This window comes from Pseudomonas sp. AF32 (assembly GCF_022342325.2).
Classification (GTDB): Bacteria; Pseudomonadota; Gammaproteobacteria; order Pseudomonadales; family Pseudomonadaceae; genus Aquipseudomonas; species Aquipseudomonas uvaldensis.
This window is the reverse complement of sequence record NZ_RQJK02000014.1, coordinates 115,343-160,667: the sequence shown is the minus strand read 5'-3', so window position 1 is coordinate 160,667 and position 45,325 is coordinate 115,343. Positions and strand designations below refer to the sequence as shown.

The 45,325-nt window shown below is 58.5% G+C and carries 44 protein-coding genes, 2 tRNA genes and 1 pseudogene (1 of these 47 only partly in view); 15 read left to right on the top strand and 32 right to left on the bottom strand.

Translation table 11 applies throughout. The annotated features are described in order from the left end of the window. Positions 1 to 102 precede the first annotated feature (102 nt). Positions 103 to 285, top strand: a pseudogene (locus EGM97_RS15210) (phage portal protein); the annotation flags it as partial. Positions 286 to 763: 478 nt separating this feature from the next. On the opposite strand, the gene EGM97_RS15205 reads toward EGM97_RS15210, so the two are convergent. The 10 genes from EGM97_RS15205 to EGM97_RS15160 all read right to left on the bottom strand — a co-directional run bounded on the left by EGM97_RS15205 (position 764) and on the right by EGM97_RS15160 (position 10,787). Next, entirely contained in the window at positions 764 to 2,122 is a 1,359-nt protein-coding gene (locus EGM97_RS15205) for a helicase HerA domain-containing protein (protein WP_238964172.1), read from the bottom strand. Further along, on the bottom strand, positions 2,119 to 3,261 hold the full coding sequence (locus tag EGM97_RS15200) for an SIR2 family protein (protein WP_238964173.1): 1,143 nt from the start codon (positions 3,259 to 3,261) through the stop codon (positions 2,119 to 2,121). The genes EGM97_RS15205 and EGM97_RS15200 overlap by 4 nt, the downstream gene beginning before the upstream one ends. 1,042 nt (positions 3,262 to 4,303) lie before the next feature. Continuing rightward, positions 4,304 to 5,248, bottom strand: coding sequence for a hypothetical protein (locus EGM97_RS15195; RefSeq protein WP_238964174.1), 945 nt, complete (start codon positions 5,246 to 5,248; stop codon positions 4,304 to 4,306). Positions 5,249 to 5,270: 22 nt separating this feature from the next. Further along, positions 5,271 to 5,346, bottom strand: a tRNA-Thr gene (locus tag EGM97_RS15190). A gap of 54 nt (positions 5,347 to 5,400) precedes the next feature. After that, entirely contained in the window at positions 5,401 to 6,246 is an 846-nt protein-coding gene (locus EGM97_RS15185; protein WP_238964175.1) for an FkbM family methyltransferase, read from the bottom strand. 310 nt (positions 6,247 to 6,556) lie between these two features. Further along, on the bottom strand, positions 6,557 to 7,810 hold the full coding sequence (locus EGM97_RS15180; protein ID WP_238964176.1) for a methyltransferase: 1,254 nt from the start codon (positions 7,808 to 7,810) through the stop codon (positions 6,557 to 6,559). Further along, positions 7,791 to 8,480 carry an ABC transporter permease gene (locus EGM97_RS15175; protein ID WP_238964177.1) on the bottom strand — a complete coding sequence of 230 codons (690 nt, stop codon included), beginning with the start codon at positions 8,478 to 8,480 and terminating at the stop codon, positions 7,791 to 7,793. The genes EGM97_RS15180 and EGM97_RS15175 overlap by 20 nt, the downstream gene beginning before the upstream one ends. Beyond that, a complete protein-coding gene (locus EGM97_RS15170) occupies positions 8,477 to 9,172 on the bottom strand; it encodes an ABC transporter permease (protein WP_238964178.1) in 696 nt (231 codons plus the stop codon). Before EGM97_RS15170 ends, EGM97_RS15175 begins: the two co-directional genes overlap by 4 nt. Before the next feature lie 75 nt (positions 9,173 to 9,247). Beyond that, on the bottom strand, positions 9,248 to 10,000 hold the full coding sequence (locus EGM97_RS15165; protein WP_238964179.1) for an ABC transporter substrate-binding protein: 753 nt from the start codon (positions 9,998 to 10,000) through the stop codon (positions 9,248 to 9,250). 13 nt (positions 10,001 to 10,013) lie between these two features. Further along, positions 10,014 to 10,787: an ABC transporter ATP-binding protein gene (locus tag EGM97_RS15160; protein WP_238964181.1), complete on the bottom strand. Its 774-nt coding sequence runs from the start codon at positions 10,785 to 10,787 to the stop codon at positions 10,014 to 10,016. Between the two features lie 392 nt (positions 10,788 to 11,179). On the opposite strand from EGM97_RS15160, the gene EGM97_RS15155 reads away from it, so the two are divergent. After that, entirely contained in the window at positions 11,180 to 11,629 is a 450-nt protein-coding gene (locus tag EGM97_RS15155; protein WP_238964182.1) for a carboxypeptidase regulatory-like domain-containing protein, read from the top strand. 9 nt (positions 11,630 to 11,638) lie between these two features. Here the strand turns inward: EGM97_RS15155 and EGM97_RS15150 are convergent, their stop codons facing one another. From EGM97_RS15150 to panM, 11 genes are all read right to left on the bottom strand, one after another. Next, positions 11,639 to 12,085 carry a hypothetical protein gene (locus EGM97_RS15150; protein WP_238964184.1) on the bottom strand — a complete coding sequence of 149 codons (447 nt, stop codon included), beginning with the start codon at positions 12,083 to 12,085 and terminating at the stop codon, positions 11,639 to 11,641. A gap of 40 nt (positions 12,086 to 12,125) precedes the next feature. Then, complete coding sequence (locus EGM97_RS15145) at positions 12,126 to 14,360, bottom strand: ATP-binding protein (protein WP_238964185.1); 2,235 nt, start codon at positions 14,358 to 14,360, stop codon at positions 12,126 to 12,128. Further along, a complete protein-coding gene (locus tag EGM97_RS15140; RefSeq protein ID WP_238964186.1) occupies positions 14,357 to 14,962 on the bottom strand; it encodes a biliverdin-producing heme oxygenase in 606 nt (201 codons plus the stop codon). The genes EGM97_RS15145 and EGM97_RS15140 overlap by 4 nt, the downstream gene beginning before the upstream one ends. Positions 14,963 to 15,039: 77 nt before the next feature. Next, positions 15,040 to 16,107, bottom strand: coding sequence for a PDDEXK nuclease domain-containing protein (locus EGM97_RS15135; protein WP_238964187.1), 1,068 nt, complete (start codon positions 16,105 to 16,107; stop codon positions 15,040 to 15,042). Positions 16,108 to 16,354: 247 nt separating this feature from the next. Beyond that, entirely contained in the window at positions 16,355 to 16,756 is a 402-nt protein-coding gene (locus tag EGM97_RS15130; protein WP_238964188.1) for a hypothetical protein, read from the bottom strand. A 67-nt stretch (positions 16,757 to 16,823) separates the two neighbouring features. After that, on the bottom strand, positions 16,824 to 17,153 hold the full coding sequence (locus EGM97_RS15125) for a DHCW motif cupin fold protein (protein ID WP_232777098.1): 330 nt from the start codon (positions 17,151 to 17,153) through the stop codon (positions 16,824 to 16,826). A 125-nt stretch (positions 17,154 to 17,278) separates the two neighbouring features. Next, a tRNA-Phe gene (locus tag EGM97_RS15120) sits at positions 17,279 to 17,354 on the bottom strand. A gap of 102 nt (positions 17,355 to 17,456) precedes the next feature. After that, positions 17,457 to 17,729 carry an oxidative damage protection protein gene (locus tag EGM97_RS15115; protein ID WP_053147893.1) on the bottom strand — a complete coding sequence of 91 codons (273 nt, stop codon included), beginning with the start codon at positions 17,727 to 17,729 and terminating at the stop codon, positions 17,457 to 17,459. Beyond that, positions 17,726 to 18,793 carry an A/G-specific adenine glycosylase gene (gene mutY / locus EGM97_RS15110; protein ID WP_238964189.1) on the bottom strand — a complete coding sequence of 356 codons (1,068 nt, stop codon included), beginning with the start codon at positions 18,791 to 18,793 and terminating at the stop codon, positions 17,726 to 17,728. Before mutY ends, EGM97_RS15115 begins: the two co-directional genes overlap by 4 nt. Continuing rightward, positions 18,790 to 21,018, bottom strand: coding sequence for an AsmA family protein (locus EGM97_RS15105; protein WP_238964190.1), 2,229 nt, complete (start codon positions 21,016 to 21,018; stop codon positions 18,790 to 18,792). The genes mutY and EGM97_RS15105 overlap by 4 nt, the downstream gene beginning before the upstream one ends. 215 nt (positions 21,019 to 21,233) lie before the next feature. Continuing rightward, positions 21,234 to 21,632, bottom strand: a complete 399-nt coding sequence (gene panM / locus EGM97_RS15100; protein ID WP_238961304.1) for an aspartate 1-decarboxylase autocleavage activator PanM — start codon at positions 21,630 to 21,632, stop codon at positions 21,234 to 21,236. A 263-nt stretch (positions 21,633 to 21,895) separates the two neighbouring features. On the opposite strand from panM, the gene EGM97_RS15095 reads away from it, so the two are divergent. The 7 genes from EGM97_RS15095 to EGM97_RS15065 all read left to right on the top strand — a co-directional run bounded on the left by EGM97_RS15095 (position 21,896) and on the right by EGM97_RS15065 (position 27,685). Next, positions 21,896 to 23,557 (top strand): OFA family MFS transporter, encoded by a 1,662-nt coding sequence (locus tag EGM97_RS15095; protein ID WP_238961302.1) that lies wholly within the window; start codon positions 21,896 to 21,898, stop codon positions 23,555 to 23,557. Between the two features lie 272 nt (positions 23,558 to 23,829). Beyond that, entirely contained in the window at positions 23,830 to 24,423 is a 594-nt protein-coding gene (gene hisB, locus EGM97_RS15090; RefSeq protein WP_024778052.1) for an imidazoleglycerol-phosphate dehydratase HisB, read from the top strand. Then, entirely contained in the window at positions 24,423 to 25,061 is a 639-nt protein-coding gene (gene hisH, locus EGM97_RS15085) for an imidazole glycerol phosphate synthase subunit HisH (RefSeq protein WP_238961301.1), read from the top strand. Before hisB ends, hisH begins: the two co-directional genes overlap by 1 nt. Further along, a complete protein-coding gene (locus EGM97_RS15080; RefSeq protein ID WP_058546227.1) occupies positions 25,061 to 25,315 on the top strand; it encodes a DUF2164 domain-containing protein in 255 nt (84 codons plus the stop codon). Before hisH ends, EGM97_RS15080 begins: the two co-directional genes overlap by 1 nt. A gap of 42 nt (positions 25,316 to 25,357) precedes the next feature. Then, entirely contained in the window at positions 25,358 to 26,095 is a 738-nt protein-coding gene (gene hisA, locus EGM97_RS15075; RefSeq protein ID WP_038605771.1) for a 1-(5-phosphoribosyl)-5-[(5-phosphoribosylamino)methylideneamino]imidazole-4-carboxamide isomerase, read from the top strand. Between the two features lie 9 nt (positions 26,096 to 26,104). Beyond that, positions 26,105 to 26,875 (top strand): imidazole glycerol phosphate synthase subunit HisF, encoded by a 771-nt coding sequence (gene hisF / locus EGM97_RS15070; protein WP_238961299.1) that lies wholly within the window; start codon positions 26,105 to 26,107, stop codon positions 26,873 to 26,875. Positions 26,876 to 26,938: 63 nt separating this feature from the next. Next, on the top strand, positions 26,939 to 27,685 hold the full coding sequence (locus EGM97_RS15065; protein ID WP_238961296.1) for a substrate-binding periplasmic protein: 747 nt from the start codon (positions 26,939 to 26,941) through the stop codon (positions 27,683 to 27,685). A gap of 134 nt (positions 27,686 to 27,819) precedes the next feature. Here EGM97_RS15065 and EGM97_RS15060 read toward each other — a convergent pair whose 3' ends face one another. From EGM97_RS15060 to gpmI, 4 genes are all read right to left on the bottom strand, one after another. Beyond that, positions 27,820 to 28,602, bottom strand: coding sequence for a divergent polysaccharide deacetylase family protein (locus EGM97_RS15060; protein WP_238961295.1), 783 nt, complete (start codon positions 28,600 to 28,602; stop codon positions 27,820 to 27,822). A gap of 1 nt (position 28,603) precedes the next feature. Further along, complete coding sequence (locus tag EGM97_RS15055) at positions 28,604 to 29,920, bottom strand: S41 family peptidase (RefSeq protein WP_053147870.1); 1,317 nt, start codon at positions 29,918 to 29,920, stop codon at positions 28,604 to 28,606. A 32-nt stretch (positions 29,921 to 29,952) separates the two neighbouring features. Then, a complete protein-coding gene (locus tag EGM97_RS15050) occupies positions 29,953 to 31,239 on the bottom strand; it encodes a murein hydrolase activator EnvC family protein (RefSeq protein ID WP_238961294.1) in 1,287 nt (428 codons plus the stop codon). Positions 31,240 to 31,465: 226 nt separating this feature from the next. Continuing rightward, the gene (gpmI, locus tag EGM97_RS15045) at positions 31,466 to 32,995 is read right to left on the bottom strand and encodes a 2,3-bisphosphoglycerate-independent phosphoglycerate mutase (RefSeq protein ID WP_238961293.1); all 1,530 of its coding nucleotides are present in this window, start codon (positions 32,993 to 32,995) and stop codon (positions 31,466 to 31,468) included. A gap of 152 nt (positions 32,996 to 33,147) precedes the next feature. On the opposite strand from gpmI, the gene EGM97_RS15040 reads away from it, so the two are divergent. Genes EGM97_RS15040 through secB form a run of 3 tightly spaced genes read left to right on the top strand, consistent with a single transcriptional unit; the run spans position 33,148 to position 34,338 of the window. Then, positions 33,148 to 33,561 (top strand): rhodanese-like domain-containing protein, encoded by a 414-nt coding sequence (locus EGM97_RS15040; RefSeq protein ID WP_238961292.1) that lies wholly within the window; start codon positions 33,148 to 33,150, stop codon positions 33,559 to 33,561. Position 33,562: 1 nt separating this feature from the next. Next, positions 33,563 to 33,817 carry a glutaredoxin 3 gene (gene grxC / locus EGM97_RS15035; protein WP_053147863.1) on the top strand — a complete coding sequence of 85 codons (255 nt, stop codon included), beginning with the start codon at positions 33,563 to 33,565 and terminating at the stop codon, positions 33,815 to 33,817. Between the two features lie 38 nt (positions 33,818 to 33,855). Then, complete coding sequence (gene secB, locus EGM97_RS15030; RefSeq protein ID WP_053147861.1) at positions 33,856 to 34,338, top strand: protein-export chaperone SecB; 483 nt, start codon at positions 33,856 to 33,858, stop codon at positions 34,336 to 34,338. A gap of 133 nt (positions 34,339 to 34,471) precedes the next feature. Here the strand turns inward: secB and trmL are convergent, their stop codons facing one another. Further along, positions 34,472 to 34,927, bottom strand: coding sequence for a tRNA (uridine(34)/cytosine(34)/5-carboxymethylaminomethyluridine(34)-2'-O)-methyltransferase TrmL (trmL, locus tag EGM97_RS15025; protein WP_238961291.1), 456 nt, complete (start codon positions 34,925 to 34,927; stop codon positions 34,472 to 34,474). On the opposite strand from trmL, the gene EGM97_RS15020 reads away from it, so the two are divergent. Further along, positions 34,926 to 35,363: a hypothetical protein gene (locus EGM97_RS15020; protein WP_238961290.1), complete on the top strand. Its 438-nt coding sequence runs from the start codon at positions 34,926 to 34,928 to the stop codon at positions 35,361 to 35,363. The genes trmL and EGM97_RS15020 overlap by 2 nt on opposite strands. A 523-nt stretch (positions 35,364 to 35,886) precedes the next feature. Here EGM97_RS15020 and ntrC read toward each other — a convergent pair. The 6 genes from ntrC to glnA form a co-directional block, all read right to left on the bottom strand. Beyond that, complete coding sequence (ntrC, locus tag EGM97_RS15015) at positions 35,887 to 37,323, bottom strand: nitrogen regulation protein NR(I) (RefSeq protein WP_053147855.1); 1,437 nt, start codon at positions 37,321 to 37,323, stop codon at positions 35,887 to 35,889. Beyond that, complete coding sequence (gene glnL / locus EGM97_RS15010) at positions 37,320 to 38,405, bottom strand: nitrogen regulation protein NR(II) (protein ID WP_053147853.1); 1,086 nt, start codon at positions 38,403 to 38,405, stop codon at positions 37,320 to 37,322. Before glnL ends, ntrC begins: the two co-directional genes overlap by 4 nt. A gap of 232 nt (positions 38,406 to 38,637) precedes the next feature. Continuing rightward, positions 38,638 to 39,255, bottom strand: coding sequence for a DUF4124 domain-containing protein (locus EGM97_RS15005; RefSeq protein ID WP_238961289.1), 618 nt, complete (start codon positions 39,253 to 39,255; stop codon positions 38,638 to 38,640). After that, positions 39,252 to 39,770 carry a DUF4124 domain-containing protein gene (locus tag EGM97_RS15000; protein WP_238961287.1) on the bottom strand — a complete coding sequence of 173 codons (519 nt, stop codon included), beginning with the start codon at positions 39,768 to 39,770 and terminating at the stop codon, positions 39,252 to 39,254. The genes EGM97_RS15005 and EGM97_RS15000 overlap by 4 nt, the downstream gene beginning before the upstream one ends. A 136-nt stretch (positions 39,771 to 39,906) precedes the next feature. After that, a complete protein-coding gene (locus EGM97_RS14995; RefSeq protein ID WP_238961285.1) occupies positions 39,907 to 40,467 on the bottom strand; it encodes a chorismate mutase in 561 nt (186 codons plus the stop codon). Between the two features lie 114 nt (positions 40,468 to 40,581). Then, positions 40,582 to 41,988 (bottom strand): glutamate--ammonia ligase, encoded by a 1,407-nt coding sequence (glnA, locus tag EGM97_RS14990; RefSeq protein ID WP_053147846.1) that lies wholly within the window; start codon positions 41,986 to 41,988, stop codon positions 40,582 to 40,584. 327 nt (positions 41,989 to 42,315) lie between these two features. Here glnA and thiI point away from each other — a divergent pair, with 327 nt between their 5' ends. Together thiI and typA are read left to right on the top strand one after the other, a co-directional pair. After that, complete coding sequence (thiI, locus tag EGM97_RS14985; RefSeq protein ID WP_238961283.1) at positions 42,316 to 43,770, top strand: tRNA uracil 4-sulfurtransferase ThiI; 1,455 nt, start codon at positions 42,316 to 42,318, stop codon at positions 43,768 to 43,770. Between the two features lie 138 nt (positions 43,771 to 43,908). Continuing rightward, on the top strand, positions 43,909 to 45,325 hold the 5' portion of the coding sequence (gene typA / locus EGM97_RS14980; protein WP_238961280.1) for a translational GTPase TypA. It continues 404 nt past the right edge of the window; the window shows 1,417 of its 1,821 coding nt (coding positions 1–1,417); it begins with the start codon at positions 43,909 to 43,911; its stop codon lies beyond the right edge, outside the window.

Below are 45,325 nucleotides of genomic sequence, written 5' to 3'. Positions count from 1 at the left end.
CCTCGCGTTTGAATTCAGCGGAAAAGGAACGACGTTGCTTGGTCATCAGACACCTCTATCTGGCGAGCATTCTCGCCTAAATGGGTGTCCGGTTTCATTAGACCACTACAGTTGATGGGCATTGTGCCGCAGAACGCGGGTGGGTTCGGGTCTATCAGGGAGGCTGCTCAGATCTACGCGGCCAACGAGCTGGGGCCCATTCAGACACGGATGTCACAGTTGAATTATTGGCTCGGTGAGGACGTCGTGCGGTTCAAGCTCTATGAAACTCCCATGGGGAATTAAACCCTTGCCCAGTGAATGGGGCGACAGGTCAGTATTGGATCTGTACACCTATGGAGCTTTCAAGCTTGGGATAGACACGCTCCAAAGTTCTTCCAGATTAACGTCATCACTGCTAGGGCGATGGCCTTGGAGAAGCGGATCTATCTTTAGAATCATCGGTAGGTCAAACGCCGTTCCGGTAACTACGCAACAGCCCTTGGCAAGAGTAGGTATCAAGGCTTTGGAGGAGGAGTCAAGGGTACTGATAGTGTTGTCCAAAAGCATGAGGTCACGGTCGTTGACGAGTCGATGTATGAAAAAATTATGGATTTGCGAAACGATTGTTGGTGAGATGTCGGCAGGGCGCTGACTAGATAGTGTTAAGTAAACTCCGTATTTTCTTCCCTCCTTGATGATCTCTTCAAATAGTTCAAGTCGATAGTCTTTCCAGATTTCATGCTCGCGTGTGGATTGATCAGATAAAATATTATGCGCTTCATCAATTATAAGGTGTAGTGTACGGTTGGGGGGGGCTCTTGAGGGTTTCTGAGTCCTTATGATTTATGTAGTAATTTTTGGCGATGAGAAGGGGCAGGATTTTTTTTATTTCATTTTTGCATTTTTTTAACGAGATGACATGTAAAAGTGAAGGAGCGGGGGGGACGTCTACAATTTTTAGAACATTACGAAGTGCCGAGATTGACGACTTTGCTCGTGAGAGCACGGGTTGAATGTGTTCGTATTGTGCATAACCTAAAACGACATCCGAGCAGAGTTGTAGATAACAGCGGAGAATTAGTTCGCTGAACTGATCCATGTCTATCAGGTTGATGTGTTCAAGTAACGGCTTTAGGTGTTGCTCAAAACCATTGCTGTCAGAGTTATAGTAGTTTCCATATGTGTCTCTGAAGTACTTTCGCTGCGCATTGTAAGTGATGCCCTTTAGGTGTTCTTGCAGTGGCTCGCATTCGAGAATTCTAGCGATTTCTCGACTCAACTCTAGCGCGTCGGGTTTTGGTTCGCTAGCGCTAAATGCCTTTTCGAAAGTTCTTTCAATGTAACGTTCAAGTGAGGTGTTCTTGAATCTCTCTTTGCCGCTGAGAACTCGCCTTAGAAACGGTTGTTGGGTATTGGTAGTGGCTTGAAATAGGAGGCTAAGCGTTTCTGCGTCCCAGAAGTGTACTGCTTCAATTGGGAATTTTTGACCCGCTTTTTTGTTGTTTAGTATGGTGATTTTTTTGTCTTGGGCTGGAAGTATTTGTCCTTCAGTATATTCGCCATTAAAATCAATAACTACGAACTGGCTTTTATGTCTTAGTGCTTCAATTTTTTCGTTAAATAAGGTCGTGTAAAGCTTCGCGAGCGTATTTGATTTGCCACTGCCTGTGTTACCAAAAATACCAATGTGGCTGTTGAAAATTTTTGTCCAAGGTAAATTGATCGGAACATTTTCCTTTAGCATACAACCTATGGAAAAAGAGGAAACCCCTTCCGCACCGTAAATTTTGGCAACCATAGGCTCGCTCAAGAGGTACGCTTTATCTCTGATCATGGGCATAAATTTTATGCCTTCAAAGAAAGTATCATCCATAACGTAGCCAATTGGACGCACATCTACCTTTCGTATGTATACGGTTTTTTCAGCGTCAATATCCAATTTTCTCTCGTCGAGGTATTCGCCTTCGATGAGGCAAACAATATCAATAAAGCCGCGCTGAATTGTGATGTGTTCTCTCAGTGACACCCCTCTATATCTGACACCATCATAAAAAATTGTTTCGTGATTTGAGTCCTCAAAAATTCTAAGGGATATTCGAATTCCTGAGACAGCAATTACTTCTCCCACGACCATGCTCATACTAAATTCTCCTCATGGTCAGGGGCTATGTATCGCTGCGGCTTAAGCGAGAAGACGTATTTGTTGAAGTTGGTGAAGTCAAGGTTTTCGCCTGCGGGGGGCGAAATTATCGTAACATTTCTCCAAGGTTTGAATTCTTCTGTCAGGCTATCCGCGCCTCTTTTGCTATAGCAGCAGATAAGAGTTTGTAATTTCGGATTTGCGAGCGAACGCTGAATAAGTTTGAGAATATGCTCATCTGCAAACGAGAAGCCGAAAACTATGAGAATTGAATTTGGTTTTTCAAGTTCATAACTAAGAAGTCTAAGCATTTGATAGTAATGCTCTTCAAACACCGTTTCGTGAAACTTCCATTTTGTGGGGTTTACTATAGGAAGTTTGTTGTAGGCATTCCAAAAATTCTGTCGCTGCTGTGAAGTAAAATCTACGTTAGGAATTTTTGTTGTAATGCTACCATCAGTTACTAGATAGTCAGAGAATTTCTGGATCTTTGCCAGCGTTCTGCCGTGAATTAGGTTGCTGAAATTGTTCTTGTACCTGACTTCGATTTTTTCGCTGTCTTTAGACCAATAAACTGACCCATGTAGGTGGATCAAGTTTATTTGGGGAATGCCATAATGGGATCTTTCGAATATTCCAGTTTGGCATTGGAACGTGCTGAAATTTTTGGCGTGTAAAATTTTCTTATGAAAGCCTGAGGCTCCGTCATTTATGACAAAGTCATGAGAGCCGTTGGCCAGAATATTGTCGGCACTATGAGCTAAGCAACCATCGTAATTTGTGGTGAAAATGTTGATTTTTCTGTTGAGATCTTTTCTTCTATCGAGCAGGCCTAGGATTGTTACTATGAAATTCTCATAGTTGTCGAGGTTTGTTCGAGCTTTAGGATCTTTCACGTTTTCAGGTGAGAAGTTTTGAACTGGATATATGCATGTGTTGTAGTAATGCATAAATAGGGCGGTATATCTATTAGCCCAATCCGCGTAGGTTGTTGCGAGTGTCTCAATAGTCTGCCATTTGCCCGATGGGCTCTTTACTTTTAATGCCAACGTCGGGAATAAATCTGCGGATGCACCGGAGCCTAGTAGTACATTGATGTTTTTATTGTAGATATCTAATGGCTCAATCGACTTAAACATTTGCGCACCTATTATCGATTTCCTTAAAAATAGAGCGTTTTGCAGCGCAATTCCCCTACAATGCTAGACGGTCCCGCCATGAGGACTCTTTATAGCTCGACAGGGTTATGCGCCCTCGTAATATTGTCCGAGAAGCGCCTTTCGACCTTTTTCCTCCCCCTTTTATTCACATGCACTACCGGTTCGAAGGTAACCCAACGGATGGCATTTTGTCATCCTGTCAGGGGAAGTGCCGACGCAGACATTCTGATCTGGTAACGCTCGGCACACTGGGAAGGCGCTCATATTATTTGTGCGATCAAGCAATTGGTGAGGAGGTTCGCATGGCGCGCGCTGTCATCCCCCCACCACGCCTCCGGTCTAAATAGGTCTTTTTTTCCGCACCGCTGCAAACCATTCGGCGCGGTCAACGTCGGGCGCTGTCCTGATGATGGCGAAGGGCAAAAAGCCTGCGGATCCCTGCGAAGGTCGGGGTGATTCAGTGCAGGTGTGACGGCACAACTGAATTGAGATCTGAAAGCCTCCCTGGCTGAGCTGGTAGTCGGAAAAGAGTAAGGAGGAAATGTTGGAGCGTTGGATCCGTCGAAAGGCCCGTATTCATTGGCTCTGCCGGATTACATCAGAAGGTAATTTTGAGTAATTGAAGAAGTAATTTTGGCATAAGTGCTTGATTTTAAAGGGTTGTAAAAAAGAAAAGATTACCTTGCTAAAGAGTAATTATCTTACTTCTACATTACTTCAAAATTACTCTGTGGAATGCACTCGAAAGCCAATGAAATCAAGGCTTTAAGGCAGAGTTGCTGAGGGGCTTACTAATATTACTCGTTTCCGAGGTCTCACCGGAAAACGGCCGGGATGTATATGCCTGCGTGCGCTATGCGCGTGCTATTGCACTCTGACGCATCAACACACAAACAGCCCCCGAAACAGCCCCCAGTCGATTGCGGTCATGTTCGTGCACCGCTGGAAACCTTGAAAAACGTGGAGCGGGTGAAGGGAATCGAACCCTCGTTATCAGCTTGGGAAGCTTTGAGTCAGCGATTTATAGGGTTGGGTCTTGGGCTCGATTACTAAGCACCAGGCCGACAGTGACGACGCCGGCGATCAGGAATAACGGAAGGAGGACTACGATCGCATTGCCTCCGGTAAAGTTAAGCTGTTCACTGGTGTTAATCGCGAAGTACACGCCAGGCATCAAGAGAGCTGCCGTACTCAGAAACCTTATTCCCCCACCGATCTTGATTGCCCCTCGAGATTTGGTTGTTGGTAGGAAAAAGAGGTAAAGCGCTAAACACAGCACCGCTACTGTCGCAGAGAAGAATGCTTGTAGCGGCCGCGATTTACTATGGGACGTATCTTCGAAATTTACGTCGCTCACTCCAGCGATACGAGCCTTTGCCCTCAGGTCCAAAGGACCGGAACTCACAAGAGTGATAGTGATTTGATCGTTGGGGTTCGAAAGGAAGGGGAGAATCTTTACCTGGTTGTCCTCGATCGACAAATTCACCGGAATATCGGCTGGGTCCGTGGCTGTGATCTTCGCCGTGATGATCTTCGCATCGTTCATTGTGCGTATTTGAAGAGGAGTTTCGAAACTGCCTGTCGGAATTGGCTTCGAGCCCGTATTGATCAGCGCCAAGGAATGAATATAGGGCGAATCAATTTTCGCTCCATTCACAAATATTTGCATATCGTGAATTTTGGAGTCGGAGGGGAGCTGGAGGGCTGAAGATGAGACAAGTCGGACCGTCAATGAATAGGCTGAAAGGTCCGTCTGCCAAAGGTAAACAGGTAGCAGCGCGGCTACCAGCGACAATAAGGTGCCGATTACATACTTCCAATCCAGGTCCTTTAGTTTCAAGAGCTTGCCTCCCTGGGCAACCTGCGAGCTTGCGCGGATCATCCTTCCTCTGAGGTCGGATGAAACGGATTGAAGCTGCTTGTTACGTCGCTTGTTACGTCTGACGCAAAAAACAAAGGCCTGCATCGCTGCAAGCCTTTGATTTTATTGGTGCCGGCACCAGGAATCGAACCCGGGACCTACTGATTACAAGTCAGTTGCTCTACCAACTGAGCTATACCGGCGTGTGGGCGACGATTATAGCCATTGGGGGATTTCTGTAAACCCCTGAATTCTGACTATTTTTGCATGAGCCGTGGCAAGGGGTCGGGCAGGAGGTTGCGTAATTTGCGCAGGGCTCGCCAGGTGAGGCTGTTCTGGATGGCCGCAAGTTGGGCTTCGGCCTCTTCGGCGCGTTGCAGGGCGGCGGCGAGTTGCTGTTCGGTGTCGCTAAGGGGATGGCTGAATTTGTGACCTTTGCAAAACCGGAAACCATCGAGGTTGCAGGGGGGAATGTCGAAGGCAGGTTTCAGGGCCAGGTGCTCTTCGGCGAGGTAGTAGGTGTTGATGCCGTCGAACAGGATGGACTGATAGCCGGCATCGGTGACGAGGGTTTCCCAGGTCTGGTCGCGGGCCCATGGGGTTTCGATAAGGATGATCCAGGGACGCCAGCGGGTGAAATCCATGCCTCGCAGCACGGTTTCTTCATGGCCTTCGACGTCGATTTTCAGGAAATGGATGGGGCGGTCCGAGGCGTATTGTTCGCAGATCGAGGCCAGGGTACGGGACAGAACGGTCTGTTCGCGCACATCCATGCCTGCGTCGCGGTGTTGCTGTGCGACGCTGGCTTCGACAGTGGACAAGCCCGTGTCGGCAATGGTGTAGAACGTCAGGCTTTCGGCATTTTCGCCAGCCACGCATTGCAGATTGATGTCGTTGGGGCGTTGTTGGCAGAGCGCATCGTAGTAAGCCGGCACCGGTTCGATGTTGATCCCGCACCAGCCATGGTCATAAAAGGCGCGGGTAACGGAGTCGTCTGTCGGATGATTAGCGCCGACGTCGAGGTAAAAGCCGTTTTCCACCGACTGAAGGGCTCGCCACAGACGTATGTCTTCGAAATTTTGTGCGTAGGAAATGAACGTCACGACCAGTCCTTGAGTGTGTCGGCAGTGTGTCTGTCAAGATACGTCGGACTGTTGTACTGCACGGATGGGATAGGCGCAATTGCCGGCGCAGAGCACCCTTGAATTCGGCGGTTATGTCGTTTTATGCGGGGCTTATGCACAACGGGCAGAACAAGACGATAAAAGTGTTTGAATTTTGTGATGGCCTTCTCGTTTACCCGCAAATAACTGTTTTCATGGTTTTTTTATTCATGTGAGTAAAAAATGACCAGCGCAGGGTGGCTCGGAAAATAGCGGAATTATTGGATCCAAGCGTATTTCATCAACAGAGTTATCCACAGGCTGTTGCATCTGTGCAACGTTCCGCCAGCAGCATCAGGTTTCGTGGGGTGAGAGGTGTTTCGCAGAAGGTACCAAGGCGAACGTCATAACCCTTATGCCAAAGGAAAAGCGCCCTGTCCAGCACAAGCCAGAGCTCCAGCGGCCGACGAAAAAGAGTGCGTACCAGTTCCAGATTGCGTACTTCGGCCAGGCGCTGATATCCCGCTGCTTCCAAGGCACTCCAGTCAGGCGAGCCGATTGCGGATAGGTCTTTCAGTCCTGCCAGATCGGTACAGTACTGAGCGAAGGTTTTTTTCAGCCAGGAAGTAGGGAGCGAAGGGGTGGGAAGATAGTTGTCGCAACCCCTGATCTGCCGTTGCAGCAGGTCGAAACCCAGTCGCCAGGCCATGGAGTGGTCCCGTTGCCTTCGCACGCGTGCTCCAGCGGTGACGGTTTCGGTCAGGGGAAGGCTCAGATCCTCAAGCGACAGCTTTAAAGCAGAGCCTTTGGCTGCGTCGGACAGGGGCTGGTAGTTTTCAGCGCTGATGCGGTTATAACAGCACGGCGCGATGGCCATCCGTTCGCAGCGAGCGGCGCTCGCCAGCTGCAAGAGTCGCACATGCAGGTCTCCGCAGGCATGCAGGGCAACGGGTGTGTGCTCGCAATGGATGAATTGCGCCGCGTCCCGTGCCAGCACGTCTTGCCTGAGGTGCGTAGCGGGCAGGTGGTGACGCTGGCTCAGTTGCTGGCCGCTGGTGACCAGGGCCGGGTCGTATTCCAGGCAGGTCAGTCGTTGTGAATCGTGCAGCAGGCGTCGTCCCAGGTGCCCCTTGCCCGCGCACCAGTCGAGCCAGTGACTCGGTTCGGTGGAAAAGAACAGACGACTGGCGAAGGCTTCGATCTGTTGCCATTTACGGCCAGGTACATCGACATCGAGGCGATGGGGTGGCGCTTCAAGTGCCTTGGCGGGCAGTTGCCCGACTTCGCTTAACTGATGGGAGAGCGCCGCCAGTTCCGGGAACGGTGCGGGGGCACGTTCAACCAGCCAAGGCTGATGATGGTCATTTTCCGCCTCTTCCAGTGAACGTCGTCGTAGCCATTGGGCCAGTTCTGGATAGGAGGTTTCCCAGGGCAGTTGCAGATGGGTAAAGGGACGCGGCTTCCACAGGACCTGATGGGCTGTAAGAAAGGTGTCCAACGCCGTGAAGCGGGCGAGCAATGCTTCGCCCGTCAGCACGCCGCCGTCAGCGCCCTTGGCAGGCATCGACGCGCAACCAGCGCTCCAGCTGCTTGAAGCCTTGTACCAGCAGGAATGCCATCAACAGATAAAACATGCCGGCCGCGAAGAAGATCTCCACCGGCAAGTAAGTCCGGGCAATGATCGTGCGGGCCATGCCGGTCAGCTCCAGCAGGGTCACGGTGCTTGCCAGGGCGCTGGCCTTGAGCATCAGGATCACCTCGTTGCTGTAGGCCGGGAGGCCGATTCGCGCGGCGCGGGGCAGGATGATATAGAGCAGCGCCTTGGGTCGCGACATGCCCAGGGCTCGAGCAGCCTCGATCTCGCCACGCGGAATGGCCTGGATTGCACCCCGCAGGATTTCGGCGATGTAGGCGGCAGTGTGCAGCGTCATGGTAGCCGTGGCGCACCAGAACGGGTCTCGCAGATACGGCCAGAAAGCGCTGTTGCGCACGGCATCGAATTGCGCCAGTCCGTAGTAGACGAGGAACAATTGGACCAGCAGCGGTGTGCCTCGGAAAAAGAAGATATAGGCGTAGGGCAGCGCTCGGACGTACCACAGCCGAGAAGAGCGGGCGATGCCCAGCGGAATCGCCAGCAGCAGGCCGGCGAGCACGGCAATGGCCACCAGCTCCAGCGTCAGGGTCGCGCCCTGGGCCAGCTTCGGCAGCCACTTGATGATAACTTCCCAGTTCATTGGGTGCTCCTGGCAAAACCGCGGGCGGCGCGTCGTTCCAGCAAATGCATGCCGGCCATGGCCAGGATCGTCAGGCCCAGGTACATGAAGGCGGCCACCATGTAGAAGGTGAACGGTTGCTTGGACACGGTCACGCCGATTTGCGCGTGGCGCATGATTTCTTCCAGGCCGATCACCGAGACCAGTGCGGTGTCTTTCATCAGGATCATGAACAGGTTACCCAGGCCGGGCAGGGCAATGCGCCACATCTGCGGCAGGACCAATTTGGTGAAGATCCGCCATTTCGACAGGCCCAGCGCCACACCCGCTTCACGGTGGCCCTTGGGAATCGCCAGGATAGCGCCGCGAAACACTTCCGTGGCGTAGGCGCCAAAGCACAGCCCCAGGGCAATCACGCCGGCGGCGAAGGCATCGAGGGCAAGGTCGGGATTGCCGAAATGCTCGCCCAAGGCACGCATCAGGTTGACGGTGCCGAAATAGATCAGCAGTACCCAGAGTAACTCCGGGATACCGCGGACCAGTGTCGAGTAAGTGCCGCCCAGCCACTGCAACGGCTTGTACGGGGAAGTCTTGGCCAGGGCGCCGAGCAGGCCGAGCACCAGCCCCAGGCACAGGGCCGAAAGCGCCAGCTTGACGGTCATCAGCGCGCCGGCGGCGAGTGCCGGGCCGAATCCGTAGAGATCGATCATCATGGGTGTGTGTTCATATCGCGGCAGGCTTTGCTAAGGGCCGATGCTGTGGTGCAGCACCGGCCGGGCACGTCAGCATCAATAGATGTTGAACGGGAAGTACTTGTCGTTGATCTTTTTATAGGTGCCGTCGGCCACGATTTCCTTCAATGCGGCGTTCAGCTTGTCGCGCAGTGGGTCACCCTTGCGCACGGCGATGCCGATCTTGTCACTTTCCACGACAGGGTCGCCCTTGAATTCGTAAGCGCGGCCGGCGTCGGTCTTGAGCCAGTCGTAGTTGACGTATTTATCCGCCAGGATCGCGTCGACGCGGCCGGAGGTCAGGTCCAGGTAGGCGTTTTCCTGGGTGTCGTAGAGCTTGGCGGTGATGTCGCTGCCCAGCTCATCTTCCAGCCATGTACCAGCCAGGGTGGCTCGCTGTGCGCCAATGACTTTGCCCTTGAGCGAGTCTTTATCGGTTTTGAACTCGACGTTTTTCGGCGCGATAAACTGCAATTTGTTGGAGTAGTACGGGTCGGTGAAGTCCACGGCCTGCTTGCGTTCGTCGGTGATCGACAGCGAGGAGATCAGGAAATCGAACTTCTTGGCGTTCAGGGCAGGGATGATGCCGTCCCAGTCGGAGGTGACCACTTCGCATTCGACTTTCATCTTCGCGCACAAGGCATCGCCGATGTCTTTGTCGAAGCCCACGACCTGGCCGCTGGCGTCCTTGTTGTTGAACGGTGGGTAGGCGGCTTCGATGCCCATGCGCAGCTTTTCAGCCGCCATGACGTTGGCCGAGAACACCAGGCCGGCGGCTGCGGCCAGGAGAAACTTCTTGTAGATCTGCATATGCACTGCTCCGTTAGCGGTTGCTGGACATGAATTGTTTGCAGCGCGCCGAAAGCGGGTTTTCGAAGACCTGCTGTGGCGATCCCTGTTCCTCGACCAGGCCCTGATGAAGGAATACCACTTCGCTGGAAACCTGGCGGGCGAAGCCCATTTCATGGGTCACCAACAGCATGGTACGGCCTTCCTCGGCCAGGGCGCGGATCACATTGAGTACTTCCTGGACCATTTCCGGGTCAAGGGCGGAGGTGGGCTCGTCGAATAGAATCACCTTGGGCTGCATCGCCAGGGTACGTGCGATGGCCGCACGCTGCTGCTGGCCGCCGGACAATTCGGAAGGGTAGGCGTGGCGCTTGTCGGCGATGCCGACCTTGGCCAGCAGGGCCTCGGCCACTTCGACGGCTTCGGCCTTGCTCTGGCCGAGCACGCGGCGCGGGGCTTCGATGATGTTGTCGAGCACGCTCATGTGAGGCCAGAGATTGAAGTTTTGAAATACAAAACCGATCTCGCTGCGCATACGATTGATCTGTTTGCCGTCGGCGGCCACCAATTCACCGTTTTTCGCCGGCTTGAGTCTGAGCTCTTCCCCAGCCACCAGAATCTGGCCCTGGTTGGGGTTCTCCAGCAAGTTGATGCAGCGCAGGAATGTGGACTTGCCGGATCCGGACGAACCCAGGATCGAGATCACATCGCCGTCGCGGGCGGTCAGCGAGACGCCCTTGAGCACCTCCAGCTGTCCGTAGCGTTTGTGCAGGTTGCGGATTTCAAGCGCGGGCGTGGCCTGGGCCATGTGCGGTCCTCATGATATGTGCTCCCTTGCTGTTGGCGGCCTTCCTGGCGAGGCGGCCAAGCTAGCATGCGTCCGAATGGCCGCCAACAGCGCTGCGGGTGGTAAACCGATGATGCGCGACAGGTTGTCGCATCGGCGCAGCAGACTGTCGCGCCATCAACAACCGAACGGTCGTTTGACTCCGTTTACCGATGAAAGGCCTGGGGGCGTTGCGTAAAAAAAGGCGCGATGGTGCCAGCTTTGGGTGGGGGTGGGAAGGGTTAATCGGATGAGCGTTACCGCGTTAGAAAAACTGGCACTTCTGATAAGTCCCAATGGATCTAAACCCAGGCGCCTAACCACAATCAAAAGAGAAGTCATGTGAGCCATTTCCATAATCTGGAGTCCTCGCCATGAAGCATATCGATTTCCTTGTGTTGCCCTTCGTCGCGCTGGGCGCGCTTCTGCTGCCCGTCACGGTCGTTGCCACCAACCTCGCTCCCATCGACAACACAGGCGTGCAAGTCCAGCCGCTCCAACAGAACGGCATCACTTACCTGTCCGGTGGCATCGGTGAGGATGAAGCCCGCGCCATCGGGCAGGCACAGGGTTACAACCTGCACATGACGTTTTCGGTCGGGCCTGAGAGCAAATACATTCCGGACGTGGACGTCACTGTCCAGAATGCATCGGGACAAACGCTGTTGACGCTCGAGGACGCGGGCCCGCTGGTATATGTGCAGCTACCGCCGGGCAAGTACAAGGTCGTGGCGACGCGCAACGGCGAGGAGCGCCGCGACACCGCTGATGTAGGCAGCGGCGCCGTCCGTAACCTGGTGTTTCATTGGAGCGGCGACGAATAGCCGAGCGGCTTATTCGCTGGCGGGTCCTTCCATCGATTGGCGATAGCGGTCCAGCGCCTCGCTGAAATCCTTGATGAACTCCGGGGTGCTGAGCCAGCGCTGGGCCGCTTCACGGTCCATACCATCGGCCCACATGCGGTAGTCCACCAGCATGTCGGCGGCCAGGTTGGTGGCTGCCATGCTTTCGTTTTCAGCGTTCTTCAGGTCCAACAGACCTGGACGTTCAATGATCATCACGCTCAGGGACGACAGCAGAGTGTCGAGCAGTTCGCTTCGACCGATAGCCTCGGCTTCGCGCAGCTTGGCGAACAACTCCAACACATAAACGGGTGGCTGTGCGGTGGCGTAGGCCGGATCACCGTACATTGGTATCGCTTTGCGACCTGTCATGCGGATCTGCTTGGCTTTGTCCTTTGCGCGTTTGGCGCGCTTTTGCTGCTTGTTCAATGAGGCCATCGGGCTTCGGTTTCCAATTCGTTAAAAGGTAATGCCTGGCTCAGTCGATTCTCGGCACGGTAAAGCGGAATTCGCTGCCCTTGCCCGGCTGGCTTTCGGCGTGCAGTTTACCGCCATGGGCCTGGACAATCCCCTTGGAAATGTACAGCCCCAGTCCGGTGCCGTTGGGGTTGCCTTCCTTGATCGTCCAATAGCGATCAAAGATATGAGGCAGCTGCTCCGGCGTAATGCCTTGGCCTGAGTCGCGGACGCTGAACACGATTTCATCGCCCACCGACATCGCGCTGATGCCAATGACGCCTTGTTGGGGGGTGAACTTGATGGCGTTTCCAATCAAGTTGGACAGCACCTGGAACAACCGCTCGGGGTCAGCCTTGATTTTCAGGTCGGGTTCGGCGTGGAACGAGATATTGATGGCCTTGGCGTTGGCCAGCGGTGTCAGCAGCGAGCACGCGTCGTCGAATATCTGGCTGACTTCCATCGGCTGGGGATTGATGGTGTAACGCCCGGCGTCAATACGCGAGGTATCGAGCAGGTCCTCCAGCAGCGCGTTCATGCGGCTGGTAGCCTGTTGCATGGTGTCGATGGCCGAGGCAATTCGCTTCGAACTGTGGGAGCCGTCAGAGCTGAAAGACTTCTGCATCATGCCGCAGAGCATGGAGATGGCCGTCATCGGACTGCGCAGGTCATGGGAAACCACTGCCACCAGCTCATCGCGAACTTGCACAGCCTGACGTTCCTTGAGCACCTGGCGAGCCAGATCGTTTTCCAGGGCCGAGCGCCGCAAGTCGTTGGCAGCGAAGAGGTCGCCATGGCTCCATTTGGCGCTGATGCCGGCCATTTCGACTTTCCAGATTTCGAAGGACGTCCTGGGTCGCAGGCGCAAGCCGGTGTTGCTGTTTTCCAGGTCCAAGGGCTTTTGCGGGTCGCCGCTCCAATGGATGGTTTCCTTCACTTCGGGCCGAAACCACAACACGCCGTTTTCCACTGGTTTGGGCAGGTGAATTGCCAGCACACCGCTTGCCACGTCCTGGTAACTCAGGGCTGGCGAGTAAACGCTGCCCAACTGATGGTGGGAGAACACCGGTTGACCGCTTTCAAGAATCCACTGGTGCAGCGCCCGGATCTGCTCCGGTTCAGGACACCGGCCGTGACGGTGCAGTTTGTTGTCTTCGAAAATCGCGACTCCGCTCGCCCCGGTCAGGTCCATCAAGCGTTGTGGTTCGTGGGACAAGCCGTCGAAGACGTTATCGCTGGACTCGGCCATGGCCTTGGCCAGTATGCCGAGATCGTCAAGCTTGGCGTCTCGTTGGCGGCTCAGCGCCAGGGCCTCCATGGCACTGATCTGCAGTGACAGCACCTGGCCGATGGTCTGGCAGGCCTTGCGCATCTCATGGGGGACAAGCAAGGGCTGACGGTTGCCGCAACTGATCAGCCCCCATAAGCGTTCACCATCCATCAGCGAGATGCTCATGGAGGACAACACCCCCATGTTCTTCATGTATTGCCGGTGGATCGGCGAAACACTGCGCAGGGTTGCAAAGCTCAAATCCAACGGCGTCCGCGTATCGGGACGCAGCTCCGGAACCAGCGGTACCGGCGTGTAATCGGCGTTGGGGATGATCCGCAACCAGTTGGTGCGATACAGCTCACGGGCCTGCTCGGGAATATCCGATGCCGGGAAAAACAGTCCTTTGTAGAGTTCCATCGAGGGCGCGCTGGTTTCGGCAATGACCTGCCCATGGCCTTCTTCTTCGAAGCGATAGATCAGCACGCGATCGTAGCCGGTCATGGCCTGGATTTCCCGAACGCTGATGTCGTACAGGGCCTGGAGGGTTTTCGCGCCTTGCAGACGCTGCAGCATGCGGCCCATGTTGGCTTCACCGTTGACGCCTTCGGGGCGGTAGTCGCTCAGGTGCTGCTCCATTTCGACGATCAGGACACCCTGATGGCGATGGACCAGGGCGTCGAAACGCTGCCGGTTCACCAGGATCTCCAGAGGGGCGTTGTCGTCTCCTGCCTCGACGCGACAGGCGTCACGGATGGCTTCGGCTTGTTTCGACCCGAACAGTTCGTCCAGCGGCTGCCCCAACAGCCGGTTGGCATCATGGCCCATCAGCTGCGTTACGTTGGCGCTGATCTGGCGGATCACGAGGTCGGGTTCGGACAGCATCAACAACACGCCGTGAGGCTGAATGGCCCCGGGGAAGCGAATCGGCTCGTCTGCGCAATTGGCCAGCAGTTCTTCGAAGGCTTCTTGGTTTTCCGGGTTCATAACAGGACCTCCTGGCAATCCAGCCAGCGTTCAAAGCAGGTAAATGTCGCCTTGGCGGCGCGTGTGACTTCGAGCGTCTGGGCGCTGCCAAGGTTCCTGTCGCCCAGGTAATCGAGAAAATCCTTCCAACGCCGCCCGGTCAGTTCGCCGTACACGTTGAGAAACGCCGCACCGCTGGAGGCGTCCAGACCGAGCTGTTCGGCTACCCGACGCCGCAGGATCTGCCCGCCCAAGGTTGCACCTTCCAGCACATAGGACACGCCGAGCGCGGCGGTGCGAGACTCTATTTCGGGCAGTGCGTGGCAGGTGGGCAGCGCCTCGATGGCGGCGTCATCCATGCCCAGCGCCACCAGATCCGCCCGCAGGACGGGGAGCTTGATTCGCCGGGACTGGTCCAGCCCGGTCGGTGTCAGCGACAGGACATGCAGGCGTTGCTCCAGCGGCTGGTAAAAACCGTAGTAGGCCGTCATCAAGCGCCGGTAGAGCTCAAGATCCAGGCCAGCGGAGAAAAACGGCAGACGTTTTTCCAGGGCGACGTGGAGCTCGGCGGTTTCGGTCCGCAATGCCTGGATCAGAGAGGGGGATGATGCAACCGTTGGCATGCGGAAAAGGACTCTTGAGGTGAAGCATTGCTGAAGAAGCGCATCAGAGCTTACAGGGGTTTTTGAGTTAGCGATCATCAGGCGTCGACTTTCGTCTTTCGTGGCCGTGCCGGTTGTCGCTCTCCAAGCCGCGCCCGCTCGCGATCCAGCTCAATGCGCAACTCTTCTTCCGTGGGGAGGACCAGTTTGTATTGGCTGGCGAATAATTGTTCATTGCCTTGCAAGACGGAATAACGCACCACTGACTCATCCTTCTGGGCGCAGAGGATGATACCGACGGTGGGTTTGTCGTCGGGGCTGCGCTTGAGGTCGTCGTAGAGGCGTACGTACATATCCATCTGCCCAATGTCCTGGTGGCTCAGTTCGCCGCGCTTGATGTCGACGATCACGAAGCATTTGAGCAGGTAGTTGTAGAAGACCAGGTCCAGATAGAAGTCCCTGCTATCGGTGCTGATACGTTGCTGACGGGCTATGAAGGCGAAGCCCTTGCCCAGTTCAAGAAGGAAGCCCTGTAGTTGATCGATGAGGGCCTGTTCCAGATCGGTTTCCAACAAGATGCCGGCGTTGGGCAGTCCGAGAAACTCCGGGACGACCGGGTCCCTGACGATATCTCTGGGGCCAAGGTCGAGGGATTTGAGATGGGTGTCGGCCTCCTGCTGCACTGCCGGGCGATCGCGGCTCGCCAGCAGGCGTTCGTAGTAAAAGGTGCCAATCTGGCGTTCGAGGGCGCGAGTGGACCAGTTCTGCATGGCCACCTCGTTCATGTACCAATGACGGGCATTGCCATCTTCTATACGTAAAAGCGTGCGGTAATGGGTCCAGCTCAATTCGGTACGCACTGCGTTCCAAATCGGAAACTTTTGATAAAAGTCTCTCATGTGGCGCAAGTTGCGCTCATCGAACCCTTTCCCGAACCTCCCCGTTAGCGCCTTCGCCAGCGTCGCCAGCAGTCGGGTCCCATAAGCCGCCCGCTCCGCGCCTCCCTGTTCGAATTCAATAATGTGCCGGCCGATCTGCCAGCAGGTCTGCACCTGGAGGGTGTCGACGGCGCGCAGGACCTTCTGGCGAGCCTGGCGGATCAGTTCATCGAGTTCGTTGATCAGGGGAGTGAGTTCCGGGTCGTCTTGAGGCAGTAGGGAAGTCATCGAAATGGCAGCCGTAGTGTTGGGCGGCCCAAGAGAATGCTCTAACGGTCGTGCCGATGATGCAGGGCGATGCTGTTTGGCCTGGAGGAATCATTGCAAACTCATGCAGGACCGGGATGACGGAGCGGCCGGGTGGTGGAGTCTGTGTTGTAGGACATAGTCCTGGAGAATGTCATCCAGGCGTTCGAGGGCTGCTGCGCAGCCCAGCGGGGATGAATCCCCTCGCCACAGGGCGATGTTTGCAGTTTCAGCTGTTCGCCAAAGCTTGGGACGCGGCGACGTAATCAGCCTGGAATTGCGGGCTCTCGACCCAGTCCAGTGCAGTCTGTTCGTCGACACCCGTGGTCATGCGTCGATATTCGATCAAGGCGGTAATGATAAAGTCGGTGGCTTCCTCTTCGCCTTCCTGCTCCAGCACGAGTGCCAGCAAAGGGTGGCCCAGGAAAACCGCGCACATGGCCTGTTGGCTGACCTTTTCGGCAGCGCGCATGACCTGGAACAGCTCCGACAGGTCCACAGTCTCCAGGTCGATGCGCTCATCGTTGGGGTCCAGGAAATCGTTCGGCGCAGCGGCGCGCTGGATCCGGTTCTTCTTGGCTTTCGCCTTGGCGCGCTGGTTTCGCTTCTGCTGTTTGTTTGGCGATGACATGGGTCAGATTCCTGCCATGAGAAATAAGGCCATCTATCCTACAGCTTCACGGCGAGGGCTTCGAATCTCAATCCACCACGAACAAGGTGGCCCCCACCGAAGTTGATGAACGATGAGGCTCGGCCTGGTCGGCTACCTGGTAGCTCATGCCGGGCTTGAGCACGAATTGCCGCCCGTCTTCCAGCTCGGTGTTCAGCTCCCCTTTGAGGCAAAACAAAATGTGACCTTTGGTACACCAGTGATCGGCCAGATACCCCGCTGTGTACTCCACCATTCGCACCCGGATGTTCCCGAATTGCCGGGTGCGCCAAAAAGCGCTTCCGGTGACGCCTTTGTGTTCGGTGGGTTCTAGGGTTGACCAGTCGGTGGTGCCGAAGGGGATGCCGGTGATGTCCATGTTGACTCGTCGGGTTGGGGAAGGGGAGGCAGTGACGAGAAATGTAGCCGAGTCGATGGAGGGGAGGGAAGAAAACTCCGGACAATAAAAAACCCGATCAATTTCTTGATCGGGTTTTCGGTATTTGGTGCCCAGAGACGGAATCGAACCGCCGACACGGGGATTTTCAATCCCCTGCTCTACCGACTGAGCTATCTGGGCAACGGGGCGCATTAAACGGGTTTTTCGGGGGGGCGTCAAGCACGTTATCAAAAAATATTTAATTATTACCGTCGCTTACGATTCGCCCCGGCGTCGAGCGGCTTATTCGGATGGCGGCACGTAGCCTTCGGCCTTGGCGTATTCTTCGCCGGAAAAGAACTTGTCCATCTCGCCCTGGATGTATTTGCGGTCCTCGGCATTCATCATGTTCAGGCGTTTTTCATTGATCAGCAGGGTCTGGTGTTTCTGCCAGTCAGCCCAGGCCTTGGCCGAGACATTGTCGTAGATGTCCTGGCCCTTGGCGCCAGGGAACGGAGCACGCTCCAAGGCGGGCAGTTCTTCTTTGTACTTGCGGCACATGATGGTGCGGGTCATGACGATTCTCCTGCATTCAATACGACGGCCGCGCGTTCGAGCAATGTCTTGACCGGGGCTGCGAGGCCCAGGCGCGGCGGGGTGGCGAGGTTATACCAGAGCCAGTCGGCCTCGGCCACGTGATGGCCGGTTTCCCGGACCCGGACCAGCCAGGGTTCGATCGCCAACTGGAAATGGCTGAAGGTGTGAACCAGGCTCGGCAGTTCCTGTTGCTTGCCCAGCTCCAGCGAATGCTGCAAGGCCAAGTGCTGCAGGTCGTCAAGGTCGTCGAGTTCCGGCAGGCTCCACAAGCCACCCCACAAGCCGGTGGAGGGGCGACGGTAAAGCAGGATCGCGCCTTCGCGGTTGGCCAGCATTGGCATCAAGGTACGTTTCCTGGGGACTTCCTTGCGAGGCTTGGGTATCGGGTAGCGGGTTTCCAGGCCCAGCATGTGAGCTTCACAGCCGACTTTCAGTGGGCAGAGCAGGCAGCTGGGTTTGCTGCGGGTGCAGAGCGTTGCACCCAGGTCCATCATCGCCTGGGTATAGGCGTTGACCCGGTCCTGGGGGGTGAAGCGCTCGGCAGTGGCCCACAGTTGTTTCGCTACCTTGGGTTCGCCCGGATAGCCTTCCTGGGCAGTGAAGCGCGCCAGCACCCGTTTGACGTTGCCGTCCAGGATCGGCGCCCGCAGGCCCATGCTGATGCTGGCAATGGCACCGGCGGTGGACAGGCCGATCCCCGGCAACTCAGTGAGTTTTTCCACGTCCCGGGGGAATTCGCCGCCGTACTGGTCGACGACGATCCTGGCGGTTTTCTGCAGATTGCGTGCGCGGGTGTAGTAGCCCAGCCCGGTCCACAGGTGCAGCACTTCGTCCTCCGGCGCGGCGGCCAGGGCCTGTACCGTGGGCAGCGAGGCCATGAACCGGTCGAAGTAATTGAGCACGGTGCTGACCTGGGTCTGCTGCAGCATGATTTCCGAGACCCATACCCGATACGGGGTGATGTCTCGCTGCCAGGGCAAATCGTGGCGCCCGTGGCGATCGAACCAGTCCAGGACGGCGGTGGAAAACTGCTCGGCTCTCATCGCTTGAACAGTCCCTTGAGCGCATCCTTCAACTCGGGGCTGACTTTGTCTCCCAGCTTCTCGTCGATCTTGTCGCCGAGACGGTCGCCTGCCAGTTTCGCCGCGACCTTGCCCAGGCCGTCGTTGTCCAGGCGACAGGCCTTGGCGCCGAGCTCCAGCGGGCCGCGGCAGCGCAACGGCCATTCAACATCGACGTAGCGTTCGTTGACCTGGCAGGCCGGGTCGGGCATGTCGCTCTTGTCGCCTTCGACGATGACGCCAACCCGGTAGTCCATGCCCAGCACCCGCAGGTCGATATCGCCGTTGCCGTTCACGGTCATGCCAGGGATGCGGACTTTCAGGTCCGGGTTGCTGGCAACGCCATTGTGGAACACAAGGTTGCCGTTGAGTTGCTCGAACGGCGTGTCCTTGCCGCGCGGTTCGCCGCTCAGGTTCTTGCGGTTCAGCAGGGCGATGCCTTTGCACAGCTGCTGTTCGAGGTTGGCATTGAGCAGCACGCCATCATTGATGACGAAACCGGCATTGCCATTGAGGCTTTCGATCAGCGCCTTCTGGCTGTTGCCGCTGGCGGTCACGGCACTGTTGAGGGTCACCAGGCCTTTGAGAGGTGGATTCTTGCCCTGGCTTTCGATGATTTTGTCGGCCGGCACCCGATTGATCCGGGTTTGCAGGTTCAATTGCGGCGTGGCCTGGCGTACGTCCAGGGTGCCCTTGGCTTCGAAGTTGCCGCTGTACAGATCGCCCCGCAGGTTCTCCAGGGTCAACAGGCCACCCTGGCCGGTGGCCTTGAGGGCGGCATTCTGGATCGGCAGTTTATCCAGCGTCAGTTGACCAAAGGTCAGGTCGGCATCGACGTCCAGTTTGCTCAAGCGCTCCACCGGAAACAGCCGGTCGTTGCTCCAGGCGCCCTGGGTCGGCGAGCTTGGCAGGGGCGTGCTGCCGGCGCCGGCCATGGCACTGGCTTCGGTGTTGTTGACTTCCGCCTCGCGGGCGACCTTGGCGCTGTCGGTCTCGGCAGATTTTGGTGGCAGATAGCGGTCGACGTTGAATGTGTCGGCCTTGAGCTGAGCACGCAGGGACTGCTTGGCGAAATCTTGCACAGCGATGCGGCCGCTGAAGGTGCTGTCGTCGATCTTCAGATTGATGTCATTGAGTTCGACGCTACTGGGCGTACCGGCAATCCGGCTGGCCAGTTCCACTTTAGTCAGACTGCCCTCGGCCATGGCTGGCAGCTTTTGGCCGATGCTGTCGACAAAGTTCGCCAGGTCGAACTGAGCGATTGATACGCCGCCGTTCAGTTGCGGGGTCTTGTCGAGGTCGTTGACCTTCAGTTCGCCCAAGGCACGCAATTGGTTCAGGGACAACTTGATACCGGTCCATTCGGCCACGTTGGCGGCCTTGTCCAAAAACAGTTGGCCCTGGGCGTTGAAGTTCAGGGTCTTGCCTTGCAACGGGTCCCCCGTGACTTCGCCGGACAATTTGAGGTCTTCGAACTTGTAGCGCTTCAAGGCACGTTCGAAGCGCAGTTCGCCGGTGACTTCGGTGCGCACGCGCACGGCGGGCTGGTTGCTGGAAAGAAAGGCGGTGAGCTTGACCGGAATATTGGTGGAGTCGTGGACCGGGCCGGTGCTCAGCTGGATGCTTTCGGCGCTGAACTGCTTGCCGGTTTGCTCGTCGGTGTATTCGACCCTGGCGTTGTTCACGGTCAGGCTGTCGATGTCCAGCCGGGTCGGCTGCGCAGGTTTTTCCGTCGGGGCGCTGGCGGGCGGGGCGGGTTGGTCGGCCGGTGCAGGAGCGCTCGCCGTCGTCGTGGCCGGTGTCGGCACTTTGCCGATGTCTTCCCAATTACCGTGGCCGCTCTTGTCGCGATTGAGGCGCAGGTTCAGGCCTTCGACCCGGACATCGCTCATTTGCACTTCCTTGCGCAGCAGAGGAATCACGCGTACCGAGAGGCCGAGCATCTGCAGGTCGGCAAACGGTTGTGTCGGGTTGGCCAGCGTGGCGACGCTGGCGTCGTGCAATTCAAGACCCAGCCATGGAAACAGGCTCCAGCCGATGTCGCCATTGAGGGTCAGCTCAATGTGGGCCTTGTCGCGGGCAATCTGGCGGATCTCTTCCTTGTAGTCGTTGGGATCAAAGAGGTGGGTCAGGGCAAAGCCCAGGGCCACAATGATCAGCAACAACCCGAGAAGTACCAGACCCAGGATTTTGCCGAACGCTTTCATGGGCGAGTCCTTGTAGGTTGAGTTCAAGATTAAGCCTTGGAGTATAACGCCGTGGATTTGTGTTCGGCTTTAGGCTCTGCCTGAAAAGCCTTGATACTCGTTCATGCTGCGTTGAAAACCGGCTCGGAATGCTCATTTACTCCAGTAAACTCCGCTTCCTCGCCGGTTTTCGCCTTGCCTGACCTTCGTCTCAAGACTTTTCAAACAGAGCCTAGTCAGCACTCATCCAGGGGCAGTTTCAATTTGGCCGCCAGGGCCTGGGCTGTCAGTTGCCCGGCCGGTGCCAGGAGATGTAACTGGGCACCGTCTTGCAGGGCCATCCTCTGCGCTTCGCTCACCAGTCGTTCAGCCACGCCACGGCGGCGAGTGATGTTTCGTACGCACATCTGGGACAAGTGCCAAGCGTTCTGGTGCCGTTGCAGGCGAGCGGCGCCGAGTAACCGGTCATTGAAGCGTGCCGCGATCATCGAACCCTCTTCCAGGCAGGCCTGGATCAATTGGGCGGCGTCGCTGAACGGCTCCAACAACCAGGAGGGGGCATCCTGATAGATTTTTTGCAGGTCCTGTTGATCCTGGCGTGTGGCTTCGCTCACGTGCTCGACGACGATGGGCATGGAAATTCCTGAGAAATAAAAAAGATCTGCGCCCTACAGAAAGCCGACAACGGCGCGATAAGACAGGTGACATGAAAAAGGTGATATCACTTTGGTTTTTCTGTCACGAGCAAATGGTAACCTTTACCCGTTCGCCCGTCCTTCTGCGACTTGATGTCGCACCAAAATGGAGCTTCACCGGAAAATACAGTCGTGCCTGCGTGCAATGAAGGCTGAGGGTGATGCGTGGCTGGCGAACCATTCTAACAACTGGGGGATACACAATGAGCACGAGCATTACGGCGGACGGCGTTGCCGACCAGCCAGCATTCCTCTCCAAGGAACGCATTATTGCCAAGCCCGGCTTCAACCGCTGGCTGGTGCCACCGGCCGCACTGGCCATTCACCTGTGCATCGGCATGGCCTATGGCTTTTCGGTGTTCTGGCTGCCGCTGTCCAAGGCACTGGGCATCACCAAGCCTGTGGCCTGCGCGCCGGATATGAGTTTCATCTCGCAAGTCTTTTCGTCCCAATGCGACTGGCCGATCTCGATGCTCGGCTGGATCTACACCCTGTTCTTCATCTTCCTGGGTTGCTCGGCAGCCATCTGGGGCGGCTGGCTGGAACACGCCGGACCGCGCAAGGCGGGTGTCGTGTCGGCCTTGTGCTGGTGCGGCGGACTGCTGATTTCCGCTCTGGGTATTTATACCCACCAGATCTGGCTGATGTGGGTCGGTTCCGGCGTGATCGGTGGTATCGGCCTGGGCCTGGGCTACATCTCGCCTGTCTCGACCCTGATCAAATGGTTCCCGGACAAGCGTGGCATGGCAACCGGCATGGCGATCATGGGTTTTGGTGGCGGCGCGATGGTCGGTGCTCCGCTGGCAGCAGCGCTGATGAACCACTTCGCTTCGCCGACTGACGTGGGCGTTTGGCAAAGCTTCCTGGTCATGGCCGCGATCTATTTCGTGTTCATGATCGGTGGTGCCTTGTCGTACCGCGTTCCGCCGACTGGCTGGAAGCCTGAAGGCTGGACCCCGGCCCCGAAGAAAGCCGCCAACGCGATGATCACCCATCGTCACGTTCACGTGAACGTTGCCTGGAAAACCCCGCAATTCCGTCTGGTATGGCTGGTGCTGTGCCTGAACGTGTCTGCCGGTATCGGTATCCTGGGCATGGCTTCGCCACTGCTGCAGGAAGTGTTTGGTGGCAAGTTGCTCGGTAACGATCTGCCCTTCGGTCAACTGGACGCCGCGCAACTGGGCCAGATCGCGGCCATCGCGGCGGGCTTCACCGGTCTGTTGAGCCTGTTCAACATCGGTGGGCGCTTCTTCTGGGCATCCTTCTCGGATTACCTGGGCCGTAAAAACACTTATTTCGTGTTCTTCGCCCTGGGCGTTGCTCTGTATTCGTTGATTCCGAACCTCGGTCACCTGGGCAGCGTCGCGCTGTTCGTGGCGGCGTTCTGCATCATCCTGTCGATGTACGGCGGTGGTTTCGCCACCGTGCCGGCCTACCTGGCCGACCTGTTCGGTACGCAGATGGTGGGCGCGATCCACGGTCGTCTGCTGACCGCCTGGGCCGCGGCAGGCGTGCTCGGTCCGGTACTGGTGAACTACCTGCGTGAATATCAATTGAGCATCGGCGTTGAACGTGCCGCGGCTTACGACATCACGCTGTACATCCTCGCCGGCCTGCTGGTGCTGGGCTTCCTGTGCAACCTGATGGTTCGCCCGGTCGCCGACAAATATTTCATGACCGACGCCGAACTGGCCGCCGAACAGGCGCTGGGTCATGACAAAGGCGCCGATAGCACCACTTCGCTGGAATGGAAAGCCGCACCGGGCACCAAGCCGCTGGCGGTCGCTGCCTGGCTGGTGGTAGGCATTCCGTTGGCGTGGGGTGTGTGGGTGACCCTGCAGAAGACGGCGGTGTTGTTTCACTAACGCATAGCTGAAGCAACCCCTGCGGTCCTGTGGGAGCGAGCCTGCTCGCGATGAGGCAGTGTCAATCGACATCTTTGTCGGCTGACCCGCCACTATCGCGAGCAGGCTCGCTCCTACATTTGTTTTATGTGTGCCCAAAGCTTGTATGGACATGTCTATCCCCGACGACGGGGCATCCAGCCCGTCAGCGATATCACCGTTCGTGTTTCTGTTTGCCGCTCGCGCCCCTATAATGGCTGCCTTTTTCGCCCAATGATTTTGCGGAGCTGGTGATGGCCGAACGTAAGGCGTCTGTCGAGCGCGACACTCTGGAAACCCAGATCAAAGCCTCGATCAACCTGGATGGCACCGGTAAGGCCCGGTTTGATATCGGCGTGCCTTTCCTTGAGCACATGCTCGACCAGATCGCCCGTCACGGGCTGATCGACCTGGACATCGTCAGCAAGGGCGACCTGCATATCGACGACCACCACACGGTGGAAGACGTCGGCATCACGCTGGGTCAGGCCTTTACCCAGGCCATCGGCGACAAGAAGGGCATCCGTCGCTACGGTCATGCCTACGTGCCTCTCGATGAGGCGCTGTCGCGTGTGGTCATCGACTTCTCCGGCCGTCCCGGCCTGCAAATGCATGTCCCGTACACCCGTGCCACCGTTGGCGGCTTCGATGTCGACTTGTTCCAGGAATTCTTCCAGGGGTTCGTCAACCACGCGAATGTCACCCTGCACATCGACAATCTGCGTGGGCACAACACCCACCACCAGATCGAAACCGTGTTCAAGGCCTTCGGCCGCGCACTGCGCATGGCCGTAGAGCTGGACGACCGCATGGCCGGCCAGATGCCCTCCACCAAAGGCGTCCTGTGATGCAGACCGTTGCGGTTATCGACTATGGGATGGGCAACCTGCACTCGGTGGCCAAGGCTCTCGAACACGTGGGTGCCGGCAAGGTACTGATCACCAGCGATGCCGACGTGATCCGCGAAGCCGACCGGGTGGTCTTCCCCGGCGTCGGTGCGATTCGCGACTGCATGGCCGAGATCCGTCGCCTGGGCTTCGACTCGCTGGTGCAGGAGGTCAGCCAGGACCGCCCGTTCCTCGGCATCTGTGTAGGCATGCAAGCCTTGCTGGAGCGCAGCGAAGAGAACTCCGGCGTCGATTGCATCGGCATGTTCCCCGGCCAGGTGAAATTCTTCGGCAAGAACCTGCATGAAGAGGGTGAGGACCTGAAGGTCCCGCACATGGGCTGGAACGAAGTGAAGCAAGCGGTGGACCATCCGCTGTGGCACAACATTCCGGACCTGGCGCGCTTCTACTTCGTACACAGTTACTACATCGCAGCCGGCAATGCGCGGCAGGTGGTGGGCAGCGGTCATTATGGCGTCGATTTCGCCGCCGCCCTGGCTGATGGTTCGCGTTTCGCCGTGCAATTCCATCCCGAGAAGAGCCATACCCATGGCCTGCAGCTGTTGCAGAACTTTGCGGCGTGGGACGGTCGCTGGTAATGGCACGCAAGAAGCCGCCGATCCTCACCCTCACGTCCGAGCAGGAAAGTGAGGCGAACCGCAAGATCCAGCGGTTCATGGAGGAGCGTTTCGAACTGGACCTGGGCTCGTTCGAAGCGGCGGAAATTCTTGACCTGTTTACCCGCGAAATTGCTCCGCACTACTACAACAGGGCGATTTTCGACGTGCAGACGCACCTTAAGGAAAGGTTCGAAAGCATCGAAAGCGACCTGTGGGCGCTCGAGAAAAACTGATTTCCGAGCCAAGCTGAACATTCGTATTTGAAGGTTTGCCAGATGCTGATTATTCCCGCTATCGATCTCAAGGACGGCGCTTGCGTACGTCTGCGTCAGGGCCGGATGGAAGACTCCACGGTGTTCTCCGATGACCCGGTGAGCATGGCCGCCAAGTGGGTGGAGGGCGGTTGCCGTCGTCTGCATCTGGTGGACTTGAACGGCGCTTTCGAAGGGCAACCGGTCAACGGCGAAGTGGTCACGGCCATTGCCAAGCGCTACCCGAATCTGCCGATCCAGATTGGCGGCGGTATTCGCTCGCTGGAAACCATCGAGCACTACGTCAAGGCTGGCGTGAGCTACGTGATTATCGGCACCAAGGCCGTGAAGGAGCCGGAGTTCGTCGCCGAAGCCTGTCGCGCCTTCCCGGGCAAGGTCATCGTTGGCCTGGACGCCAAGGACGGTTTCGTCGCCACCGACGGCTGGGCTGAAGTCAGCAGCGTGCAGGTGATCGACCTGGCCAAGCGCTTCGAGGCCGACGGCGTGTCCGCCATCGTCTACACCGACATCGCCAAAGACGGCATGATGCAGGGCTGCAACGTCCCGTTCACCGCCGCCCTGGCTGCCGCCACGAAGATTCCGGTCATCGCATCCGGCGGTATCCACAACCTGGGCGACATCAAGGCACTGCTCGACGCCAAGGCGCCTGGCATCATCGGGGCGATCACAGGTCGTGCGATCTACGAAGGCACCCTGGACGTCGCCGAGGCCCAGGCCTTCTGTGATTCCTATAAAGGCTGAGGACTGACCATGGCGCTGGCCAAACGCATCATCCCTTGCCTGGACGTGGACAACGGCCGGGTGGTCAAGGGCGTCAAGTTCGAGAACATCCGTGACGCCGGCGATCCGGTGGAAATTGCCCGTCGCTACGACGAGCAGGGTGCGGACGAGATTACCTTCCTGGACATCACGGCCAGCGTAGACGGCCGCGACACCACGTTGCACACCGTCGAACGCATGGCCAGCCAGGTATTCATCCCGCTGACCGTGGGCGGTGGCGTACGCACCGTGCAGGACATCCGTAACCTGCTCAACGCCGGCGCGGACAAGGTGTCGATCAACACCGCTGCGGTGTTCAACCCGGAGTTCGTCGGCGAAGCGGCCCAGCGTTTTGGCTCGCAATGCATCGTCGTGGCCATCGACGCGAAAAAGGTTTCCGGCCCGGGCGAAACCCCGCGCTGGGAGATCTTCACACACGGCGGCCGCAAGCCCACCGGGCTCGACGCCGTTGAATGGGCGAAGAAGATGGAGGGCCTGGGCGCCGGTGAGATCCTGCTGACCAGCATGGATCAGGACGGTATGAAGAACGGCTTCGACCTGGGCGTCACCCGCGCCATCAGCGATGCCCTGGGCATCCCGGTCATTGCGTCCGGCGGTGTCGGCAACCTGCAGCATCTGGCCGACGGGATCATCGAGGGCCACGCCAGTGCGGTGTTGGCGGCGAGCATTTTCCACTTCGGCGAGTACACCGTGCCCGAGGCCAAGGCCTACATGGCACAGCGCGGTATCTGCATTCGCTGATCGCTGGACACCATGGCGGGCCCAAGGCACTCTTGGGTTCACCATGGATTGCGGTAGTCCGACATGCTCAAACGCTTCGTTCTAGCCTTTGCAGGCGCCACGTTGCTGCTCGCAGGTAGCGCCCGCGCTGCCGATACATCGTTGGTGTTGCTGACCGAGAACTTCCCGCCATACAACATGGCAAAGAATGGCAAGAACTTCGCGCAGGACGAAAACATCCACGGTATCGCCGTGGACATCGTCCGCGAGATCTTCAAGCGGGCCGATATCACTTACACCCTGACGCTGCGTTTCCCCTGGGAGCGAATATATAAGCTCGCCCTGGAGAAACCCGGTTATGGTGTGTTTGTCATGGCGCGGTTGCCGGAGCGCGAGAAGCTATTCAAATGGGTTGGCCCTATTGGCCCGGACGACTGGATCATGCTCGCCAAGGCGGACAGCAAAATTGCCCTGGACTCACTGGAGCAGGCGCGCCGCTACAGGATCGGTGCCTACAAGGGCGATGCGATTGCCGAGACGTTGACCAGGCAAGGGCTGAATCCGATTGTGGTCCTGCGCGACCAGGACAATGCCAGGAAACTGCTCAACGGGCAGATCGACCTGTGGGCCACCGGGGATCCGGCCGGGCGGTATCTGGCGCGTCAGGAAGGGGTGAGTGATCTCAAGACTGTGTTGCGATTCAACAGTGCCGAACTGTACCTGGCCTTGAACAAGGACGTGCCGGACGACGTCGTTGCCCGTCTTCAGGCTGCTTTGGATGAATTGCGCAAGGAAGGTGCGGTGGACGTGATCATGGCGCGGTATCTCTAAGACCGCGTCGCCCCCATCGCGAGCAGGCTCGCTCCCACAATGGTTCTGCGTCGGGCACAAGATTTGTATTCACAGCAGATCCCCTGTGGGAGCGAGCCTGCTCGCGATGGCAGCGACGCGGTCTTGACCAAGCGCTACCGATAAACCCCATCCTTCCCATGCCCAACCATCGCCCGGTTGCTACGCAGGCTGATCATCGACTTGATGTCGATCCATTCCACGCCCTGGGCCTGGAGCTTGGGCAGTTCGCGCTCCAGTACCGCCAGGGTCTGCGGATACGGATGACCGATCATGACGGCCGAGCCCTGTCGCCGGGCCAGGTCAATCGCGGTTTGTAGTTGATGGGCGATGGCGGCTTCGGTGCGTTCATCATCGAGGAACACATCCCGAGACACACTGGCCAGGCCGATTTTCTGCGCTTCGGCGGCTGCAACGGTCTGGGCGCTGGTGCGGCTGTCGACGAAAAACTTGTGTCGTTTTTGCAGGTCGGCCATCAACCACGCCATGGCCTGGGGCTGGGCGGTCATGCGGCTGCCCATGTGGTTGTTGATCCCGCTGGTGTAGGGCACTGCCGCAAACGCAGCGTCGAGACGCTTGCCCAGTTCCTCGATGGATAGCTCCGGATGCCAGGCGAACGGCCCCGTGGCCGGGTCCATCGGCATGTGCAGCATGACGATCTTGCCGGCGCGATGGGCTTCGCGAGCGAGCTCGGCCGCGTGGGGGGTATCGGGCATGATCGCCGCGGTGACCGGGCCGGGCAGGGCCAGGACCCGGCGATCCCGAGGCAGGTTCTGCCCCAGGTCGTCGATGATCAGGCTCAGGTAAGCCTTGTGCGGGGGAGCGGATGGCGTGGCGGGCGCCGCAAGGGTGGCGCCGGCCATACAGCACAATAGGCCGAGGAGGAACCGCAGGAGCATCTCAGCGGCCGGAGGTGATATTCAGTCCCTTGAGCAGGCTCAGGGCCTGGGCCAGCTGATAGTCGTCGTCCTGTGGCATCGGCTTCGCCTTGGCGCCGGAGCCGGTCGGTTTATCGGCACCGCCGTTGCCATTGCCCAAGTGACCTTGCAGGTCGGCTTCCTTGAAGTACTCACTGTCCTGCTCGCTGGTGATCTTGGCCTTGCGCACTTCGATGTCCGGGACAATCCCCTGGGCCTGGATAGAGCGGCCATTGGGCGTGAAGTACAACGCAGTGGTGATCTTCAGGGCGCGATCGTTATTCAGTGGCAATACGGTCTGCACCGAGCCCTTGCCGAAGCTGGTAGTGCCCATGACAACGCCGCGCTTCTGATCCTGCAGGGCGCCGGCGACGATTTCCGAGGCCGAAGCGCTGCCGCCGTTGATCAGCACTACCAGCGGCACGGCTTCGCTCAGGTCGTTGCCGGTGGCCGAGAAGCGCAATTCGGAATTGGCGATGCGGCCCTTGGTGTAGACGATCAGGCCCTTGGTGATGAAGTGGTCCACCACTTCCACCGCCGCTTGCAGCACGCCGCCGGGGTTGTTGCGCAGGTCCAGGACCAGGCCGTTGAGTTTCTTGCCGTTGTCCTTGCGCAGCTTGGCCAGGGCCTTGGCAACTTCTTCGCCGGTCTTGACCTGGAACTGGGTGATGCGGATGTAGCCATAGCCTGATTCGAGCAACTGGCTCTTCACGCTTTTGACCTGGATGACCGCTCGCGTCAGGGTGACATCGAACGGCGTGCCGCCGTCGCGAACCAGGGTCAGGGTGATCTTCTGGCCGATCTTGCCGCGCATCTTGTCCACTGCTTCGGTCATGCTCTGGCCGCGAGTGGGTTGGCCGTTGATCTTGACGATGAAGTCGCCGGCCTGGATGCCTGCCTTGGAGGCCGGTGTGTCGTCGATGGGCGAGACCACTTTGACGAAGCCGTCTTCGCTACCGACTTCGATGCCCAGGCCGCCAAACTCGCCGCTGGTGCTTTCCTGCAACTCGGCAAAGTCCTCCGGCCCGAGGTAGGCCGAGTGCGGATCGAGATTGCTGAGCATGCCCTTGATGGCGTTTTCCAGCAGCATCTTGTCATCCACCGGCTCGACGTAGGCAGCCTTGATCCGGTCCATGACTTCAGCAAAGGTACGCAGCTCGTCCAGCGGCAGCGGGGCCTTGGTGGTGGCAGCCGTAGCTGCGGTGGACGATGGGGCCGGTTCGGCGGCGAACGCCAGGGGCGCGCCGATCACAAGGGCGATCGTCAGGGCCAGCGAGGTAAGGCGGGACAAGTGCAGCATGTCGAACGAACTCCTTAATTGGATGGGCACGCTTATCCTTGCGCACGACACCATTGGGCCGGATCGCTGGGGCGACCCTGCTGACGAATAGCGAAATACAGTGCTGGCGTATCCTGCCCGCCACTGTTGCCGACCGTGGAAATGGACTCGCCGGCTTTTACCACATCCCCGGCGCTCTTGAGCAGCGTCTGATTGTGGCCGTACAGGCTGAGGTAACCGTTGCCGTGATCCAGGATTACCAGCAGGCCTGCGCCGCGCAGCCAGTCGGCGAAGACCACGCGCCCGCCGTGAACGGCATGGACCTGGCTGCCGGCGGAGGCACTGATCATCACGCCGTCCCACTTTGTACGGGTATCGTCGCCGCGGGTTTCACCAAAGCGTGCAAGTAATCGACCATTGACCGGCCATGGAAGTTTGCCTCTGGCGGAAGCGAAAGCGCCGCCGAAGGTTTCTCCGTCGCTGGAAACCAATGCACCAGGGCTTGGCCTGGCCGGCTTGCGGGGCTCATCGCTGGTGTCGGCCTGTGCTTCACGTAAACGCTTTTTTTCGGCTTCCTGCTGGGCGATCAGCGCTTTCTGACGCGCTTCTTCCGCCTCCCGAGCCTGGCGGGCCAGGGTTTCCTCAATGGTCTTCAATACCTTGGCCAGTTCGGCCTGATCCTGCTCGCGGGCCTTGAGCTTGCTATCGCGGGCCTTTACGTCATCGTTGAGCCTGGCCAGGACCACCTGGCGCTCCTTGCGAACCTTGTCGAGTTCCTCGCGCTGGGTGTCGAGGCTGCTTTTCTGCACCAACAACTGGGCCTGTTGTAGTTCGATGTCCTTTTCGACATTGGCCAGTTGGCGCAGGGTCTCGTTGAAGCTTTTGAGTTGTTCCAGGCGTGCCTGGCTCAGGTAGTCGTAGTAAGTGAGGGTACGGGCGAATTTTTCGGGATTCTGCTGGTTGAGCAACAGCTTGAGATATTCCTGGCGCCCGGTCTGATAGGCCGCCCGAGCCTGGATGGCGATCAGTTTCTGCTGTTCAGTGCGCGCGCTCTGGAGTTTTTTTTTCTCTCCGTCGAGTCGCTGCAGCTCGGATTCGCTTTTCTTCAGCTCTTTCTGCAAGGCCTCGACCTGCTTTTCCAGCTTGCCCATTTCCGTTTCAGTGCCACGCAGGTCTTTCTGTACGCCGGCTTTTTCTTCCTGCAACTTGCCCAGCAGTTTTTTCAGCTCGGCAATGTCCTGGCGCGTTGCCTCCAACTGTTGTTGGGTTTGCGTGCGTTCGTCGGCAAAGGCCGGTTGGAGCAGGCAGGTCAGAACGAGGGCTATCAGGACGCGGAGCATAGAGGCGGGCGGCACCAGGGTAAGGGACGGCTTAGTATGCCCGCCCCACGCTGCAAAAAAAACGCCCATTTGGGGCTGTGTGATAACTGGCCGGAAAAACACCCCAAAACCAATGTGGGAGCGGGCTTGCTCGCGAAAGCGGTGTGTCAGTCACAATGATGCAAACTGCCACGGCGCATTCGCGAGCAAGCCCGCTCCCACAGTCGATTTGCGGTGCTCCAACCAATCAAACCAGAATCGAAGTCCCGGTCATTTCCGCCGGCTTTTCCATCCCCAGCAGCATCAGCATGGTCGGTGCCACGTCGGCCAGTACGCCGCCCTCGCGGACCTTGAAGTCGCGCTTGCCGACATAAATGAACGGCACCGGCTCGGTGGTGTGGGCGGTATGGGCCTGGCCGGTGGATTCGTCGGACATCTGCTCGACGTTGCCATGGTCGGCGGTGATCAGCGCTTCGCCACCGACCTTCTCCAGTGCATCGACAATGCGCCCCACGCAGGTGTCCAGGCATTCCACGGCCTTGACTGCCGCCTCGAACACGCCGCTATGGCCCACCATGTCGCCGTTGGCGTAGTTGACCACGATCACGTCGTAGCGCAGGTTCTCGATGGCATCGACGATGCGATCGGTCACTTCCGGGGCGCTCATCTCGGGTTGCAGGTCGTAGGTGGCGACTTTCGGCGATGGAATCAGGATGCGTTCTTCGCCGGGGAAGGGTTCTTCGCGGCCGCCGGAGAAAAAGAACGTCACGTGGGCGTACTTCTCGGTTTCGGCGATGCGCAGTTGGGTCTTGCCGTTTTTCGCCAGGTAGTCGCCCAGCACGTTCTCCAGGCTGCCGGCGGCGAAGGCCGACGGCGCGGGGATGCTGGCGGCGTATTGGGTCAGCATCACGAAGCCTGCCAGCTTCGGCTGGCGGGCGCGTTCGAATTCCTTGAAATCGTCTTCGACGAAAACACGGGTCAGCTCGCGGGCACGGTCGGCGCGGAAGTTCATGAACACCACGGCGTCGCCGTCCTCGACCTTGACCGGCGCGCCAATGGTGGTGGCCTTGACGAACTCATCGCTTTCGCCGCGCTCGTAGGCAGCTTCCAGGCCTTCCTGGGCGGTGGCGGCGCTGAATTCGGCGTTGCCATCGACGATCAGGTTATAAGCCTGGGCGACGCGATCCCAACGGTTGTCGCGGTCCATGGCGTAGTAACGACCGACGATACTGGCGATACGGCCCTTGCCGAGGGACTGGAAGGTATTGTCCAGCAGCTCGATCGACGATGCGGCGCTTTTCGGCGGGGTGTCGCGGCCGTCGAGGAAAGCGTGCAGGTAAATGTTCGTAGCGCCACGCTTGGCGGCCAGTTCGGCCATGGCCACCAGGTGGTCCTGGTGGCTGTGCACGCCGCCATCGGACAGCAGCCCCATGAAATGTACGGCCTTGCCGGCAGCCACGGCTTTATCCACAGCGGCGCAGATGGTCGGGTTCTCGAAGAACTCGCCGTCGCGGATCGCTTTGGTCACCCGGGTGAAGTCCTGGTAAACCACGCGACCGGCGCCGAGGTTCATGTGGCCGACTTCGGAGTTGCCCATTTGGCCATCCGGCAGGCCGACGTCCATGCCGCTCCCGGAGATCAGGCCGTTCGGCACGCTGGCCCACAGGCGGTCCAGCACAGGCTTCTTGGCGGCATAAACGGCGTTGGATTCGTGGCTGTCACTGTGACCGAAGCCGTCGAGAATCATCAGGACCAAAGGTTTAGGCGTGGTAGTCATGGAATCCACTCGTGGCGGGTTGAAAGAAGACGATGCAAAAGGGACGGGCAGTTTAAAGGTAAGTTCCGATGCCGTCACCGCCGGGCGGGGTTTGGCCGGCCTTGCGTGCTGTGTATACTGGCCGACATTTTAACGCCCTGGAACCTCCTTCGATGGTTGCTCACCTGATTCAATTTGCCACTAACCACTATATTCTTGTCGGCATCTTCGTCGTTCTGCTGGCATTGCTGATTGCCCATACGATGCAGGGCGGCGGCCGTAGCCTGAGCACTGGCGAACTGACCGCGCTGGTCAACAAGGATGCGGGCGTGGTGGTGGATATCCGTCCGGGCAAGGATTTTGCCGCCGGCCATATCGTCGGCGCGTTGAACATCCCCCAGGACAAGCTGGCCGCGCGTATCGGCGAGCTGGAAAAACACAAGGCCAAGACCATCATCCTGGTCGACGCCATGGGCCAGACCGCCGGTACCCATGCCCGCGAACTGATGAAGTCCGGCTTCACCGCCGCCAAGCTGTCCGGTGGCGTGGCAAGCTGGAAAGCCGACAACCTGCCCCTGGTGAAGTGAGATGACCCACGTCGTTGTCTATTCCAGCGATTACTGCCCCTATTGTTCCAGGGCCAAATTCCTGCTCCAGAACAAAGGCGTGGCCTTCGAAGAGATCAAGGTCGACGGCAAGCCGCAACTGCGCGCCGAAATGACCCGCAAGGCCGGACGCACGTCCGTGCCGCAGATCTGGATCGGCAACACCCACGTGGGCGGTTGCGACGATCTGTACGCCCTGGAGCGCGCCGGCAAGCTCGACGCGATGCTCCAGGCCTGAACCCCCTACCAAGAACCTGAATGTAAGAAGGATCTGCGATGACTGACCAACAGAACACAGCTGCCAGCGAAGAAGAAGCCGCACCGCAATTCTCCTTGCAGCGCATTTATGTACGCGACCTGTCCTTCGAAGCCCCGAAAAGCCCGGCGATCTTTCGCCAGCAGTGGGAGCCGAGCGTAGGCCTGGACCTGAACACCCGTCAGAAAGCCCTGGAAGAAGACTTCCATGAGGTGGTGCTGACGTTGTCCGTCACAGTCAAGAACGGTGAGGAAGTGGCGTTCATCGCCGAAGTGCAGCAGGCCGGGATCTTCCTGATCAAGAACCTGGACGCGGCTTCGATGAGCCACACCCTGGGCGCGTTCTGCCCGAACATCTTGTTCCCTTACGCTCGCGAAGCCCTGGACAGCCTGGTAACCCGCGGTTCGTTCCCGGCGCTGATGCTGGCACCGGTGAACTTCGATGCCCTGTATGCGCAAGAATTGCAACGCATGCAGCAGGAAGGCGGCGCGACGGTTCAGTAATTCCAGGCTGAGCGTTTACGCAAGTCCATTGTGGGAGCGGGCTTGCTCGCGAAAGCGGAGTGTCAGGCGACATCAATGTCAACTGACACTCCGCTTTCGCGAGCAAGCCCGCTCCCACATTAGTTATGGGGTGTCATTGGAAACCATTCTGCCGCCAGGCCTCATAGACAGCCACCGCCACCGTATTGGACAGGTTCAGGCTGCGACAGCCTTCACGCATCGGCAAGCGCAGGCGCTGGTCTGCTGGCAGGGCGTCCAGCACTTCAGCCGGCAGGCCCCGGCTTTCCGGACCGAATACGAACGCATCGCCCGGGATGAAGCTGACATCGTGGAAGGGGCGCGAACCCTTGGTGGTGAAGGCGAAAAGGCGCGGATGCCCGAGGCTTTCCAGACAACTGGCCAGATTGGCATGGCGCTGCAAAGTGGCATACTCGTGATAGTCCAGGCCGGCACGGCGCAGGCGCTTATCGTCCATCTCGAAGCCCAGCGGTTCGATCAGATGCAGGTAACAGCCACTATTGGCGCAGAGCCTGATGACGTTGCCGGTATTCGGTGGAATTTCCGGTTGAAAAAGGATGACGTGAAACATGCACGGCTCCGCAGATGAAGATGAGCGGCATTCTACGCCGCAAACCGACCGCCGTTCGACGCTAATGCCGCGGGTGATGGCTTCACTGGCGATTTTCGGCTTGATGATCGGCTTGATGATCGGCCGCCTGACCAATCCCGAGCCAAGCGTCCTGCAGCAGATCGAAGTGGGCGATGGAGTGCTGGTGGCCTGGTTCAACGACGAAACCAGGTTGCACGGAGAGATCATTGACGGCTCCGTAGCGCTGCTGTTCGAAGCAGAGGGCCAGGCGCAGAAGGGACGGTTGAAACTCAACGGCAAGGACGTGAACTGGCGTGTTCGGTTGAGTGACAAGGGGTTGTTGCTGACGCTGGTGGCGGCGCGTCCGTTGCGCGCCCAGTGGGCTGGCAGCGAGGTGGATGGCCGCTGGCGGCTGGAGGTCCGTCTCCAGGAGTAATAAAGAGGGAATCCCCGGCCTGCCTGTACCAAGGACCCCAAAACGGGAGGGCTCGCGGTCGGCGCTCAGCCCTGGGGTAAAGAAGGGAACCTTGACCTGCCTGTATCAAGGCCCCCAAAACGTTGGGCTCGATGAGCCCTGAATAAAATGGGGAATCCCCGGCCTGCCTGTACCAAGGTCCCCGAAACTGGGTAGTGATTGGGTTAATGCAGAGGGCGTGCCAGATTTGGATGAGCTGTCACAGAAAATTTGGTGTTTAGGCTGAGAGTCCCGTATTACGGGGCTTTTGCGGTTACAGGACGCGGTGGTTCTTGAGATTGGCTGGCTGCCAGGGTCATTGGAGTAAGCGCAGTTGCGGTTCGCAGTGCATTGATACGGTGCACGAATCCTTTAAAAAACATCGCGAGCAGGCTCGCTCCCACAGGGTTCGGCGATGTCCACGCGTCTGTGGGCGCCAACGATCCAATGTGAGAGCGAGCCTGTTCGCGATTGGCCTTCAAGGTAGGCGAGGGCTCAGGTTCCGTTAGCCCTCATCCCCCTCATCATCATCCCCACCATCGACCTTCATCCCCAATTCCTTGATCTTGCGGGTCAAGGTATTGCGGCCCCAGCCCAGCAGCACGGCGGCGTCGCGGCGGCGGCCGGCGGTGTGTTTGAGGGCGGTTTCGATCATGATCCGCTCGAAGCTCGGGACGGCGCTGTCCAGCAGGCTCGACTGGCCACGGGTCAGCGCCTGGTCGGCCCATTGGCGCAAGGCCTGTTCCCAGTTGGTCACCGGTGCCGAGTCCTGTGGCAGGCTCAACAGTTCCGGTGGCAGGTCGCCGATGTGCACCTCGCGCCCCGACGCCATGACCGTGATCCAGCGGCAGGTATTCTCCAACTGGCGCACGTTGCCGGGCCATGGCAGGTTCTTGAGGTATTCCTCAGTCTCGCTCTTGAGCAGCTTGGGCTCCACCGCCAGTTCCTGAGCTGCGCGACTGAGGAAGTGCCTGGCCAGGGTCGGGATGTCTTCGCGACGATCCGCCAGGCGCGGGATATGGATGCGAATCACATTCAGGCGATGGAACAAGTCCTCGCGGAATTTACCGGCGTGCACCAGGGTTTCCAGGTTCTGGTGGGTCGCGGCGATGATGCGCACATCGACCTTGACCGGCGTGTGGCCGCCCACTCGATAGAACTCTCCGTCGGCCAGAACGCGCAGCAAGCGGGTCTGGGTGTCGGCCGGCATGTCACCGATTTCATCGAGGAACAGCGTGCCGCCGTCGGCCTGCTCGAAGCGCCCGCGACGCAGGTTGGCCGCGCCGGTGAATGCGCCCTTTTCGTGGCCAAACAGTTCGGACTCCATCAAATCCTTGGGAATCGCCGCCATGTTCAGCGCAATGAACGGCGAGGCCGCCCGCGGGCTGTGGCGGTGCAGGGCGTGGGCGACCAGTTCCTTACCCGTGCCCGATTCACCATTGATCAGTACGGTGATATTGGAATGGCTCAGGCGGCCGATGGCGCGGAAAACCTCTTGCATCGCTGGCGCTTCGCCAATGATTTCCGGAGTCCGGGCCAGGGCTGGCACTTCTTCCAGCCCTTGTTGCTCCTGGGCATGCTGGTTGGCGCGCTTGACCAGCGACACTGCTTCATCGACATCGAACGGCTTGGGCAGGTACTCGAAAGCGCCGCCCTGATAGGACGCAACGGCGCTGTCCAGGTCCGAGTGGGCGGTCATGATGATCACCGGCAGCCGCGGGTGCTGCTCGCGAATCCGGGCCAGCAGGTCCAGGCCACTGGCGCCAGGCATGCGGATGTCGGAGATGATGACGTCCGGCTGCTGACGGGCCAGGCGGCTCATGACTCCATCGGCACTGTCGAAGCTTTGGGTGGTCATGCCTTCCTGTTGCAAAGCTTTTTCCAGGACCCAGCGGATAGAACGGTCGTCATCGACGATCCACACGGTTTCACTACGGCTCATGTCGATGTGGCTCCTTGTTCCAGTGGCAGGAAGATCGAAAAGGTTGTGTGGCCAGGGTGGCTCTCACATTCGATCAGGCCCTGATGCTGACTGATGATGTTCTGGGTAATGGCCAGGCCCAGCCCGGTACCGTCCGGACGGCCGCTGACCATGGGGAAGAAGATGGTTTCCTGCAGCTCCGGGGGGATGCCCGGGCCGTTGTCGATGATTTCGATCTTGGTCACCAGGCGATGGCGCACGTGGCCAATGGTGAACTGGCGCATGGCGCGAGTGCGCAGGCTGATGCGGCCCAGGCGCAGTTCGTTCTGGCTGCTGATGGCCTGCATCGCGTTGCGTACGATATTCAACACGGCCTGGATCATCTGCTCGCGGTCGATCAGGACGTCGGGAATGCTCGGGTCATAGTCGCGCACCAAGGTGATGCAGCCCTGGCTTTCCGCTTCCACGAGGCTGCCAACGCGCTCCAGCACTTCGTGGACGTTGCACATCGCCAGTGAGGGCAGCTTGTTCGAGCCGAGCATGCGGTCCACAAGGTTTCGCAAGCGGTCCGCTTCCTCGATGATGACGTTGGTGTAGTCCTTGAGGCTTTCTTCCGGCAACTCCCGGGAAAGCAACTGCGCCGCGCCGCGAATTCCGCCGAGAGGGTTCTTGATTTCATGGGCCAGGCCACGCACCAGCATCTTGCTGGTTTCCTGCTTGGACAGCTGGGCCTCTTCCTTGGTGATGCGCAACAGACGGTCACGGGGATGAACTTCCAGCAGCAACAGGGTCGCGCCGTTGTTCAGGATCGGTGTCACCGCATAGTCCACGGTCAGGGTCTGGCCGGTCAGGGCGGTGAGCATCGCTTCGCGCTTGGTGAACGGATGGGCTTGCTCCACGGCCTGGCGCAGGGAATTGAGCGCCTCGGCCGATTCAGTGAACAACTCACTGATGAATTGCCCATGGCTGCGCTGGCCGCTGACGGCCAGGAGCATTTCCGCCGCCGGGTTCATGTACTCGAGGCGCAGTTCGGCGTCGAGCAGGATGGTCGCGGTGGTGAGGTTGTCGAGCAACAAGCGGTGTAGTGCGTCGCTAATGGTCATCAGGACCTCTTTTGAAGCGTAGCAAGCACGCGTATGACGCGCTGGTGCCAAGGAAAATGCAAAAACCAAACCAAGGCTCCGAAAAGAAGCGTTTAGAGCGTCAATGGGCTGGATTTCGCCCAGTTACGTGGCGTTCTGCCATTTTTTTCGGGTACTTTCGAACCAAAAAGGGCAGGCCCATGGGAAGGTGTGCAACTATTTGCACCAATATAGTGCGCAAGCTTGATGGGCGCTAAAAGAATGGGAGGATGCTGCTCTTTTCTTCTTCGGGCTTGTCGGCCAGGGGGCATTCCGGGCGTTGACCATAATCGGCCATGGCGCAGGGCTTGACGCGGCGCTTCTGCGCCAGCGACATGCGCTGCATGTGGAAAGGTTGGTTGGCGGTACGTTCGACGATACGGTCCTGCTCGTCGAGGATCTCCACCGCCAAGTGATGAGTGCCGCGATCAATATTGCTTAAGGAAAACACCGGGCTTGGTCCGGGCTCGCCCGTGGGTTGGCCGTCCAGCAGCAGGCGGTAACGGTGGCCTTTTTTCAGCCCCGGTTCGCTGGTAGCGGTGACGATCAGCTCCCCGGCGGTGCTGCGTATCGTGGCGTCCGGCTCGGGGATTAACAATCGGAGCATCTCGTAATGAAATATGGGCCTGGGCGGCTCGTCGGAGGTCGGTACCGGCGCTGTGACGGGTGGGGTTGGCATCCGGTTGCCGGGCGGCAACTGGACTTTTTTTGCGTTGCCGGGGCGCGGTTGATCGGTAAAGACCCGATTACCCTGGGCGTCGATGTAGGTGTAGACCTGTGCGAACCCCGGCAGGGCGACCAAGGCCAGGCTCAGGAGCATCCAGCGGATCATGGCCGGTGCACCCGTTGTACCGTGAACGTGACGGTTTCGCTTTGCTGCACGACGGTATCCCCATCGATGACCTGGACCGCCAGGCTGTGCTCGCCTCGGTCGATATTCACCAACTGTAGCCGCGGCACATTGGTCGGCTGGCCATAGGGCTGGCCATTCAATAGAAGTCTGAACCGATGTGGGCTTTGCAGGCGTGGCTGGGCCCGGACGCCGACGGTGAAGGTGCCGTTGTTGGCGCGCAGGGCTTCTTCGGTGGGAATGTCTGTCAACTCCAGCGTTTGGTAGGCGTTGCGCGGCTTTTCATTGATTGCAGGGGGCGTTGGAGTTTCCGGGCTACCCGGGCCTTGGGGTTCGATGCTGTTGAGCGGTGGCAGCTCGACCGCCTGGGCCGGCACGCCATCAGGCGGCTGGTTGCTGTAGGCGGTGTTGCCGTTGGCGTCGGTGTATTTGTAGATTTGCGCCGCCGCAGGCAGCGCCAACAGCAACAACAGAACGCCTGGAAAACCACGACCCATAAAATCAACCGAGAAATGAAAGTGTTGGGTTCCAGCATAGGTCAGGGAGGGCGGTTGGCCCAAATGGTTGCGCATTGACCCCGGTGAACCCCCTGTGGGAGCGAGCCTGCTCGCTCCCACAGGGGAATGGGTTGGGTCAGGCTTTTGGGGGTGTGATGCACAACTCCGCAGTCGCGCGGATCAGGGCGAGCCGGCGTATCGGGTGCTGCTTGTTGTGGTGAGTGGCCCGGGCGATCCATTGCGGGCATTGCGGGTCGGTGCGGTAGGGGGAGAAATCGGCCAGTTGCTGCAGCAGGCGTTTTTGCAAGCGGTCGAGTTGCGGGCGGATCTGGTTCACCAGGTCGGCGCGTGGCATGTCCGGGGTCTTGCCCTCCATGGCCCAGTCGGACAGGTGGACGTACTGCACGAATTTGTTGGCTTCTATCTGCGCTGCAAAGAACGTCTCCACGGTTTCGGCCGTCAGCTTATAGACCGGCGCCTGGGCGACAGCGGCGGCGATGACTTCGCGCTCGCGCTGACGGTCTTCCACCGGTTTATGGCTGTCCCATTTGCTCAAGGCCACCTGATCGGCGATGGCGATGCGTTCGCTAATGGCGTTAAGCAAAGGGGTAAGGGCATCGGGGGCTGGGGTGGCGTTGGCGGCAGTGGCCATCAACGCCGCTGAGAGGGCAAGGCAGAGCTTGGAGCGCAAAGTCATGGACGATCTCTCGTTTTCCGGGGGTGGAGCATGATGCACGTATATCGCGCCCACAAAAAAGGCCTCCCGAAGGAGGCCTCTCTTATTCACGCCGCGTGGGGCGACGCTACCGGATCAGCAGCTGTAGTACAGCTCATATTCCAGTGGGTGTACGAAGGTGCGAACCTTGATTTCTTCTTCGCTTTTCAGTGCGATGTAAGCGTCGATGAAGTCGTCGCTGAATACGCCGCCCTTGGTCAGGAACGCACGGCCCTTGTCCAGCTCTTCCAGGGCTTCTTTCAGGCTACCGCAAACCTGTGGGATTTCCTTGGCCTCTTCAGGCGGCAGGTCATACAGGTTTTTGTCGGCGGCATCGCCAGGGTGGATCTTGTTCTGGATACCGTCCAGACCGGCCATCATCAGTGCAGCGAAGGCCAGGTACGGGTTGGCAGCCGGGTCCGGGAAGCGGGCTTCGATGCGGCGCGCCTTAGGGCTGTTCACGTAAGGAATACGGATCGAGGCGGAACGGTTGCGAGCCGAGTAGGCCAGCATGACCGGAGCTTCGAAGCCAGGAACCAGACGCTTGTAGGAGTTGGTCGACGGGTTGGTGAAGCCGTTCAGGGCCTTACCGTGCTTGATGATACCGCCGATGAAGTACAGGGCGGTGTCCGACAGACCGGCATAGCCTTCGCCTGCGAAGGTGTTCTTGCCGTCCTTGGAGATCGACATGTGAACGTGCATGCCCGAACCGTTGTCGCCGTACAGAGGCTTCGGCATGAAGGTCGCGGTGCGGCCATAAGCGTCGGCAACGTTGTGTACAACGTATTTCAGGGTCTGGACTTCGTCAGCTTTCTTGACCAGCGTGTTGAATTTCACACCGATTTCGTTCTGGCCGGCAGTCGCCACTTCGTGGTGGTGAACTTCGACGGTCTGGCCCATTTCTTCCAGTGCGTTGCACATGGAGGTACGGATCTCGTGGTCGAAATCGAACGGTGGAACCGGGAAGTAACCGCCTTTCACGCCTGGACGGTGGCCTTTGTTACCGCCTTCCACGTCCTGGTCGGACATCCACGAACCTTGTTCGGAGAAGATTTTGAACATGGAACCGGAGATGTCGGACTTGAACTTGACCGAGTCGAAGATGAAGAACTCAGGCTCTGGACCGAAGAAAGCGGTGTCGCCGATACCGGTGGACTTCAGGTATTCCTCGGCACGGTGGGCGATGGCGCGTGGGTCGCGGTCATAGCCTTGCATGGTCGAAGGTTCGATGATGTCGCAGACCAGGATCAGGGTCGGCTCTTCGGTGAACGGGTCCAGGACCGCAGTTTCGTCGTCCGGCATCAGGATCATGTCGGAGGCTTCGATGCCTTTCCAGCCAGAGATGGAGGAACCGTCGAACATCTTGCCGATTTCGAAGAAATCGTCATCCAGCGCATCACGGGCCGGCATGGTCACGTGATGTTGAGTGCCTTTGGTGTCAGTGAAGCGCAGATCAATCCACTTGACGTCATGATCTTTGATGAGTTGAACCGACTTCGACATATGTCCTCCGGGTGGCTTCGGGCGGTAATGGTGTGCCCTGAATATGAGTGATGCCGGCGCGAATACTCGGCCAAGGCAACCTGCCTCACAAGGGAGCAAATTGCATGCCAGTGCCCCAGCATGGGTTTTTTGCACCAAACCCACGCTTTCAGAGGGCCGAAAACGGGGATTGTCGGACAATCGCGCACTGTAATGTGGCGATCATCAGTATAGGTGATCCATTTTGGTGCAATAAAACCGTCTGTATATTAACTGGTTAAACCTTGAGCAATTTCCGCTATAATCCGCGCCCCCCTTTTTCGGCTGGCCGTTCGCGCGCTGTTTTTCATGAAACTAATCGTAAAAGTCTTCCCCGAGATCACCATCAAGAGCCGCCCGGTCCGGACGCGTTTTATCCGCCAGTTGGCCAAGAACATTCGCGCCGTGCTCCGTGATCTGGACCCGGTCGTGGTGGTGAACGGCGTGTGGGACAACCTCGAGCTGGAAACGCGCGTCAGCGAACCCAAGGTCTTGAAGGAAATGACCGAGCGCCTGAGCTGCATGCCGGGCATCGCGCATTTCCTGCAGGTCGACGAATATCCGCTGGGGGACTTCGACGACATCGTCGCCAAATGCAAGCTTCATTATGGCGATGCGTTGGCTGGCAAGATTTTTTCGGTGCGCTGCAAGCGTGCCGGCAAACACCCGTTCAGTTCCATGGACGTGGAGAAGTACGTCGGCAGCCAACTGCGCCGGCAATGCGGTGCCGCCGGCATCTCCCTGAAAGAACCGCAGATCGAAGTGCGCATCGAAATTCGCGACCAACGTTTGTTCGTGATCCACAGCCAGCACGACAGCATCGGCGGCTATCCGCTGGGCGCGCTGGAGCAGACGCTGGTGCTGATGTCCGGTGGCTTCGACTCGACAGTGGCGGCCTACCAGATCATGCGGCGCGGGCTGATGAGCCATTTCTGCTTCTTCAACCTTGGCGGGCGTGCCCATGAACTGGGCGTAATGGAAGTGGCGCACTTCATCTGGAAGAAGTACGGCAGCTCCCAGCGCGTGTTATTTGTGAGTGTGCCGTTCGAGGAAGTCCTGGGCGAGATTCTCGGCAAAGTCGACGACAGTCATATGGGCGTCATTTTGAAGCGTATGATGTTGCGTGCCGCGTCGAGCATCGCCGACCGCCTGCACATCGACGCGCTGGTCACCGGCGAGGCGATTTCCCAGGTGTCGAGCCAGACGCTGCCAAACCTGTCTGTCATCGACTGTGTTACCGAAAAACTGGTGCTGCGCCCGCTGATCGCGAGCCACAAGCAGGACATCATCGACACGGCCGACGCCATCGGCACCGCCGACTTTGCCCGGCACATGCCGGAATACTGCGGGGTCATTTCGGTCAATCCGAAGACGGCCGCCAAGCGTGGGCGCGTGGAGCATGAAGAGAAAGAATTCGACATGGCGGTGCTCGATCGTGCGATCGAAAACGCCAGGCTGGTGCCGATCGATCGGGTGATCGATGAATTGGGCCAGGACATCCAGGTTGAAGAAGTCGGCGAAGCGCTGGCCGGTCAGATCATCATCGACATCCGCCACCCGGATGACGCTGAGGACGACCCGCTGAGCGTCGCCGGCGTCGAGGTACAAACGATGCCGTTCTATGCCGTGAACGCGCGTTTCAAGGAACTGGACCCTACTCGCCAGTACCTGCTGTATTGCGACAAAGGCGTGATGAGTCGCCTGCATGCCCACCATTTGCTCAGTGAGGGGCATGCCAATGTGCGCGTTTATCGACCGAGCTAAGTGCCCGGGGCTGTTTGCCTGTGGCCTGCGTCACCGGCCCCCCGACGCCGCCGGCAAGCTGTAACGGCTTTGTCGGACTCAACGTAAATCGCTGCCACGACCTGTCAGCACACCGAATCCTCTGATCGAGATACACAAGTGATCGAAAATCTACGCAACATCGCCATCATCGCCCACGTTGACCATGGTAAGACCACCCTGGTTGACAAACTCCTGCGCCAATCCGGCACCCTGGAGCGCAACGAGCTCAACGACGAGCGCGTGATGGACTCCAACGACCAGGAAAAAGAGCGCGGTATTACCATCCTGGCGAAAAACACCGCCATCAACTGGAACGGCTACCACATCAACATCGTGGACACCCCCGGCCACGCCGACTTCGGCGGTGAAGTAGAGCGCGTGATGTCGATGGTCGACTCCGTGCTGCTGCTGGTGGATGCCCAGGACGGCCCTATGCCGCAGACCCGCTTCGTGACCAAGAAGGCTTTCGAAGCCGGTCTCAAGCCGATCGTCGTGATCAACAAGGTCGACCGTCCGGGCGCGCGTCCTGACTGGGTCCTGGACCAGATCTTCGACCTGTTCGACAACCTGGGTGCCACCGACGAACAACTGGACTTCCAGGTCGTCTACGCCTCGGCCCTGAACGGTATCGCCGGCCTGGACCACACCGCCATGGCGGAAGACATGACCCCGCTGTACCAGTCGATCGTCGACAACGTACCGGCGCCATCGGTTGACCGTGACGGTCCGTTCCAGATGCAGATTTCGGCCCTGGACTACAACAGCTTCCTGGGTGTGATCGGTGTTGGCCGTATCGCCCGTGGTCGCATCAAGCCAAACACCCCGGTGGTGGCGATCGATGTCGACGGCAAGAAGCGCAACGGTCGTATCCTGAAGCTGATGGGTCACCACGGCCTGCACCGCGTGGACGTCGAAGAAGCGGCAGCCGGCGATATCGTCTGCATCAGCGGCTTCGAAGAGCTGTTCATCTCCGACACCCTGTGCGATCCGAACGCTGTCGAGGCGATGAAGCCTCTGACCGTGGACGAGCCGACCGTTTCCATGACCTTCCAGGTCAACGACTCGCCGTTCTGCGGCAAGGAAGGCAAGTTCGTGACCTCCCGTAACATCAAGGAGCGTCTGGACAAGGAGCTGCTGTACAACGTGGCGCTGCGCGTTGAAGAAGGCGATTCGGCCGACAAGTTCAAGGTTTCCGGCCGTGGTGAGCTGCACCTCTCGGTACTGATCGAAACCATGCGTCGCGAAGGCTTCGAAATGGCCGTAGGTCGTCCGGAAGTGATCATCCGCGTCGTTGACGGCGTCAAGCAGGAACCGTTCGAGAACGTCACCATCGACATCCCTGAGGAATCCCAGGGCAAGGTGATGGAAGAGATGGGTCTGCGTAAGGGCGACCTGACCAACATGTCCCCGGATGGCAAGGGCCGTGTGCGCCTGGAATACAACATCCCGGCGCGTGGCCTGATCGGCTTCCGTAACCAGTTCCTGACCCTGACCAACGGTGCTGGCATCCTGACCTCGATCTTCGATCGCTACG

What these genes read in the sequence shown, in the direction of transcription:
- EGM97_RS15020 (WP_238961290.1), top strand. Translation starts at nt 34,926, where the DNA reads ATGCACGGCTCCGCAGATGAAGATGAGCGGCATTCTACGCCGCAAACC.
- EGM97_RS15200 (WP_238964173.1), bottom strand. Translation starts at nt 3,261, where the DNA reads ATGTTTAAGTCGATTGAGCCATTAGATATCTACAATAAAAACATCAAT.
- EGM97_RS15170 (WP_238964178.1), bottom strand. Translation starts at nt 9,172, where the DNA reads ATGATGATCGATCTCTACGGATTCGGCCCGGCACTCGCCGCCGGCGCG.
- hisF (WP_238961299.1), top strand. Translation starts at nt 26,105, where the DNA reads ATGGCGCTGGCCAAACGCATCATCCCTTGCCTGGACGTGGACAACGGC.
- EGM97_RS15155 (WP_238964182.1), top strand. Translation starts at nt 11,180, where the DNA reads ATGAAGCATATCGATTTCCTTGTGTTGCCCTTCGTCGCGCTGGGCGCG.
- thiI (WP_238961283.1), top strand. Translation starts at nt 42,316, where the DNA reads ATGAAACTAATCGTAAAAGTCTTCCCCGAGATCACCATCAAGAGCCGC.
- EGM97_RS15115 (WP_053147893.1), bottom strand. Translation starts at nt 17,729, where the DNA reads ATGACCCGCACCATCATGTGCCGCAAGTACAAAGAAGAACTGCCCGCC.
- EGM97_RS15205 (WP_238964172.1), bottom strand. Translation starts at nt 2,122, where the DNA reads ATGAGCATGGTCGTGGGAGAAGTAATTGCTGTCTCAGGAATTCGAATA.
- panM (WP_238961304.1), bottom strand. Translation starts at nt 21,632, where the DNA reads ATGCCCATCGTCGTCGAGCACGTGAGCGAAGCCACACGCCAGGATCAA.
- EGM97_RS15125 (WP_232777098.1), bottom strand. Translation starts at nt 17,153, where the DNA reads ATGGACATCACCGGCATCCCCTTCGGCACCACCGACTGGTCAACCCTA.
- hisB (WP_024778052.1), top strand. Translation starts at nt 23,830, where the DNA reads ATGGCCGAACGTAAGGCGTCTGTCGAGCGCGACACTCTGGAAACCCAG.
- EGM97_RS15060 (WP_238961295.1), bottom strand. Translation starts at nt 28,602, where the DNA reads ATGCTCCTGCGGTTCCTCCTCGGCCTATTGTGCTGTATGGCCGGCGCC.
- EGM97_RS15140 (WP_238964186.1), bottom strand. Translation starts at nt 14,962, where the DNA reads ATGCCAACGGTTGCATCATCCCCCTCTCTGATCCAGGCATTGCGGACC.
- EGM97_RS15175 (WP_238964177.1), bottom strand. Translation starts at nt 8,480, where the DNA reads ATGAACTGGGAAGTTATCATCAAGTGGCTGCCGAAGCTGGCCCAGGGC.
- EGM97_RS15065 (WP_238961296.1), top strand. Translation starts at nt 26,939, where the DNA reads ATGCTCAAACGCTTCGTTCTAGCCTTTGCAGGCGCCACGTTGCTGCTC.
- gpmI (WP_238961293.1), bottom strand. Translation starts at nt 32,995, where the DNA reads ATGACTACCACGCCTAAACCTTTGGTCCTGATGATTCTCGACGGCTTC.
- EGM97_RS15160 (WP_238964181.1), bottom strand. Translation starts at nt 10,787, where the DNA reads ATGGCCCAGGCCACGCCCGCGCTTGAAATCCGCAACCTGCACAAACGC.
- glnL (WP_053147853.1), bottom strand. Translation starts at nt 38,405, where the DNA reads ATGACCATTAGCGACGCACTACACCGCTTGTTGCTCGACAACCTCACC.
- EGM97_RS15135 (WP_238964187.1), bottom strand. Translation starts at nt 16,107, where the DNA reads ATGACTTCCCTACTGCCTCAAGACGACCCGGAACTCACTCCCCTGATC.
- EGM97_RS15165 (WP_238964179.1), bottom strand. Translation starts at nt 10,000, where the DNA reads ATGCAGATCTACAAGAAGTTTCTCCTGGCCGCAGCCGCCGGCCTGGTG.
- EGM97_RS15000 (WP_238961287.1), bottom strand. Translation starts at nt 39,770, where the DNA reads ATGGGTCGTGGTTTTCCAGGCGTTCTGTTGTTGCTGTTGGCGCTGCCT.
- ntrC (WP_053147855.1), bottom strand. Translation starts at nt 37,323, where the DNA reads ATGAGCCGTAGTGAAACCGTGTGGATCGTCGATGACGACCGTTCTATC.
- EGM97_RS15005 (WP_238961289.1), bottom strand. Translation starts at nt 39,255, where the DNA reads ATGATCCGCTGGATGCTCCTGAGCCTGGCCTTGGTCGCCCTGCCGGGG.
- EGM97_RS15055 (WP_053147870.1), bottom strand. Translation starts at nt 29,920, where the DNA reads ATGCTGCACTTGTCCCGCCTTACCTCGCTGGCCCTGACGATCGCCCTT.
- EGM97_RS15080 (WP_058546227.1), top strand. Translation starts at nt 25,061, where the DNA reads ATGGCACGCAAGAAGCCGCCGATCCTCACCCTCACGTCCGAGCAGGAA.
- EGM97_RS15145 (WP_238964185.1), bottom strand. Translation starts at nt 14,360, where the DNA reads ATGAACCCGGAAAACCAAGAAGCCTTCGAAGAACTGCTGGCCAATTGC.
- hisA (WP_038605771.1), top strand. Translation starts at nt 25,358, where the DNA reads ATGCTGATTATTCCCGCTATCGATCTCAAGGACGGCGCTTGCGTACGT.
- EGM97_RS15105 (WP_238964190.1), bottom strand. Translation starts at nt 21,018, where the DNA reads ATGAAAGCGTTCGGCAAAATCCTGGGTCTGGTACTTCTCGGGTTGTTG.
- EGM97_RS15050 (WP_238961294.1), bottom strand. Translation starts at nt 31,239, where the DNA reads ATGCTCCGCGTCCTGATAGCCCTCGTTCTGACCTGCCTGCTCCAACCG.
- glnA (WP_053147846.1), bottom strand. Translation starts at nt 41,988, where the DNA reads ATGTCGAAGTCGGTTCAACTCATCAAAGATCATGACGTCAAGTGGATT.
- EGM97_RS14995 (WP_238961285.1), bottom strand. Translation starts at nt 40,467, where the DNA reads ATGACTTTGCGCTCCAAGCTCTGCCTTGCCCTCTCAGCGGCGTTGATG.
- EGM97_RS15130 (WP_238964188.1), bottom strand. Translation starts at nt 16,756, where the DNA reads ATGTCATCGCCAAACAAACAGCAGAAGCGAAACCAGCGCGCCAAGGCG.
- grxC (WP_053147863.1), top strand. Translation starts at nt 33,563, where the DNA reads ATGACCCACGTCGTTGTCTATTCCAGCGATTACTGCCCCTATTGTTCC.
- EGM97_RS15095 (WP_238961302.1), top strand. Translation starts at nt 21,896, where the DNA reads ATGAGCACGAGCATTACGGCGGACGGCGTTGCCGACCAGCCAGCATTC.
- mutY (WP_238964189.1), bottom strand. Translation starts at nt 18,793, where the DNA reads ATGAGAGCCGAGCAGTTTTCCACCGCCGTCCTGGACTGGTTCGATCGC.
- secB (WP_053147861.1), top strand. Translation starts at nt 33,856, where the DNA reads ATGACTGACCAACAGAACACAGCTGCCAGCGAAGAAGAAGCCGCACCG.
- hisH (WP_238961301.1), top strand. Translation starts at nt 24,423, where the DNA reads ATGCAGACCGTTGCGGTTATCGACTATGGGATGGGCAACCTGCACTCG.
- EGM97_RS15195 (WP_238964174.1), bottom strand. Translation starts at nt 5,248, where the DNA reads ATGCAGGCCTTTGTTTTTTGCGTCAGACGTAACAAGCGACGTAACAAG.
- trmL (WP_238961291.1), bottom strand. Translation starts at nt 34,927, where the DNA reads ATGTTTCACGTCATCCTTTTTCAACCGGAAATTCCACCGAATACCGGC.
- EGM97_RS15180 (WP_238964176.1), bottom strand. Translation starts at nt 7,810, where the DNA reads ATGCCTGCCAAGGGCGCTGACGGCGGCGTGCTGACGGGCGAAGCATTG.
- EGM97_RS15150 (WP_238964184.1), bottom strand. Translation starts at nt 12,085, where the DNA reads ATGGCCTCATTGAACAAGCAGCAAAAGCGCGCCAAACGCGCAAAGGAC.
- EGM97_RS15040 (WP_238961292.1), top strand. Translation starts at nt 33,148, where the DNA reads ATGGTTGCTCACCTGATTCAATTTGCCACTAACCACTATATTCTTGTC.